Source organism: Actinoplanes sp. NPDC048967 (assembly GCF_040649415.1).
Classification (GTDB): Bacteria; Actinomycetota; Actinomycetes; order Mycobacteriales; family Micromonosporaceae; genus Actinoplanes.
The window spans coordinates 1-40,788 of the sequence record NZ_JBEZFL010000014.1; the positions used below are offsets into that span (position 1 = coordinate 1).

A 40,788-nucleotide genomic window follows, 5' to 3' on the forward strand; every position below is an offset into this window, starting at 1 on the left:
GGGGGGGGGGGGGGTGCTCGCACCCCTCAATCCTCCGCCGTGCGCGGCGCCGGCCCCCCCCCCCCGCCCCCAAGCCCCCCACCGCAAGAAAACCGAAAAGGCGAACCCCCCAAGAAAAAGAGAGGTCCGCCTTCTCAGAAAAAGCCGAAAGATCAGCCCTTGGCCATGGTCAGAGTCTTGATGGTGATCTCCTTCTTGGGATGCCCATCCCCCTGACCATTGGCGTTGTCACTACCAGCCTTGGCAACCGACTCGACGATGTCGAGCCCCTTGGTGATCGTGCCCAGGACCGTGTAGTCCGGCGGCAGGTCGGTGTCCTCGTACACGATGAAGTACTGGCTGCCCGTCGAGCTCGGCGCCGACGTCTTCGCCATCGCGATCGTGCCCTTCGGGTACGCCGGCTTCGCGTTCGTCGGGAGGTTCTCCTCCGCGTAGCGGAAGCTGGGCCCGCCGGAACCGTCGCTCTCGCGCCAGCCCTTGCCGGTCGCCGTCGGGTCGCCGCACTGCAGCACCTTGATGCCCGCGGTCGTGAGCCGGTGGCACTTGGTGTTGTCCCAGAACTTCTTGCCGGCCAGGAACGTGAACGCCTCACCCGTGCAGGGCGCCTTGCTCAGGTCCACCGACGCCGTGATCGCGCCGAGGTTGGTGTCCATGGTCAGGGTGGACTTGCCGACGTTCGGGGCGTTCGACGGCGGGGTGCCGACGTCCTTGACCTTGCTGCCCGTGCTGCCGTCCTCCGGGATCCATGAGCAGGCCACGGTGCCGGGGGGTGGGGCGGCCGCGTCGGTCGACTTCTTGTCGTCGTCGTTGCCGAGCGCGGCGACGATCCACACCGCGGCGCCCGCGATCACGACGACCGCGAGGGCCGATCCGATGATGGCCTGCCGCTGCCGGCGCTTGCGCGCGGCAGTGGCCCGCTCGGCCATCTCCTTCTCCAGCCGGGCCCGCGCCGCCGCGCGCTGCCGGTCCTTGATCGACGACACGGTGTTCCTCCTGTATGCCTCGGTGCGGTGAGGGGATATGTTGCGACGATTCTGGTCCGGAAAGCTCAGGACTGGCTGGACGCCGAGGGGGCGGCCGAGGGGGCGGTGGCGGCGGGCTCTGCGCTGGGCTCGCCGACGGTGATGCTCTGTACGGTGATCTTGTCCTTCGGGGTGACCTTGTCGCCCGCGCTGTTCGCCACGGTGGCGATCTTGCCGATCTTGGCGACCGTGTCCAGCCCGCCGGTGACCTTTCCGACGATCGGATACTGCGGTTCCGTCTTCGGGGTGAAATCCTTGAAGAAGATCAGGAACTGACTGCCGTTGGCGCCCGGCGGGTTGCCGATCATCGCCACGGTGCCCTTGGGATAGAGCGGCTCCTGCGGCGTGGGCGCGGCCGAAGCGCTGGGCGCCGGAGCGGGGGCCGTCGGCGTGTTCTCGTTGTAGACCGTGTACGTCGGACCGCCCTGGCCCGTGCCCTTCGGGTCCCCGCAGTGGATCGCGCCCTCGGCGGTGATCTCGTGGCAGGTGGTGTTGTCGAAGAACTGCTTGCCGGCCAGGTAGCTCAGGCTCGCGCTGGTGCACGGCGCGGCGGCCAGGTCGAGGGTGACGACGATCGGCGCGCCCTGGTCGGTCGTGATCGTCATCGGCCGGGTGCCCGCGGTGGGGATGCCGCTGGTCGGCGGCTCACCGACGTCCTTGAGGTCGGGGTTCGACTCGGCGTTCTGCGGCGTCCACGCGCACACCTCGGAAGCGGTCGGGTCGACCGGGTCGTCGCCGTCGAAGGCGCCGCCGAGCCACGCGACTCCGCCCACGATCAGGACGAGCGCCAGTGCCGCACCGAGCCCGGCCTGGATCTGCCGCCGCCGGCGCTGCCTGCCCGCCCGGCGTGCGAGCTGCCGATCGAGCTTCTCCCGCGCCAGTTTCCGCGCCCGGTCCTTGCTGGAAGCCACCGAGTGCTCCCCTTCCTTAAACTCTTGTCGAGTGCGCCACGCCACACGCCCGCAAGAGTGTACGGGTAACCGCTGGGAATGTGGTGTGCGAGGTTCCGTCACGGTGCGTACGGTGTGTCCCGCTAGGCTTGACCGGCGAATCCGACCGCGAGAGAGGGGTGCCCAGTGCTCGTCACCGGCTTTCCGGCCGACGCCTTCGGCACCAACTGTTACGTCGTGGCCGCCGGCCCCGGCGAGCAGTGCCTGGTGGTCGATCCGGGCATCGGCGTGCTCGACCGTCTCGACGAGGTGCTGGCTCAGCACCGGCTGCACCCGGCCGCGGTGCTGCTGACCCACGGCCACCTGGACCACGCGTTCTCCGTCGCGCCGGTCTGCGGTGCGCGCGGCATCACGGCGTACGTGCATCCCGCCGACCGGGAGATGCTCGCCGACCCGGCCAAGGGCCTGGGCGTGGATCTGACCGCGTTGTTCGGCGGCCGGCTGTCGTACACCGAGCCCGAGGACGTCGCGGAGCTGACCGACGGGGCCACGCTGAGCCTGGCCGGGCTGGAGATCACCGTCGACCACGCGCCCGGCCATACCGGCGGGTCGGTGCTCTTCCGGCTGCCCGGCGCGGGCTCGCAGTGGGAGGCGGACCAGGTCTGCCTCTCCGGTGACGTGCTCTTCGCCGGTTCGATCGGCCGCACCGACCTGCCGGGCGGCAGCACGGAGACGATGCTGGCCAGCCTGCGGGACAAGATCCTGCCGCTGGCCGACGACACCGTCGTCCTGCCCGGCCACGGACCGGAAACCACCATCGGCCGCGAGCGCGTGGCGAACCCGTACCTGCGGGAGCTGACCACCGCGCCCGGCCGGGGCCTCTGAGACTTTCGCTAGGAGAAGCACCATGAGCAAGCCCACGCCCATCTCCGGCTTCCCGGAGTGGCTGCCCGCGCAGCGGATGATCGAGCAGAGTGTCGTCGAGCGGATCCGCGCGACCTTCGAGCTGTACGGGTTCGCGCCGCTGGAGACCCGCGCCGTCGAGCCGCTGGACCAGTTGCTGCGCAAGGGGGAGACCTCCAAGGAGGTGTACGTCCTGCGCCGCCTCCAGGAGGATCCCGGCGCGCCGTCCGACGACTCCCTCGGCCTGCACTTCGACCTGACCGTGCCGTTCGCCCGCTTCGTGCTGGAGAACAGCGGCAAGCTGCAGTTCCCGTTCCGCCGCTATCAGATCCAGAAGGTGTGGCGGGGTGAGCGCCCGCAGGAGGGCCGTTACCGGGAGTTCCTGCAGGCCGACATCGACGTGGTCGACCGCGACAACCTGCCGTTCCACTACGACACCGAGATGCCGCTGGTGATCGGGGACGCGTTCGCGTCGTTGCCGATCCCGCCGGCCACGATCCTGGTCAACAACCGCAAGGTGTGTGAGGGCTTCTACCGGGGTCTGGGTCTCGAGGACCCGGATCAGGTGCTGCGGACCGTCGACAAGCTCGACAAGATCGGCCCGGAGAAAGTGGCGGCCCTGCTGGTCGAGACGGCCGGGGCCACCGACGCCCAGGCCAAGGCCTGCCTGGAGCTGGCGTCGATCTCGACGCCGGACGCCTCCTTCGTGGACGCGGTGCGGGCCCTGGGCGTCGACAACGCGCTGCTGGACGAGGGCCTGGAGGAGCTGGTCCGGGTGGTCGACGCGGGCACCGAGCACGCGCCGGGCCTGATCCGGGCGGAGCTGAAGATCGCCCGCGGGCTCGACTACTACACGGGCACGGTCTACGAGACGCAGCTGCGCGGCTACGAGCGGTTCGGCTCGATCTGCTCCGGCGGCCGTTACGAGAATCTGGCGACCGCGGGCAACGAGCGTTTCCCGGGCGTCGGCATCTCCATCGGCGTCTCCCGGATGCTCGGGCTGCTGTTCGGCCGCGGCGCGCTGGGTGTCTCACGGTCGGTGCCGACCTGCGTCGTGGTCGCGTTGCCGGCCGAGGAGCTGCGCCCGGCCTGCGACCGGATCGCCCGCGCGCTGCGCAGCCGGGGGATCAGCACCGAGGTGGCGCCGTCGGCGGCCAAGTTCGGCAAGCAGATCCGGTTCGCCGAGCGGCGGGGCATCCCGTACGTGTGGTTCCCCGGCACCGACGGCGCGGCCGACACGATCAAGGACATCCGCTCGGGTGACCAGGTCGAGGCCGACGCGTCCACGTGGCAGCCGCCGGCCGAGGACCTGATCCCGGTGGTCTCCGGAGGCTGAGCCCGTCAGCGCGCGTCCAGGAAGTCCTCGATCGCGGTGCCGATGACGCCCAGCGTCTCGGCGAAATCCCGCAGGGTCCCGGGCGCGCGCAGGGAGTGGTTGGCGTCCCGGATGGTCAGCACCTGCTGCCCGGTCGAGCGGGCAGCCTCCGGGACCCACCACGGGTCCGCGGTGCCGCCGATGAGCAGTTGCGGCGCCGGGTTGCGGGTGATCGCGTCCACGAGGGGCGGGACGGTCAGCAGCGGGGTCAACCAGATCGCCGGCAGTTCCAGATCGGCGGCCAGGGTCGCGGCGTGGGTGCCCAGCGACTTCGCGATCAGCACCGGCCGGGCGTCGGGGTCGCGCTGGACCAGCCGGTGCAGTGCCGCCGCGACGCAGGTGCGGACGAACGGCTCCGGCCCCACCTCCATCAGGCCCTCGGGCATCGTCCAGGTGACCTTCTCGATGCGGGCCTGCCGGTCGTTCAGCGCCTCCCAGCCGAGGTCCAGCAGGGTGGTCTGGACGATGCCGATGCCGCCGGGCACCAGGATTCCGCTGCGCACCGCGTCAGCCTAACGCCGAAGATCCTATGTGGCCTGTGAGGTCACGTTAACTTATTCGACATGTGTCAATACGTTGGGTGAAATGAGCTGTTCCTAGTTTTCGGGGCACCACCCCCCGCGGGCGAAGGGACAAGTCCCCATGTCATCTACGAAGTGGACCAAGACTCTCTCCATCCTTTTCCTGTCCACGACTCTGGCGGTGGCCGGCTGCGCCGATGATCCGTCGGCGAGCGGCGGTTCCTCCGGCGACACCATCAAGGTCGGCATCCTGCACTCCCTCAGCGGCACGATGGCCATCAGCGAGGTGACGGTCCGCGACTCCGAGCTGCTGGCCATCGAGGAGGTCAACGCGGCCGGCGGCGTGCTCGGCAAGAAGCTCGAACCGGTCGTCGAGGACGGTGCCTCGGACTGGCCGACGTTCGCCGAGAAGGCCCAGAAGCTGATCAACGAGGACAAGGTCGCCACCACGTTCGGCGGCTGGACCTCGGCCAGCCGCAAGGCGATGCTGCCGGTCTTCGAGCGCAACAAAGCGCTGCTCTGGTATCCGGTGCAGTACGAGGGGCTGGAGAGCTCGCCGTACATCTTCTACACCGGCGCGACCACCAACCAGCAGATCGTGCCCGCCCTGGACTATCTCAAGCAGCAGGGCAAGAAGTCCGTCTTCCTGGTCGGCAGCGACTACGTCTTCCCGCGCACCGCCAACAAGATCATCAAGGCGTACGCGGCCGCGAACGGCATGACCGTGGCCGGCGAGGAGTACACGCCGCTGGGCAACACCGAGTACTCGACCATCGTCAACAAGCTCGGCCAGGCCAAGCCCGACGTCGTCTTCAACACCCTCAACGGCGACAGCAACGTCGCCTTCTTCAAGCAGTTGCGCAGCGCCGGCTTCACCGACAAGACCATGCCGACGGTGAGTGTCAGCGTCGCCGAGGAGGAGGTCGGCGGCATCGGCCCGGCCAACATCGCCGGTCACCTGGTGGCCTGGAACTACTACCAGACCACCGAGGGCGCCACGAACACCGAGTTCGTCAAGAACTACAAAGCCAAGTACGGCGCCACCAAGGTGACCTCCGATCCGATGGAGGCCGGCTACAACGCGGTCAAGCTGTGGGCCGCGGCCGCCGCCAAGGCGGGCAGCACCGACGTCGAGGCGGTCAAGAAGGCGGCCGGTGGGATCTCGCTGGACCTGCCCGAGGGCAAGGTGACCATCGACGGCGAGACCCAGCACGTCTACAAGACCGCCCGGATCGGCCTGATCCAGCCGGACGGCCAGATCAAGGAGGTGTGGAACTCCGGCGAACCGGTGAAGCCGGATCCGTACCTCAAGGGCTATCCGTGGGCCGCCGGCCTGGCGTCCTGAGCCAGCCATGGGGACTCTGAACCAGTTGGTCATCGGGGCGAGCATCGGCGCGGTGCTGCTGCTCGCCTCGCTGGGCCTGACCTTCACGTTCGGCCAGATGGGCGTCATCAACATGGCGCACGGCGAGTTCATCATGGCCGGTGCGTACACCGCGTACGTCCTGCAGCCGCTGGCCGGCGAGCAGGCGGTGCTGGTGGCGCTGCCCGTCGCCTTCGCCGTCGGCGGGGTGCTCGGGCTGATCCTGGAACGGCTGTTCATCCGGCGCTTCTACGGCCGCCCGCTGGACACGCTGCTGCTCACCTGGGGCATCAGCCTGATCCTGCAACAGGTCGCCCGGGACATCTTCGGGGCGCCCAACGTGCAGGTCGCCGCGCCGGGCTGGCTGACCGGCGGGATCGACGCAGGCGTACGGATCCCGTACAACCGGGTGTTCATCCTGGTGTTGGCGATCGGTTGCGTGGTGGCGATCTCGCTGTACCTCAGCAAGCTGCGGCAGGGCCGGCGGATGCGGGCGGTGATGCAGAACAGGCAGCTGGCCGCGGTCAGCGGGGTCGCGACCGGGCGGGTCGACCAGGCCACCTTCTTCATCGGGTCCGGGCTGGCCGGGGTGGCCGGGGTCGCGCTGACCCTGATCGGCCCGGTCGGTCCGACGCTGGGCAGCGGGTACATCGTGGACGCGTTCCTGGTCGTGGTGGCCGGCGGGCTGGGTCAGCTGCGCGGTGCGGTGATCGCCGCGTTCGCGCTGGGCGTCCTCAACAGCTTCGTCGAGTTCTGGACGGCCAACGGGGCCAGCTTCGCCAAGGTGGTGGTGTTCGCCGTGATCATCGCGTTCCTGCAGTTCCGGCCCCAGGGCATGTTCGTGCTGCGATCGAGGGCGCTGACATGAGAAACCGGATCGCCTTCGCCGTCGTCACCGTGCTGCTGTTCGCCGCGCCGCTGGTGTTCAGCCCGTTCCGGCTGGACCTGCTGGCCAAGTACCTCTGCTATGCGGTCGTCGCCCTCGGCATCGCGCTGGCCTGGGGTCGCGGCGGGATGCTGACCCTGGGCCAGGGGGTGTTCTTCGGGCTCGGCGGATATGCGATGGGCATGCACCTCAAGCTCGTCGAGGCCGGGCCGGGGCAGCTGCCCGACTTCATGTCGTGGAGCGGCGTCGAGCAGTTGCCGCTGCTCTGGAAGCCGTTCGCCAACCCGGTCTTCGCGCTCGTGATGGTGGTCGTGCTGCCGGTGACCGTGGCGCTGCTGCTGGGACTGCTGGTCTTCCGGCAACGGGTGCGGGGCGCCTACTTCGCGGTGCTGTCACAGGCGCTGGCGGCGGCGTTCGTCATCCTGCTGGTCGGCCAGCAGGGCCTGACCGGTGGCACCAACGGCCTGACCAACTTCCAGCTCTTCTTCGGCCTGGACCTCTACGACGACGCCGACCGCCGGATCCTCTACTTCACCGTCGTGGTCGTGCTCGGTCTGTCCTTCCTGGTCGTCCGGCAGCTGGCCCGCAGTCGCTACGGGCAGCTGCTGGTGGCGATCCGCGACGGTGAGGACCGGGTGCGCTTCCTCGGCTACGACCCGGCGCTGGTCAAGACCTTCGCCTTCGCGGTCTCGGCCGGGCTGGCCGGCATCGCCGGCGCGCTCTTCGTCCCGGTGGTCGGCCTGCTCACGCCGGCCAACCTGGGCGTGGTCGCGTCGCTGGAGCTGCTCATCGGGGTGGCGATCGGCGGGCGGTACTCGCTCGCCGGCGCGGTCGGCGGCGCGCTGCTGTTCCACTACGGCAAGACGATCTTCAGCGAGCAGTGGCCGGACAGCTGGCTCTACGTGCAGGGCGCGCTGTTCGTGGCGGTCATGCTCTGGGCCCCGCGCGGCCTGGCCGGCCTGGCCGGACAGCTGCGCGACGTGATCGCGGCCCGGCGCCGTCCGGCGGCGCCGGCCCCGCCGGTTCTCGAGGAGGTACGGGCATGAGCAGACTTCTCGAGGTACGCGGCCTGAACGTCGTCTTCTCCGGCTTCCACGCGATCACCGACCTCGACTTCTGCCTCGACGCCGGCGAGCTGCGGTTCCTCATCGGGCCCAACGGCGCCGGCAAGACCACCCTGATCGACGTCATCACCGGGCTGACCAGACCGGCGACCGGCTCGGTCAGCTTCGCGGGTCAGGAGCTCGTGGGCCGCCGGGAACATCAGGTCGTGCGCGCGGGCGTCGGCCGTACCTTTCAGACGTCCGTGGTGTTCGAGGAGCTCAGCGTCGTCGACAACCTGGACCTGGCGGCGGGTTTCCGGCGCCGGCTGCCGACTCTGCTGCGCCGGCGGCACGGCGTCTCCGACGACGTCGCCTCGGCGCTGGACACCATCGGGCTGGGCGCGCTGGCGGACCGCCCGGCCGGGGTGCTCTCGCACGGCCAGCGACAGTGGCTCGAGATCGGCATGCTCGTCGTGCAGCGGCCCCGGCTGCTGCTGCTCGACGAGCCGGTCGCGGGCATGAGCCGCACCGAGCGCGAGCGTACGGGCGAGCTGCTGCAGTCGGTGGCCCGCGACCACACGGTCCTGGTGGTCGAGCACGACATGGATTTCCTGCGCCGCTTCGCCAGCACGGTGACGGTGCTGCACGAGGGCCGGCTGCTGTGCGAGGGCACGGTCGCCGAGGTGCAGGCCGATCCGCGGGTGCAGGAGGTCTATCTCGGACGGTCCCGCGACGAGCTCGACAAGGAGGTGGCGTGACGTGCTGGCGGTCGAAAATCTCCAGGTGTCGTACGGCCGGGCGCAGGTGCTCTTCGGGGTCTCGCTGACCGCGCCGGCCGGGTCGCTGGTGTGCCTGATGGGCCGCAACGGTGTCGGCAAGACCACCCTGCTGAAGGCGATCATGGGGGTGCTGCCGGTCCGCTCGGGCGCGGTGCGTCTCGACGGCCGGGAGCTGACCAGGCTCGCGGTGCACGAGCGGGTCCGGCTCGGGCTCGGCTACGTGCCCCAGGGTCACGAGACGTTCCCGCAGCTGACCGTGGCGGAGAACCTCCAGGTGGCGCGGGAGACCGCGGGCAACCGCCGGGCCGGGGTGGTCGACGAGGCGTTCGACCTGTTCCCGGCGCTGCGCGGGCTGCTCAAGCGGCGGGCCGGCTTTCTCTCCGGCGGTCAGCAGCAGCAGCTCGCGATCGCCCGGGCGCTGGTCACCGAGCCGCGGATGCTGCTGCTGGACGAGCCGACCGAGGGCATCCAGCCGTCGATCGTGCGCGAGATCGAGGAGGCGATCCGGCAGCTGCACGCGGCCGGGCTGACCATTCTGCTGGTCGAACAGTATCTGGAGCTGGCCCTGCGGCTGGCCGACCGGTTCGTGATCCTGGACGCGGGCGAGGTGGTGCGGGCGGGCCCGGCCGGTGAGCTCGGCGACGAGTCGGTGCGCCGGCTGCTGGCGGTCTGATCAGGAGCGGGGCGCCTCGAAGATCATGCAGCTGGAGGTGGCGTGGGCGACGAGGCGTCCCGCGGTGTCGGTCAGCCGGGCCTCGGTGAGCGCGGTCCGGCGCCCCCTCTGCAGCACACTGCCCTTGCAGGCGAGCCGTCCCGAGTCCACGGTCACCGTCCGCAGGAACTTCACGGTGAGGTCCAGCGAGGTGTAGCCGACCCCGGCCGGCAGCGTCGAGTGCAGTGAGCAGGCGGCCGCGCTGTCCAGCAGCGTGGAGATCACACCGCCGTGCACCGAGCCCAGCGGGTTGTAGTGGAACTCCCGCGGGTCGATGAAAAAGGTGACGCTGCCTTCCTCGACCTGCATCCCGGCGATGTCGATCAAGTTCATGATCGGCGGGGGAGGGAGCTCGCCCGCCTCCATCCGGCGCAGCAGGGTCAGACCGTCGGTGGTGGCCAGCAGCGAGGCGTGCGCCGCCGGATCGGTCCAGGCGTACGTACGCGTGCGGGTGTGATCCTGGGTCTGCGTCATGGACGCAGATTGGCACCCCTTGCTGTGTCTGTCAAACAGACCTAGCCTCGGTGTCATGAATCCCACCCTGGCCGGCCCGTCCGCCCTCGACTGGTCCGTCGACGCCTGCACGATCGGCCGCGCGATGGGCGTCCTCGGGGAGAAGTGGACCGTGGTGGTGCTGCGGGAGGTCTTCACCGGCGTCCGCCGCTTCGCCGACATGCGCGAGCGCACCGGCATCCCGCGTCAGGTCCTCACCAACCGGCTCGCCTCGCTGGTGGAGCACGGCCTGCTGCGCCGCGAGCCGTACCAGGAGCCCGGCGCGCGGATCCGCCACGAGTACCGACTCACCGCCAAGGGCCTCGACCTCTACCCGGTGCTCACCGCGGTGATGGAGTGGGGCGACCGCTACCTCGCCGATCCGCAGGGCCCGCCGCTGGAGATGGCCCACCGCGACTGCGGTGCGCGGGTCCACACCGAGCTGCACTGCGATCACGGTCACCGGATCGCCGACCCCCGCGAGGTCGCGCCCCGCCCCGGACCGGGGGCCAGGCGCCGCCGCTAAGCTCCCTGGCCGTGGCGCCGGCGCAGACATCAGCATCAGCAGGGGAAACGTCCGCGTGGGCCCCGTTGCGGGACAAGATCTTCCGCGGGTTGTGGATCGGGGTGCTGGCGAGCAACGTCGGCACCTGGATGCAGACCGTCGGGGCGCAGTGGCACCTGGTGCACGAGCCGGACGCGGCCACCTACGTCAGCCTGGTGCAGACCGCGACGATGCTGCCGGTCCTGCTGCTCGCGTTGCCGTCGGGCACGCTGGCCGACACCTTCGATCGCCGGCGGTTGCTGCTCGCCGTACAGGTGGGGTTGTTCGTCGTGGCCGGGACGCTGACCGCCCTGACCGTGCTCGACCGGATGCCGCCGCCGCTGCTGTTGGTCTTCACTTTCCTGCTCGGCGCCGGCCAGGCGCTGACCCTGCCGACCTGGCAGGCGATCATCCCCGAGGTGGTCCCGCGCGACGAGCTCGCCTCGGCGTCCGCGCTCGGTGCGGTCAACACCAACCTGGCCCGCTCGGCCGGTCCGGCGGTGGCCGGCCTGCTGGTCGCGCACGTGGGCGTGGCCGCCGTCTTCGGCCTCAACGCGCTGTCCTTCGTGATCTTCGCCGTGGCGCTGCTGCGCTGGCGCCGGCCGCCGGAGAGCGGGACCGCGCACGCCGAGCGGTTCGGCCCGGCGCTGCGCGCCGGCGGCCGGTACGTGCGCTATTCGCCGGTGGTCCGCCGGATCCTGCTGCGCGTGGTGCTGTTCGTCCTGCCCGGCAGCATCGTCTGGGGCCTGCTGCCGCTGGTCGCCGAGCGACAGCTGGCCATGGGCCCCAGCGGGTACGGCATCCTGCTCGCCGCCCTGGGCGTCGGCGCGGTGCTGGGCGCCTTGCTGATGCCCCGGGTCCGCGAGCACGTACCGGCCAACCGGCTGCTCGTGCTCTCCGGCACGGTCTACGGCCTCGCCCTGCTGGTAGTCGCCACGGTGGCCGAGGTCGTGGTCGTGGTGCCGGTCCTGCTCGCCGCCGGACTGGCCTGGATGATCCAGGTGTCCCGGATGAACGCGAGCCTGCAGCTGTTCCTGCCGAACTGGGTGCGGGCCCGCGGCTTCGCCGTCTACCAGGTGGTCTTCGCCGGCGGCCAGGCGCTCGGCGCGCTGCTGTGGGGCCAGGTCACCGAGGCGTTCGGCCTGCGCGCCGCCTTCCTCGCCGCGGCCGCGCTGATGCTGCTGGGCACCGTGACCGTGCGCTGGCTGCCGCTGCACCACCAGGAGGGCGACCGCAGCCCGGCGGTCTACTGGGCCGAGCCGCACCTGATGCTGGAGCCGCACCTGGACGAGGGGCCGGTGCTGGTCACCTCGACGTTCCGGGTCCGGCCGGCGAACCGGGCCGCCTTCGTCGCCGCGATGCAGGCCGTACGACGCTCCCGGCAGCGGACCGGGGCCACCCGGTGGGGACTGTTCCGCCCGGGCGAGGCGACGGACGAGTTCGTCGAGGTCTACCTGGTGCCCACGTGGGACGAACATCTGCGCCAGCACGAGGGCCGGCTCACCGGCAGCGACGAGCAGGAGGAGCAGCAGGCGTGGGCGCTGGCCGAGGGGCCGCCGGTCGTCTCCCATCTGCTGCCGGCCGACTCAGCGGATTAGCCCGATGTTTCGGTATTGTTCCGATTAGCCTCAGGGCAGGCCGCCGGTTCGAGGGGTGCGGCCCTTCAGGAGGCACGGCGTGGCACTCGTCGATCGTTCCGGTCACTCCCGGCTGCTCGTCATCGGTGGCGCGGAACGCTACGGTCCGGGTGGCACCGAGATCCTGCGCCGCTTCGTCGGCCTGGCCGGTGGTCCCGCCGCCGAGCTGATCGTCATCGCCACCGCCAGCGCGGAGCCCGCCGTCCTGGAGGCCGAGTACGCCGCGCTGTTCACCCGTCTCGGCGCGGGCCGGGTCCGGGCGCTGCGCCTGGACAACCGGGCCCAGGCCAACGAGCCCGCCGTGGTCAAGGCGCTGGCCACCGCCACCGGTGTCTTCTTCACCGGCGGCGATCAGTTGCGGATCACCACCGTCCTCGGCGGCACGCTGGCCGACTCGGCGCTGCAGCGGCTGGTGCAGACCGGCACGATCGTGCTCGGCGGCACCAGCGCCGGCGCCGCGATGATGTCCGGCACCATGATCCTCGGTGGCGACAGCCCGGGGGTCACCCGGGCCAGCGTGCGCACCGGACCCGGGCTGGAGTTCCTGCCCGGCGTGCTGATCGACATGCACTTCGCCGAGCGGGGCCGGCTCAACCGGCTGCTCAGCGCCGTCGCCCTCTACCCGCACGAGCTCGGCCTCGGCATCGACGAGGACACCGCGATCCTCGCCGAGGGTGACAGCTTCGAGGTGCTGGGCACCGGCGCGGTCACGATCGTCGACGCGGGCGCCGCCGCCGACATCCGGGTACCGGCCGACGGACCGATCGCGCTCACCGGGGCGCGGGTGCACGTGCTGCCTGCCGGGTGCAGGTTCGAACTGTCCGGCCGCCGCCCCTCGATCGTCGACGGGCCCGCCGGGGAACGGGAACTGGCCGCATGAAGATCCTCAGCATCCGCCGGCTGCGCGGACCGAACGTCCACCTGTCCCGGCCCGCGATCGTGGCCCGGCTGCGCCTCGACGAGCTCACCGGCCGCGAGACCAGCGACGTCGCCGGGTTCACCGAACGGATCCTGCGCGCCCTGCCGGGCCTGGCCGAGCACCACTGCGCGGCCGGCTCGCCCGGCGGGTTCGTCAGCCGGATGCGCGGTGGCACCTACTTCGGCCACGTCACCGAGCACGTCAGCATCGAGCTGTCCCAGCGGATCGGGCGCGACGTCAGCTTCGGCCGGACCGTCTCGGCCGGCGAGCCGGGACTCTACGACCTGATCATCGAGTGCCCGGTGGACGAGTCGCCGGACTCCACCCTGCCGGGCGAGCTGCTGGAGACCGCCGCGGAGCTGGTCGCCTCGGTCGCGGGCGGCGAGTCCGTGCCCGCCGCCGACCTCACCGAGCGGCTCACCGCCCTGACCGCGCTGGCCGAGCAGGAGGCCACCGGCCCGAGCACCACGTCGATCATCGCCGCGGCCCGGCGCCGGGGCATCCCGGTCGAGCGGTACGCCGACCTCAGCCTGCTGCGCCTGGGCTGGGGCACCCGCCGGCGGCTCGCCTGGGCCGCGATGACCGACCGGACCAGCGGGGTCGGCGTCGACATCGCGGCGGACAAGCAGGTCACCCGGCGGTTGCTCGAGGACGCCGGGGTGCCGGTCGCGCCCGGCGGGGCCGCCCGTACGGTCGCCGAGGCGGTGCGCCTGCTGGGTGTGCTGGGGGCGCCGGTCGTGGTCAAGCCGCGGCGGGGCCGCCAGGGCCAGCACGTGGTGCTCAACCTGCGTACGCCCGAGGAGGTCGAACGGGCGTACACGGCCGCGGGCGGCGACGTGGTGGTCGAACGGCAGTTCGCCGGCCGGGACTACCGCGTGCTGGTCGTCGCGGGTGAGGTGGTGGCCGCGGCCGAGCGGGTCGCGGCTCACGTGGTCGGCGACGGCGAGAGCACGGTGGCCGACCTGGTGGCGCTGACCAACGCGGACCCGCGGCGCGGGGTGGGGCACGCCCGGGTGCTGACCCGCATCGAGCTGGACGCCAACGCGCTGATTGCGCTGAACCGGCAGGGCTGCACGCCCGGGACCGTGCCCGCGGCCGGGCGCCAGGTGTGGCTGCGCGACAACGCCAACCTGTCCACCGGCGGCACCGGCAGCGACGTCACCGACCGGGTGCACCCCGACGTGGCCCGGCTCTGCCTGCGCGTCGCCGCCCTGGTCGGGCTGGACATCGCCGGCATCGACCTGCGGCTGGCCGACATCGCCGCGCCGCTGCCGCCGACCGGGGACCCCGACGAGCTGGGCGCCGGGGTGATCGAGGTCAACGCCGTACCCGGGCTGCGCATGCATCTCGCGCCCGTGCGCGGGCGCTCCCGCGACGTCGGGGACGCGATCGTGCGGGCGATGTTCCCCGGCGGTTCCGACGGACGGATCCCGACCGTGGCCGTGACCGGCACCAACGGCAAGACCACCGTGACCCGGCTGGTCGCGCACCTGCTGGCCGGCACCGGTCTGCGGGTGGGCGTGGCCAGCAGCGACGGGGTCGCGATCGACGGCCGGGTGGTGCACGTCGGCGACGCCACCGGGCCGCGCTCGGCGCAGATGGTGCTGGGCGACCCGGGGGTCCAGGCGGCGGTCCTGGAGACCGCCCGGGGTGGCACGCTGCGCCGGGGCCTGGGGTACGACCGGACCGACGTCGGCGTGCTCACCAACATCACCGCCGACCACCTGGGCCAGGACGGGCTCGAGTCGATCGAGGACCTGGCCCACGTCAAGGCGCTGATCGCCGAGCGGGTTCGCGACGGCGGCACCCTGGTGCTCAACGCCGACGATCCGTGGGTCCGCAGCATCGCCGAGCGGCCCCGGGTCCGCGCCGACCGCAAGCGCGTCGTCTGGTTCGGCACCGACAGCCGGCAGCCGGTGCTGGCCGAGCACCTGGGCCGCGGCGGGACGGCGTACCTGCTCCAGGACGGCTGGCTGGTGCAGGCCACCGGCGGCCGGCGCACCCCGTTGCTGCGCGTCGCGGACGTGCCCGGCTCGTTCGGCGGAGCCGCCTCGTACGCGGCCGTCAACGCCCTCGCCGCGGCGGCTGCCGCCCGGGCTCTCGGCACTCCGCCGGACGTGGTGGCCGAGCGGCTGGCCGCCTTCGAGCCGCGGGTGGACAACCCGGGCCGGGCCACGCTGCTGCGCCTCGACGACGTGACCCTGTTCGTGGACTACGCGCACAACCCGGCGGCGATCGCGACCGTCCTGCGGACGCTGCACCGGCTCTGGGGCCCGCAGCGGTGCCTGGCCGCAGTCACGTTGCCCGGCGACCGCCGCGACGACCTGCTGGCCGCCTCGGCCCAGGTGCTCGCGGACGGCGTCACCCGGGCCGTGCTCTACGACGACGAGGACCCGCGCGGCCGGGCGCCGGGGGAGGTGTCGGCGCTGGTGGAACGGGAGATGCGCGGGCGCCGGCCGCTCATCCGGGTGGTCCGTACCCCGGGCTACCGGGCGGCGGTCGACGCGGCGTTGCGGCTGGCCGTCCCGGGCGACGTGATCCTCGTGCTCTACGAGAAGCTCGCGCCGATGCTGAACCACCTCGAGAGCCTGGGCGCGGTGCCCGCCGAATCCGCTGTAGTGCACGCCGAACGGCTCTCCGCGCATCCGGGCCGCGCGGTCACGCGGACGCCCCGGGCAGCCGTTTCCCCGTAGTGGTTCCCTGGATCGGGTGATTTGTCAGCAACGCTGGGGGCTTGCGGCAACAAAGAATGATCGGCGCCGGGAAATCACCCGATCGGGCGGGGTTGCCCAGGTCATTGCCCTGTGGCAATCATCACGCTGGGTATAGATGAGCGCCACTCATGATCTCGCCATTATCTCTTTGCGTGATGCAATCGCGACTGCACGTGCAGAATTCGTCGGGCAATCGCGAGATTCGTTATCCAGCCGCAAGTTCCGACGAAGCGGGCATACGACCCAGCACTATTTAGTACGACCATCTATACAGCTCTGACCAGGCATTCTGTCGTCGGCGTCGGCCGCCCACCGCAGGCGCACAGGGCGGAACACAGCGTGACGACGCCCAGCTCATCCGGGTTGTCGAGGAGTCGAGACCTGGCCGATCGTCCGCTAACATCCTCGCCGTCGATGGGGAATGCTCGGTCCAACGGCGGGCCGACAACCGCCCCGGCATCAGCACGCATGGCGGTGCAGTGCTGATGTTTCTTCCGATCGCGCATGTGGGGGCACATGAGCACGACGGACCTGCCCGGTTCGAGTCTGCTGGCCGGTCGCTACCGACTGGTCGAGCGGCTCGGCGCCGGCGGGATGTCAGTGGTCTGGCGAGGGTTTGACGAAGTGCTCGGCCGGCAGGTCGCGGTGAAGGTCCTGCCGCCCTCGACGAGCACCGACCCCTCGTTCCGACGCCGACTCCGCGCGGAGGCCCAGGCCGCCGCACGACTGAGCCACCCGCACATCACCAACGTCTACGACTACGGCGAGGCGACCACCGTCGACGGTGAGCCGGTCCCGTACGTCGTCATGGAGCTCGTCGACGGCGAGTCGCTGGCGGCCGTCCTGGCCCGCTCGCGCCGGCTCCCGTGGCCGGCCGCCGTGCGCATCTCCTCCGAGGTCGCGGCGGCGCTGGCGGCCGCGCACGCCCGGGGCATCGTGCACCGCGACGTGACCCCGGCCAACGTCATGCTCACCTCCGGCGGCGCCAAGGTCGTCGACTTCGGCATCTCGGCCCTGATCGGCGAGAACGACATCGACCCGGACGGCAGCCTGCTCGGCACGCCGGCCTACCTGGCGCCCGAGCGGCTCGAGGGCGGCCAGGTCAGCCCGGCCACCGACGTGTACGCGGTCGGCCTGCTGATCTACCGCACCCTGATCGGGCAGCTCCCGTGGGACGTCGGCACGACGACGGCCCTGCTGCGCGCCCACCAGTACACGGAGCCCGAGCCGCTGCCGCCGGTCGAGGGCCTGCCCAGCGCGGTCTCCGCGCTGATCGCCCGCTGCCTGGAGAAGCGGCCCGCGGACCGCCCGTCCAGTGCCGAGCTGGCGCACGTGCTCGGCACGGTGTCGGCCGGCGTGCCGGCCAGCCGGGCCTACGTGCCGGACTGGGCCGAGAACGGCGAGGACACCACGATCCTGCCGTCGGCCCGGCGGGACACCGACGCCTTCGGGCGGGTCCGGCCGGGCCTCGCCCAGGTGCACTCCACTGCTCCCGGCCGCGGTGTCGCCGCTGTTCCCGCGGCCGAGGCGCCGGTCTCGCCGGCCCCGGCCGGAGCGCCGGTGCCCCCGGCGGTCTCGGTCGCCGAGGTCGAGGCGGCCGTCGGCCCGGTGTCGTCCCCGCCTCAGCGCGGTGCCCGCAACAGCCGGTTCGGTCCGGTGCCACCGGCTCCCGCGGTCGCCTCGGCGGCGGGCGCCACGGCGCCGCCGATCGAGGAGGCCGCCCCGGCCGGCCCGGCTCTGCGTCCCGCCTTCGGTGGCGACGACGCGTTCCGGCCGCCGCCCCGCGAGGGTGGCTCGCCCGCGTCGCCGGTCCGCCCGGCCGGTGCCGGAGGCCACGGTGGCCGGGGCAACACGCCGCCTGCCCGTCCCGGTGGCGGCAGCCCGCCCAACCAGAACAGGCCCGGCTCGGCGGCCACCGGCCCCTCGGGCCCCGGCGGCAACGGCGGCATGACCCAGCGGCGCCGGGTGCTCATCATCTCCGGCTCCATCATCGGGGCGGTCCTGGTCGCCTCGGCCGGGGTGGCCGCGCTTTCCCAGGACGGCACGCCGAAGACCCCGAACGCGGGCTCGACCACGCTGACCGGCTCGAACAAGTGCGTGGTCAGCTATGCGGTCTGGGAGGACAAGGACAAGAAGTTCAAGGCCGCGATCACGCTGGCCAACCGGGAGAACGCGGCGATCAAGGACTGGAAGCTCTGGTTCCTCATGCCGGGCGACCAGGTCGTCTCGGGCAACGGCCGGCTCAAGCTGGACCAGCAGGGCCAGGGTGTCACCGTGCTGGGCCGCACGCCGCTGAGCCCGCAGCAGACCAAGACGCTCGAGTTCACCGGCCGCTACCAGGCCAGCAACGCCGCCCCGATGGTGTTCGAGCTCGGCGGGGAGACCTGCCAGACGTTCGTCTCGCCGGCCCCCGGTGCACCGTCGCGGCCGGTCGAGCACCTCACGAACGGCACGGTCCGGCTGGGCCCGGTGCCGACCAAGGACACGCCGATCCCGGGTATCTCGATCAACCCGGGCGGGGTCGCGGTCCCGGTCCCGGTCAACACGACGGCGCCGGCCGGAGTCACCCCGACGACCACGACACCGGGGGTAGTGGTGGACCCCGGTGGCAACGGCAACGGTGACGGCGGCGACGACGGGGACGACGACGAGACCCCGGTGGAGCCGTCCGCGCCGGCCACGACGCCGGCTGTCACGCCGACGACCACGGAGCCGGTCGTGACGGAGACGACGCCGGCGGTGACCGACACGTTCACCGATCCGGGCGACACTTCCGGCAACGAGCCCGTGCCGGGGGCCGTGGGCTGAAATCCGACAAGCGCGTCCTCGGGCGGTCGACCGGAGTTCCGGTTCGGCCGCCCGAGCTGCGCGTAAGGTCGAATTGAGCCCGACAGGAACCGGCGCTGCCCGTGACGACCCGCGACGGCCGTGACGAGAGCCTTCCCGCCGAAATCGGTATGAACCGTATCGGCGTGCCTGCGGGCCGGGTTGACGCCCACGGGGAAGATGACTGATACCGGTCTGCAACCTGAGCGGTTCCGGTCGGCACCGGCGCGAGCGTTAGCTGGAACCAGGCAAGTCGTCGCACATCGGGGAGTTCCACATGATCAGCACCGTCCAGGACCTGGCCGCGGAGGCTCTGTTCGTCTCCTACCTGCAGCCGTCCGAGTGCCCGAGCCGCCAGACCGTCGAAGAGACCGTCACCGCCATGCTGCTGCGCCACGGCAGCGACGGCTGTGCGGCCGGGGTCGCCGAGGAGTTCGGCGATCACCCGGAGGCCGCCGTGCGCCGGATGAACTGGGTGCGCCGCGAGCTGGGCGCCATGCTGGCCGCGCCGCGCCACCCGCATTTCGCCAGCTGAGGAAGGCCCGGGGGAGCCCGCCCGATAGCTGAGCCTTTTTCGCAAAAAACACCTCAAAAGCAACCGAGTTCGGCCGCCACTGCACCCTTCGGCCATAAGTGTTCTCCTCATCAGCCGGTTCACCTGCCGGCTTGTACGAGCGAGGAGGAACACGTGACCGTGACGACCGAACTCCCCGCCACCGTCGGCATCGTCCACGACGCGCCGTCCGCGCGCGACCTCGAGGACCTGGTCCGCGAACACATGCCGATGGTGGGACACCTGGTTCGGGAACTGCTCAACCGCGTACCCGGCCACGTTCACGCCGACGACTTGTCGTCCGCCGGATTCGCCGCACTGCTGGGCGCCGCGCGCTCCTTCGACGTGAGCCGGGGCATCCCGTTCCACCGCTTCGCCGCTGTCCGGATCCGCGGCGCGCTGCTGGACGAGCTGCGCGGGCAGGACTGGGCCAGCCGATCGGTCCGGGCCCGGGCCCGCCGTACGGCGACAGCCCGCCAGGAACTCACCGCGGCCCTGGGCCGGACCCCGTCGGAGGCCGAGGTGGCCGAGATGCTCGGCATCGGCGTCGCCGAACTGGCCAGCGTCGAGGACGACGTGCAGAAGGCAGCCCTGCTCAGCCTGCAGGGCTTCCCCACCGGCGCCGCCGAGGAGATGGTCCCGGAACTGTCCGAGGGGCCCGAGGACCTGCTGCTCAAGCGGGAACGGCTGGGCTATCTGCACCAGGCCATCCAGGCCCTGCCCGAGCGGCTACGCCTGGTGGTCACCCAGTCCTTCCTGCAGGAACAGCCGCTCAGCGACGTGGCCGCCGAACTCGGGGTCACCGAGTCGCGGATCTCGCAGCTGCGCACCGAGGCGTTGCGCCTGCTCCGGGAGGGCCTGAACAGCTCGCTGGCCCCGGAGCTGCTCACCGTCGCGGCCGGCGGACCGCGGACCCGCAAGGGCTGCCTGCAGCGGCGGCGGACCGAGTACTTCGCCCGGGTCGCGGAGCAGGGCAACCTGCGGACCCGGCTGGCACTGACCGACAGTCACGGCGTACCCATCGCGGTCGCCGCCTGATCGGCGGGGCGGCTCGGCGACCGGTTCTCCGGCCGCGGGGTCGCCCCGGCTCTGTCACCGGCGGCGGCGGTCGGCGACGGTTCCGGAGATCGCGCCGGCCAGCGCACCCGTGACGGCCCCCAGCAGCCCGGTGCCGATGGCGGCGTCGCCCGCCTCGTATCCGCCGCTGCCGAACCAGCCCCAGAGTGCTCCCGCCGCCGCGCCGAGCAGCAGCCCGGTCAGCGCCCAGCGGCCCCGTCGCATAGGCGTGCCTCCTCCGGCGTATTGCGGCCGGAAACTGACCGCAACGGCTCCTATGGTCGGGATTATGAGACCTTTCCGGATCGCCGTCGACCCGTACGACCTCACCGACCTGCACGAGCGGCTGGCCCGGACCCGCTGGCCGGCGCAGTTGCCCGGCTCGCACTGGGACCGCGGTGTGCCGGTGGAGTGGCTGCGCGAGCTGGCCGAGCACTGGCGTACCGGCTACGACTGGCGGGCCTACGAGGCGCGGCTCAACGCCTTCCCGCAGTGGATCACCGAGATCGACGGCCTGGAGATCCACTTCCTGCACGTCCGGTCCCCGCGGCCGGACGCGCTGCCGTTGATCCTGAGCCACGGCTGGCCGAACTCGGTCGTCGAGTTCATCAACCTGATCGAGGTGCTCAGCGCGGACTTCCACGTGGTGGTGCCGTCGGTGCCGGGCTTCGGCTTCTCGGCGGCCCCGCGTACGCCGGGATTCGGGGTCGAGCAGGTGGGCCGGATCTGGGCGCAGCTGATGAGCCGGCTGGGGTACGAGCGCTACGGCTCGCACGGGGGTGACCTGGGCGCGTACCTCGCACCGGCGGTCGCGGTGGCAGCGCCGGACCGGGTGGTGGGCGTGCACGTCAACGCCGGCCTGGGCATGCCCACCGAGGCGGACGTGCCGGGCATGAGCGAGGCCGAACGCGCCGACTACGCGGCCATGCGGGAGTGGACCGGGTCGGGCGTGGACCACCACTCCCTGCTGCGGGCGGCACCGCAGACCTTCGCGTACGGGTGGCAGGACTCGCCGGTGGCGCTGCTGGCCTGGCACATGCAGAAGATGAAGGAGTTCGGCGACCTGGTGATCGACCGGGATCTGCTGCTGACCAACACGAGCATCTACTGGTTCACCGGGACGGCGGCCTCGTCCTCGTGGTTCATGTACGACACACCGGCGTTCGCCTGGCCGAAGGGTCAGAAGGCGGTGCCGACGGGTGTCTACGCCGGGGGACTGCCGCTGTTCCGGCGGCTGGCCGAGGAGCAGAACACGATCACGCACTGGCCGGCCGGCAACCCCGGTGGTCATTTCGTGGCCCTGCACGAACCGGCTGCTCTCGCCGCCGACCTGCGGACCTTCTTCGCGCCGCTGCGCTGAGCCGGGGTTTTGCAAGCCGCCCCGAGTAGTCGCCCCGCGCAGCCGCCGCGGCGGTCGGCCGCTGCGCTCGGCCGAGCCGCTCTACACCGCCCCGAGCAGCCGACCCGAGCAGCCGGCCGCCGCGCTCGGCCGATCCGCTCTATACCGCGACGGGCAGCCGCTGCGGCTCGACGCAGAGCGGGTCCAGGGCCGCCCGGACCTGCCGGATGTCCGGCCCGACGGCGGAGGCCAGCATCCCCGGCCCGGCCAGCGGCATCAGGGCCGCGTCCCCGCCGAGCAGCGCCGCGTCCGGCAGCTCAGGACCGGCGAGGACGAGCGAACCCACCGCCCGGCCGCCACCGAGCACCGCCGCCCCCGACCAGCCCGGTGCCCGGGGACCGACCGTCAGCTCGTGGCGGTACAGGGTGCTGCCGGCGTACCGGATGGTCAGGTCGGTGTGCACGTCACCGGACGGCTCGTCGTGCCGCCCGCAGACCAGGTCGTCGCGCCAGAGCAGGGCGCCGCCCGTCTCGACCTCGACCCGCGTGACCGCGCGGTGGTCGCAGCCGGCCGCCGCGATCAGCGGCTCCGGCAGCCACCGCAACGTCGCTCCGGCCGCCACGGCCGCCGCGATCTCCAGCCGCGACGCCGGGGCATCCGGCCGCCCGGGCAGCGCGAGCTGCGCGGCCACACTGCGCACCTCCAGCCGTGCCCCCGGCCCGACCTCGAGGTCGAGCCGCAGGTCGTCGCCCCGCAGCGGACCGGCGGCCCCGCCGACGAGGTGCACGGTGACCGCGCCGCCGGTCCGCGGCCCGGTGCGGCGCAGCAGCAGCGGCGATTCGCCGCGCAGCACCGCGAGCCGGGTGCCGCCCCGCCCGTCGGCCTCGGCGACGATCCGCGCCCCGGCCCGCATCAGCCCGCCACCCGGCAGCCCATCAGGCCGTGGGCACCCGGGCCGCGACCAGCGCGCGGATCCAGTCGGCGACCGGGGTGGCCGCCTTGTCGCCGACCAGCGACAGGAACACCGTCGGCAGCTCACCGCGCCGGGCCCGGGCATCCCGGTCCATCACCGACAGATCAGCCCCGACCAGCGGCGCGAGATCCGTCTTGTTGATCACCAACAGGTCGGCGGTCGTGACCCCCGGCCCGCCCTTGCGCGGCACCTTGTCGCCGCCGGCCACGTCGACCACGAAGATCTGCTGGTCGATCAGTCCCTTGCTGAACGTCGCGGTCAGGTTGTCCCCGCCGCTCTCCACCAGCACCAGGTCCAGCGGCCCGAGCGTCGCCTCCAGATCCTCGACCGCGTCCAGGTTGGCGGAGATGTCGTCCCGGATCGCGGTGTGCGGGCAGCAGCCGGTCTCCACCGCCCGGATCCGGTCCGCCGGCAGCACCCCGTTGCGCAGCAGGAAGTCGGCGTCCTCGGTGGTGTAGATGTCGTTGGTCACCACCGCGAGCCGCAGCTCGGGCCCCAGCGCCCGGCACAGCGCCGCGACCAGCGCGGTCTTGCCGGAACCGACCGGCCCGCCGATGCCGATCCGCAGGGCCCGGGGGCCGGGGTGCAGCGGCGCGTGCGGATCGACGCCGGGTTCGGGATGCGTATGCCCAACCTCGTCGGGGCCGTGTTCGTGCGGTTCAGGATGCAAAGAGACGCACCTCCCAGGTGGCGTGGAGCTCGGCGCCGATGTCGAGCAACGGGGCGCCCGCGGCCGGCAGGTCGTCAACCGGGTCGTGGGCCCGGGCCGCGGCGTCCGCCGCGATCCGGTCGATCTCGGGTGCCAGCCCGGCGAGCAGGGCGTGCACCGCGTAGGGGTCCAGGCCGAGCAGCCGCACGGCCGCGCTGGCCGGCCCGCTCACGGCCCCGTGCGCCGCGGCGACCGCGGCCGCCAACGGCCCGAGCCCGGCGGCGGCGGCCACGGCCCCGAGCGCGACGGGATGATGGGGCTCGCGGCCGACGGCCGGCACCGGCCACATGGCCCGCCCGGCCCGCAACAACGCCCGGCCCTGCGCCCGCGAAGCCCGCCGCAGAGCCGGCGACGGCGTCCGGGCATCCAACCCACGATCAAGATCCACAAACTCTCCGGTACGGGCACACGCGCTCGCAGCGAAAGCAGCGGAAACGAGGCCCGTGGTCCGCAACCGGCCGCCCAGGAACCCGCCGACGTCCCGGACCGACCGCACTCGTCCGGCCGCGACCGCGGTCTCCAACCCGCCGGAATGCGCGTGCCCGCCGGACGGCAACCGCCCGTCGGCCAGCACCAGCAACGTCGCGAGACTCATGCCGATCAGAACAGGAAGTAGCGCTGGGCCATCGGGAGCTCGGTCACCGGATCCGGCTCGATGACCTCGCCGTCGATGCGGACCGTGAAGGTGTCCGGCTCGACCTCGATGCGGGGCAGGGCGTCGTTGTGGGGCAGGTCCGCCTTGCCCACCGAGCGGGTGTCCGTCACCGGCACCAGCGCCCGCTTGACGCCGATGCGGTCGCCCAGCAGGGCGTCCAGGGCGGCCGGCGCCACGAAGGCCACCGAGGTCACCGACGGGACCACGCCGTAGGCGCCGAACATCGGGCGGGGGAGCATCGGCTGGGGCGTCGGGATCGAGGCGTTCGCGTCGCCCATCTGGGCCGAGGCGATCATGCCGCCCTTGAGCACCAGGGCCGGGCGGACGCCGAAGAACGCCGGGTCCCACAGGACCAGGTCGGCCAGTTTGCCCGGTTCGACCGAGCCGACCTGCTCGGCCATGCCGTGGGCCAGCGCGGGGCAGATCGTGTACTTGGCCACGTACCGTTTCGCCCTGAGGTTGTCCGCCGGGCCGTCGCCCGGCAGAGCGCCGCGGCGCGCCTTCATCACGTGGGCGGTCTGCCACGTGCGCATGATGACCTCGCCGACGCGGCCCATCGCCTGGGAGTCGGAGCCGATCATCGAGATCGCGCCCAGGTCGTGCAGGAAGTCCTCGGCGGCCATCGTGGACGGCCGGATCCGGCTCTCCGCGAACGCCAGGTCCTCGGGCACCGAGGAGTTCAGGTGGTGGCAGACCATCAGCATGTCGAGGTGTTCGCTGAGGGTGTTGCGGGTGTACGGCCGCGTCGGGTTGGTCGACGACGGCAGCACATTGGGGTGCGAGGCGACCGTGATGATGTCCGGCGCGTGCCCACCGCCGGCCCCTTCCGTGTGGTACGCGTGGATCGACCGTCCCCCGATCGCCCGCAGCGTCTCCTCGACGAAGCCGGCCTCGTTCAGGGTGTCGGTGTGGATGGCGACCTGCACCCCGGACGCGTCGGCGACCCGCAGCGCGGCGTCGATGACCGCGGGCGTGGTGCCCCAGTCCTCGTGCAGCTTGAAGCCGCCGGCCCCGCCGCGCAGCTGCTCCCACATCGACTCGCTCGACATGGTGTTGCCCTTGCCGAGCAGCAGCACGTTGATCGGCCAGTGGTCCAGGGACTCCAGCATCCGGGCCAGGTGCCAGGCGTTCGGGGTGACCGTGGTGGCCTTGGTGCCCTCGGCCGGGCCGGTGCCGCCGCCGATGATCGTGGTGATGCCGGCGGCCAACGCGGTGTCCAGGATGGTGGGACTGATCAGGTGGACGTGGCTGTCGATGGCGCCGGCGGTGAGGATCTTGCCGTTGCCGGCGATGATCTCGGTGCCGGGGCCGATCACCAGGTCCGGGTGGACGCCGTCCATGGTGTCGGGGTTGCCGGCCTTGCCGAGCGCCACGATCCGGCCGTCGCGGATGCCGATGTCGGCCTTGACGATGCCCCAGTGGTCGAGCACCACCGCGCCGGTGATCACGGTGTCCGGGCTGCCCTCGGCGCGGGTGGCGCGGGACTGGCCCATGGACTCGCGGATCACCTTGCCGCCGCCGAAGACGACCTCGTCGCCCGGCTGCGGTCCGGCGCTGCGGTCCTCCTCGACCTCGATCAGCAGGTTGGTGTCGGCGAGCCGGATGCGGTCGCCGGCGGTGGGTCCGTACAGGGCGGCGTAGCGGCCGCGGTCGAGTGTGGTCACGCCCTGGCCTCGCTGTGCTCCCGGTGGCTGCGCCGTCCTCGACGGCCTGGCTCGGCGGTTGGTCTCACCGGGGGCTCCCGTTCGACGGCTGGTCTTCTCCGGTGTCCTCGTCCAGCGAGCCGGCGGGCTCGATGTCGTCGGGGTCGGCGGGTGGCGGCTCGGGGGCCTGGTCGAGCGGGCCGCCGGCCAGGCCGCGCAGGCCGGGGACGATCCGGTGGCCGGTGAACGGGATCAGCTCGATGTCGCGCGGCATGCCCGGCTCGAAACGGACCGAGGTGCCCGCGGGCACGGCGAGGCGGTGCCCCCAGGCGGCCTCGCGGTCGAAGTCGAGGGCCGTGTTGGACTCGGCGAAGTGGTAGTGCGAGCCCACCTGCACGGGCCGGTCGCCGGTGTTGCGTACGGTCAGCGCGAGCACCGGCCGTCCGGCGTTGATCGTGATGTCACCGTCCCCGGCGATGATCTCACCCGGGATCATGAGATCGGCCCGTGCACGGTGACCAGCTTGGTGCCGTCGGGGAACGTCGCTTCGACCTGCACCTCGGCCAGCATCTCGGGCACGCCGTCCATGACGTCCGCGCGGGTCAGCACCCGCCGGCCGGCGTCCATGAGCTCGGCGACCGTACGCCCGTCCCGCGCGCCCTCCAGCAGGAAGGCCGTGATGATCGCGGTCGCCTCGGGGTGGTTCAGGCGCAGACCGCGCTCCCGCCGGCGCCGGGCGACGTCCGCCGCGACGTGGATGAGCAGGCGTTCCTGCTCGTGCTGGCTGAGGAACAAAAGGAACCTCCCCTGAACGTCCAGCGATGCTCGCAGCTCGACGTTTCCGACGTGTTACCCCGTACCGCAGGCGTGATCATCCTGATGAGACCACGCCCGCGGGGAGAACGCCGGGGGAAACGCCGGTCAGCTGAGGCCGCGGGGGATGCGCCAGAAGGCGTACCCGGCCAGCAGCAGCGCGAGCAGCAGGTAGATCCCGAACTCCAGCCACTGGAAGGTCCAGTACCGGTCGGCCGGCTGGTACGTCAGCACGCTGTGCAGGTTCAGCGCCTCCAGGCAGGCCTTGTCCTTCTCGAAGTCGCCGTTGAAGCAGGCCTCGGTCACCGCTTTGCCGGGCTGCCCGCCGGTGCTGTCGACCAGTATCGCCTCGCTGGTCAGCATCCAGGCGCCCGGCACGTCGTATCCGTCCACCGACACCCGGCCCGTCTGGTCGAGCCACATGCCGTGGGCCCCGCCGGCGGTGAACTGCACGTTCTCCGTGACGGCGCCGGCCAGGTGCGGGCGGATGACGGTGGGCATCAGGATCTGGATCGCCGTGAACACGGCCAGCGTGACAGCCATCGCGATGACGGTCCGCTTGGTGAGCAGCCCGATGGTGATGCCGGCGACGACGGCGAACACGGCGTAGCCCAGGGGGGCCAGGTTGCGGGTGGGGAAGAAGAGCGGGTCGAAGCGGTCGTTGATCGCCCGGTCGTACGGGCTCGCGGCCCAGGTGAAGAGCAGGCTGAGGATGCCGGTGAAGGCCAGCGCGGCCAGCGTGACGAACGACAGCTTGACCGCCAGCCACCGGGTCCGGGTGATGCTCTGGTTCCAGACCAGCCGGTGCGTGCCCGCCTCCAGCTCGCGGGCGATCAGCGGTGCGCCCCAGAAGGCTCCGATGACGGCCGGGATCAGGATGATGAGGAAGCCGGTGAGCAGCAGCGCGGAGAAGTACTTGTCCTTGAGCAGTTGCGCGCCGGTCCCCGCCGAGCAGCCCGTGCAGCCGACGTTGGTGTCGTAGGCGCCGCGCAGCTGCAGGCCGAGGATCACCAGGTAGATCGCGAGAGCGCCGAGCGCGACGAGGGCCACCAGGGCCTGGCCGCGGAACTGTCGCCAGGTCAGCCAGATCATCGGTGCGCCTCCAGGGTCTGCGGGGTGAAACCACCGACGGCACCGAGGGCGGCCCGGGTGAGATAGGCGAGGACCATGTCCTCCAGGCCGATGCGCTCGGCCTCGACGGAGATCCCGGGCAGCGCGCCGAGCGTGTCGTGCACGATCAGCGTGCTCTGCCGGTCGGTGTGCTCCGCCTGGATCACCTCGACGCCCGGTGGCAGCAGGTCGAGGTCGCCGCGGGCCGCGACCAGGCGGTAGTGGGCGGCGAGCAGGTCGTCGACGTCGCCGGCCAGTTGCACCCGGGCGGCGGTCAGCACGATCAGGTGGTCGCAGACCCGTTCCAGGTCGCTGAGCAGGTGCGACGACAGGATGACACCGACCTCGAGCTCGGCGACGAACTCCATCAGGCTCTGCAGGAACGCGCGCCGGGCCAGCGGGTCCAGCGACGCCACCGGCTCGTCGAAGATCAGCAGCTCGGGCCGCTTGGCGGCGGCGATGGTCAGGGCCAGCTGGGCCCGCTGGCCGCCGGAGAGGCGGCCGGCCTTCTGGGCCGGATCGAGGCCGACCTGGGCGACGCGTCCCTCCGCCAGCGCGTCGTCCCAGCCGGGGTTCAGCCGCCGGCCCAGCTGCAGGTGGTCGGCGACGGTCAGGCCGGCGTAGACCGGGGTGTCCTGGGCGACGAAGCCGATCCGGGCCAGCTGGGCGGCGTCGGCGGCCGGGCGCGAGCCGAGGACCTCGATGGTGCCGGCCGTCGGCGTGATCATGCCGGCGGCGAGATTGAGCAATGTGGACTTGCCCGCGCCGTTCGGCCCGACCAGCCCGACGACGCGGCCGGCGGGCACGGTCAGCGTGACGTCGGTGAGGGCGGGCCGGCTGCCGTAGCTCTTGCTCAGTCCCTGGGTGCGCAGGACCGGATTCATGGGGTCACCTCGGTTGCCTTTCGGAATGTCGTCATGAACAGGGCCTCGATGCTGTCCGCGTCGAGCCCGGCCCGGTGGGCCTTCTCCAGCCAGGTGAGCAGCTCCCGGCGCAGCGGTTCGTGGGCGGCCAGCGAGTCGTCGGCCAGGCTGTGGGTCACGAAGGTGCCGAGCCCCGGCCGGGGGGTGACCAGGCCGAGATGTTCCAGCTCCCGGTAGGCCTTGAGCACCGTGTTGGGGTTGATCGCCAGCTTGGCCACGACCTCCTTGACCGTGGGGAGCTGGTCCCCGACGGACAGCAGGCCGAGCCGCAGCGCCCGCTGCACCTGCTGCACGAGCTGCAGGTACGGCGAGACGCCGGACCGGACGTCCAGGTGAAAGTCGATCACAGGTTTCTCGCTTTAACTAGGCTACTAGCACTATAGAGAAATCGACTGCCCGGCTGTCAAGGGACACTGCGGTCACCGAGGCTTCGATAGCGTGCTGCGCATGGCTGAGACCCCGGAGTATCTGCGCCCGTTCGTCCTGTCGCCGCCGGCCCGCGAGCCGGAGCGGACGGACACTGTGGACACTTACCGGCCCGACGGGGAGGGGCCGTTCCCGGTCGTCGTGGTGGTGCACGGCACGCCGCTGCCGCCCGGGCTGGAGGCGCAGCCCCGGGACTGGCCGCTGTATCGCGGATACGGCCGGCTGCTGGCCGAGCAGGGGCTGCTCACCGCCGTGGTCGGCTATCAGCTGCCCATCACGCCGGGCCCGGACGGCCTCGTGCTGGACTACGCCACGGCGGCGGATCAGGTCGCCGCCGCCGTGACGGCTGCCCGGGCCGATCCGCGGGCCGACGCGGACCGGGTGGTGCTGTGGTTCTTCTCCGGCGGGGCCATGCTCAGCGCCGGCTGGCTCCGCGACGCGCCCGCCTGGTTGCGCGGCATCGCCCTGACCTATCCGGTGGTGACCCCGCTGCCGGGCATGGTGGCCGCGCCGGGCTTCGCCGCACCGGCCGAGGCGGTCGGGCCGGGTGCCCCGCCGCTGCTGGTGACCCGGGTGGGTCGCGAGCACCCGGGCTTCGCCGCGGGCGTGGAGACGTTCCTGACCCGGGCCGGCGACGTCGAGCTCATCGAGGTGCCGAACGGGCAGCACAGCTTCGACATCGCCGACCACACCGAGGAGTCACGCGCCGCGGTGCGTCGGGCCGTCGAGTGGGTGCGCAGGCGTCAGGCGGTGTAGAGGACGGCGTCGATCTCGATGTCGAAGCCGACCAGCGGGACCGGCAGGGTGGTCCGCACCGGCAGGTGCTCACCCTTGATGTACTGCGGGTAGATCTCGTTGAGCTCGGCGAAGTCGGCGAAGTCGCGCAGGTAGACGCCGACCCGGACGGCCTGGTCGAGGCTGCTGCCGGCCGCCTCGGCCACGGCGGCCAGGTTTTGGAAGGCCGCGTGGGCCTGCTCGGCGAAGCTGCCGGTGACCCGGGTGCCGTCCGGCCGGGCCGGGACCGCGCCGGCCAGGTAGATGGTGTCGCCGGCGACGACGGCGTGCGAGTAGGGGCCGCCGGCGGGTGCGGCCTGGTCGGTGATGATGGCACGCTTCGGCATTACGGACTCCTCGGTGTCGGTCTCGGGAACTGTTCGGCCAGGCCGTCCGCGCCGACCAGCGGCGCGGTGAGCAGGGTGCGCAGGTCGCGCTCGCGGCGGGCGAGGGCGGCGCGCTGGGCGTCGGTCAGCGGGATCCACGGCGGGGTGGGCGGGCTCAGCCGGGGGATCATCCGGCGGCCGGCCACGTACGTCGCCTCGTTGACCAGCCGCAGCGGGGCGTGCCGGACCTGACGGTGAGCGTCCACCACCTCGAAGGCGCCCTCCTCGATCCGGAACACCGCCAGGTCGGCGGGCGCGCCGACGGTCAGCGTGCCGCCGGGGAGACCCAGCGCGCGGGCGGGACGCACGGTGGCGGCGGCGAGCACCTCGGCCAGCGGCAGGCCGGCGGCGAGCAGTTTGGCCATCGTGGTCGGCAGGTCGAAGACCGGGCCGTGCACCGAACGGGCGTGCAGGTCGGTGGAGACCGTGTCCGGGACCAGCCCCTCGGCGAGCTGACGTTCGAGCACGTCGAAGGCGAAACCACCGGAGCCGTGGCCGATGTCGAGCAGCACGCCGCGTTCGCGGGCGGCGCGCACGGCCGGGCCCAGGGGAGCGGCGATGCCACTCGCGCAGTGCGTCACGATGTCGCCCGGGCGCAGCAGGTCGAGGACCTCGCCGAGCGCGGGTGGGGCCGTACCGATGTGGACCATGACCGGGATGCCGCAGGCCTGCGCCGCGGCCAGGCCGCGCCGCAGGGGTTCGACGCCGTTGTCACCGACGGTCTCGCGGTCGATGCGGACCTTGATGCCGCGGATCAGGTCGCGATGCGCCTGCACGGTGTCGATCGCCAATGCGGTGTCGCAGTTGTCCAGGTCACGGCTCTCCCCGGTACGCCCGGCCAGCCCCACCGCGGAGATGTTGAGCAGCGCCGGCACCCGCACGTCGGTGTCCGCCACCACCCGGCGCAGCCCGGCCAGGGTGTACGCCCCGGCCGACCCGGCGTCGACCCAGGTGGTGACGCCGGTGCGCCAGGCGATCGGATCCGGCTCGATGCCCCAGTAACCCGGCCCGACGTGCGTGTGCAGGTCGACGAGTCCCGGGGTGACCAGCAGTCCGGCGACGTCCACCACCGTGCGGGCATCCTCGGTCAGCCCCGGTCCCACAGCCGCGATGAGCCCGTCGCGCACCGCCACGTCGGCCGGTCCCGTCCCGGGCACCTCTCCGCCGGTGAACAGCAGGTCGTAGGTCATGCCGCACCTTCGAGGGCCGCGGTGATGGCCAGCCGGTAGAGCCGGGTCGGGCGGCCCTTGCGGTGCACCTGCGAGCTGCCGTCGTCGACGGCCAGGCCGGCCTCGCTCAGCTTGCGGATGAGCCGCCGCCCGCTCGGGTCGGTGATCCCCAGCGACCGGGCCAGCTCGCTCGGCGAGACCGGCCGGCCGCCCAGGTTGCGTTCGATCGCGGCCAGCCGCGACAGCGTCGCCGGGCTCAGCCCGACCTGTCCGGCCAGCGCCTCGATGCCGCCGTGCTCGCGGTAGGTGTAGGCCAGCGGGGTCCCGCCGGCGCCCATCGGGCCGATCATCATGCCGTTGTCGGAGATCAGGTACGCGCCCGGCTCGGCGTCCTGCTCGGCCCGGGCGGCGGCCCGTTCGGCCAGCGTCACGCACAACCGGGCCGAGTCGCCGAGCCCGAAGCCCGCCACCGCGCGGATGCCCAGGGTGTCCCGGGCCTCGGCGAGCACCGGCAGGCCCACCCACTGGTGGGTGACCGCCTCGAAGAGCGCCGCGTGCGCGAAGACCACGACACCGCGCCGGCCCCGGTTGTCGATCCACGCGTCGGCGAAATCCGGGGTGTTGAGCAGCAGGTGCAGCAGGCCCACCCGGGCCCGGTCCAGGTCGGGGCTCTCCTCGGGCTTGGCGATGAGGAACACCCCGGCGGCGAAGCGCAGGCCGTCGGCCCGCTTGTGCCGGACGCGCAGGGCCAGCTCGTGCAGGTCGGCACGGATCGTGCCGGGCGTGGCCAGGGCGTGCAGGACGGCGACGCTGCCGTCGAGGGCGGCCGCGACACCGGTACGGACGCTGATCACGTACGCGGCGCCGGTGCGGGCCAACTGCTCGCGGTGGAACCCGACGACGTCGGCGATCGGCTGTTCCGGCTCGAACGGCAGGCACGCGATCGCCTGCCGGTCCAGCTCCAGCGCGGTGGCCACCTCGTCGACGGTCTCCTGGGCGAACGTGTCGATGCTGACCGGGGTGGCCGGCCAGCCGTTGCCCCGCGCCCGCGACCAGGCCAGGGCCAGATCCAAGGCAGCCGAGCGGGTCACCGCGACCGGCAGCTCCGGCGGCAGCAGATCCCGGGACCGGGCGTACGGGACCAGCCCCAGCAGCAGCCCGTCCAGCCGTTCGGCCCGCAGCAGCCCGGCGACCCGTTCCCGGATCTGGTCCTCGCGCTCGTAGACCGCCCAGGCGAAGGTCACCCCGGTCAGGGTGCGGGCCGCCTCCTCGAACCGGGGGCGGTGGCTCGCGTGCAGCACCAGGCCGATCACCATCGCCGCCGGCACGCTCGCCCCCCGCCGCACACCTAGTGGTTCGTAATTGGTCCGTAGTAGCGTGCGCGAAAGCGCCCCCCTGGTCAAGCTTGAGGAGACGGACATGACCCTCGACATCCCGGACGAGCTCATCGACTGGCGGGCCAAGGGCTTCTGGCTGCCGGCCGGCGAGGTCACCACCCGCGACTTCGCCGCCGCGCGGCATCACCTGTTCGACGGCTCGTTCACCTGGCCGCTGCTGGTGGTCCGGGACTCGGCGGTACGGGCGAACATCGCGACGATGGCCGCGTACGCCCGGCGGTACGGGTTCTCCTTCGCCCCGCACGCCAAGACGTCGATGGCCCCGACGCTGCTGGACGCCCAGCTGGCGGCGGGCGCGTGGGCGATGACCGTGGCGACGGCGAGCCAGGCTCTGGTGCTGCGCCGGCTCGGGGTGCCCCGGGTGCTGATCGCCAACGAGGTGCTGGACCCGACCGCGCTGGGCTGGCTGGCCGCCGAGTCCGCCGCCGGCTGGGAGGTGTTCCTCCAGGTCGACTCCGTGGCCGGGGTGGCGGCGGTGGCGGCCGCGGGCGGGTTGCCGGTGCTGGTCGAGCTCGGGCATCCGGGTGGGCGGACGGGCTGCCGTACCGTCGAAGAGGTTGTCGCCGTGGCCCGCGCGGCCGCGGATGCGCCGGGGGTCTCGCTGCTCGGGGTGACGGCCTACGAAGGCGCGCTGCCCGATGTCGAGGCGGTGGACGCGTTCCTGGCCACACTGGTCGAGGCGGCCCGGGCGGTCGCCGACCTGGCCGGTCCCGAGGTGCTGGTCTCGGCCGGCGGCAGCGCCTGGTTCGACCGGGTGATCAAGGCGCTCGAGGGGCAGTGGCTGGACGGCCACCGGGTCCGCGCGGTGTTGCGCAGCGGCGCCTCGGTGACCCACGACGACGGCTTCTACCGGGAGCGCACGCCGTTCAACCGCGAGCCGGGCGACGGGTCCCTGGCGGCCGCCCTGGAGATCTGGGCCCAGGTGTTGTCCACTCCGGAGCCCGGGCTGGCCATCGTGGGGATGGGTAAGCGGGACGCACCGTTCGACGAGGGACTGCCGGTCACCGAGGGGCTGACCGTGACGAAGATGAACGACCACCACACGTACGTGACCGGCGGATCGCCCGCCGTCGGTGACCTGCTGCGCTTCGGTCTCTCGCACCCGTGCACCGCCTTCGACAAGTGGCGCTTCATCCCCGTGGTGGACGACGGCAACGTGGTCGTGGACGTGCTGCACACGTACTTCTGAGGGTTGACGGCCGACGCTCCACACTCCACTCTGAGGGCACTTCACCAACGAACTACTTACGAACCTGGTTCCTCAGTGAACGTCAGGAGTGCCCCTATGCGTCTGCGCCTGGCGGTTGCCGCCGCCCTCGCCCTCACCGTGACCGCGTGCGCCCCGTCCACCTCGTCGCCCACCGCCACACCCTCGGACGGCGGCGCGCGGACCGGCACCCTCAAGGTGTGGCTCTTCGACGAGCCCAACCGTGCGCCCAAGGAGGCCGTGGCCAAGGAGGCGGTCGCCGAGTTCACCGCCGCGCACCCCGGCACCGAGGTCGACATCGCGTACCTGGCGGTCGACACCCGCAGCGAGCGCTTCAAGGGCGCCTTCAACGACCCGGCCAGCGCGCCCGACGTCGTCGAGTACGGCAACACCGACCTGCCCGAATACGCGGCCGCCGGCGGGCTGGCCGATCTGGGCCCGGCCGTGACCGCCTGGTCCGAGGGCGCCGACCTGAGCGCCGACGCCAAGGCCAGCGCCACCTTCAAGGGCACGCTGCTCGGCGTCCCCTGGTATCTCGGCGTCCGCGCGCTGTACTACCGCACCGACGTGTTCGCCGAGCTCGGCCTGCGCCCGCCGACCAGCCAGGCGGAGCTCACCGCGGCGGCCCGGACGATTCGCGCGAAGAAGCCGGAGCTGTTCGGCATCGCGGTCGGCGGCAAGTACACGTTCGGCGCGCTGCCGTTCATCTGGGACGCCGGCGGGGACATCACCTCGATCAACTCGGCGCAGTCGCGGGCCGGGCTGAAGGCGTACACGGATCTGCTGAAGCCGGACAACTGCCCGCCGCAGCAGTGCGCCGACCTCACCGGCGGCAAGACCGTCGAGCTGTTCGCCAGTGGCAAGGCCGGGATGGCCATCATCGGCAACTTCAACCGGGCCGCCGTCGAGGCGGGCGCGGCCAAGGGCAGGTACGCCGTGGTGCCGCTGCCCGGCAGCAAGCCCGGCTCGATCGCCCCGGCCTTCGCCGGCGGCAACAACCTCGGCATCATGCGCAACAGCCGGCGGCCGGCCCTGGCGGCCGATTTCCTCACCCTGCTGGCGAGCAGGAAATACCAGACCAAGATGTACGCGGCCATGGGTAACCTGCCCACGTCGCAGGCCGCCCGGACCGAGGTGGCCGGCCAGGAACCCTTCCTCAAGCCGTTCCTGTCCACCATCGACGCCGGGACGAAGTTCGTGCCCCTCGACCCCGGCTGGGGCAAGATCGACGCGCAGGCCGTGCTACCCACCATGATCGAGAAGGTGGTCACCGGCAAGGCCACGATCGAGGCGGCCACCGACGAGGCCGCCACGACGATCAACGCGGCCCTGGGCAAGTGACCACCGCGCTGCCGGCGGTCCGGCCGCGCCCGCGCCGGCGCGGCTGGACGCCGCTGTGGTTGCTGCTGCCGGCGGCGGTGGTCCTGGGCACCCTGTTCGTCTATCCGATGTGGCAGCTCGGCCTGCTGTCCGTCCTGGACTTCCGGCAGGCCCAGGTCAGCGGCGGCCAGCCGACCCGGTTCGTGGGCCTGGCCAACTACACCCAGCTGCTGGGCGACGCCCGGTTCTGGTCGGTGCTGGCCGCGACCGTCCTCTTCGCCGCTGCCTGCGTCGTCGCGACCCTCGCCGTGGGGGCCGCGCTGGCCGTGCTGCTCACCCGGATCAGCAAGGTGCCGCGGCTGCTGCTGTCGCTGGCCGCGATGGCCGCCTGGGCGGTGCCCGCGGTCTCCGGCTCCACCGTGTGGATGTTCCTCTTCGACACCGACCTCGGGCTGGTCAACCAGAGCCTCGGCGTCACCGGCTTCAACTGGATGTACGACCGGTACACCGCTTTCGCCCTGGTCGGCGCGGTGGTGGTGTGGCACTCGTTCCCGTTCGTGATGGTCACCCTGTACGCCGGCATCGAGGCGATCCCGAGATCGGTGCTGGAGGCGGCGGCGATCGACGGCGCGAGCGCGTGGCGCACCTTCTGGCGCATCATGGTGCCGGTCCTGCGGCCGTTGCTGGCCATCGTGGTGATCCAGTCGATCATCTGGGATTTCAAGGTCTTCACCCAGATCTACGTGATGACCCGGGGCGGCGGCATCGCCGGGCAGAACCTGACCCTCAACGTCTGGGCCTACCAGCAGGCATTCGCGGCCGGCGAGTACGGCCTGGGCGCGGCGATCGGCGTGGTCATGATGATCATCCTGCTGGTCGTCACCCTGCTCTACCTGCGGACGCTGCGGCGATCGGGGGAACCGCTGTGAGGACCGGCCGCCGGCTGCTCGACGTCGTGGCGATTGTGCTCGCGGTCGGCACCGTCTTCCCGATCTACTGGATGGTGCTGGCCGCGGTGAAGCCGCCCGGCGAGATCCAGTCGCTGCACCAGCGCCCGTGGACCCTGGCGCCGAGCTGGGACGGCTTCCACCGGGTGCTCGCCGTCGACAGCTTCGGCCGCTACTTCCTCAACAGCCTGCTCGTCGCGCTGGTGGTCGTGGCCGTCTCCGGGCTGTGCGCGTTCCTGGCGGCGGTGGCGCTGACCCGCTTCCGGTTCCGGATGCGCACCACCGTGCTGGTGCTGTTCCTGGTCGCGCAGATGGTGCCGATCGAGGCACTGACCATCCCGCTGTTCTTCCTCGTCCGCGACCTCGGCACCCAGGTACCGGGCGTGGGGCTGAACACGCTGGGCTCACTCATGCTGGTGCACACGGCGTTCACGCTGCCGTTCGCGATCTGGATGCTGCGCGGCTTCGTGGCGGCGATCCCGGAGGAACTGGACGAGGCAGCCCAGCTCGACGGCGCGGGCCGGTGCACCGTACTGTGGCGGATCCTGTTCCCGCTGGTGGCCCCGGGACTGGCCGCGACCAGCGTGTTCTCCTTCATCACGGCCTGGAACGACTTCCTGTTCGCCCGTACCTTCATCATCATCAGCGCGACCGACCGGCAGACCCTGCCGATGGCGCTGCTGGTCTTCTTCAAGCCCGACGAGAACGACTGGGGGGCGATCATGGCGGCGTCGACCCTGATGACCGTGCCGGTCCTGATCTTCTTCCTGCTGGTCCGGCGCCGGCTGGTCGCCGGCCTGGGCGGGGCGGTGAAGGATTGATCCCCCGCCCGGCGGTGCTGGTGCCCGGGGCCGGCGGCTTCACCCTGCGGCCCGGGACGCCGGTGACCGCCGACCCGGGCCTGGAGCACCTGGCCGCTCCGGTCCGGGACCTACTGCGGGCCGGCGCCGGGTCGGGTGGTGCCGGGTCGGGTGGTGGGATCCGGTTGCGGGTCGTGGCCGGGCTGGCGCCGGAGGGGTACGTCCTGGATGTCGGCGCCACGGGGATCGACATCCGGGGCGGCTCCCCGGCCGGCGTCCACCACGGCGTGCAGACACTCCGGCAGCTCCTGCCCGCCGAAACCCTGCGCCGCGCCCCGGCCGGGCCCGGTCCGCTGCCGGTGCCGGCCGTGCACATCGAGGACGCGCCGCGGTTCGGCTGGCGGGGCGTGCTGCTGGACGTGGCGCGCCACTTCATGCCGGTCGCCGATGTGCTGCGCTTCATCGACCTGGCCGCGTTCCACAAGCTCAACGTGCTGCACCTGCACCTGACCGACGACCAGGGCTGGCGGGTGGAGGTCCCGGGCCGGCCCCGGCTGACCACGATCGGCGCCTGGCGGCCCCGGACGATGCTCGGCTCGCGGATCCACGACCGCTACGACGACCGGCCGCACGGCGGGTACTACAGCACCGGTGACCTGCGGGAGATCGTCGCCTACGCGGCCGAACGGCACGTCACTGTGGTGCCCGAGATCGACATGCCGGGGCACATGCAGGCCGCGATCGCCGCGTACCCCGAGTTGGGCAACGGATTCACGGGCGGGGTCCGTACCTCCTGGGGCATCTCCCCGCACGTGCTGAACGTCTCCGACGAGGCCCTGGATTTCTGCCGCGAGGTCCTCGACCACGTCGTCGCGATCTTCCCGGGCGAGCTGATCGGCATCGGCGGCGACGAGTGCCCGTCGGGCGAATGGGACACCCCGGAGGCCCGCGCCCGGATCGCCACGGCCGGCCTGGGCGGCCCGCACGAACTGCAGGCCTGGTTCACCGCCCGGATCGCCGAGCATCTGGCCGGGCACGGCCGCCGCATCTACGGCTGGGACGAGATCCTCGCCGGTGGCGCGCCGGCCGGGGCCACCATCGCCGCGTGGCGCGGTGCCGAACCGGCGATCCTGGCCGCCCGGGCCGGCCACGACGTCGTCGCGTGCCCGGACACCTCGGTCTATCTGGACTACCGCCAGTCCGACGACCCGGGCGAACCGACCCCGGTCGGCACTCTGCTCACCCTGTCCGACGTGTACGCCTTCGAACCGGTCCCGCCCGAACTGAGCGAAGCCGAGGCGGCCCGGATCATCGGGGCGCAGGCCAACGTGTGGACCGAGCACCTGGAGTCGGCCCGCCGGGTGGACTACCAGGCTTTTCCGCGGCTGTGCGCGTTCGCCGAGACGGTGTGGGGGCCGCCGGACCGTGACCACGCCGACTTCGCTGCCCGGCTCGGCCCGCATCTGGCTCGGCTGGACGCGCTGGGTGTGAACTACCGGCCGCTGTCCGGGCCGCGGCCTTGGGACGGCCGGCCTGACGCGCCGGGCCACCCTCGTGATCTGGCGGACCGGCTGGCCGAGGTGTACGAGATGACGGGCGATCTGCGGCGCTGAAGCGTCCGGGATGCGGCGGGAGCCCGCAGCCGCCCAGCTGCCCGCCGGTCGCCCGGTCGCTGGCCGCCCGCCGGTCGCCCGCCGGTCGCCGGTCGCCCGCTTCCGGCCGGCCGCTTGCCTGCCGGTCGCCCGCTTGCCTGCCGGTCGCTTGCCTGCCGGCCGCTTGCCTGCCGGTCGCCCGCTTGCCTGCCGGTCGCCCGCTTGCCTGCCGGTCGCCCGCCCGTCGGTCGCCCGCTTGCCGGTCGCCCGGTCGTTGGCCGCCCGACTGCCGGTCGGCCGGTCGTTGGCCGCCCGCCGCCGTCGCCCGGTCGTTGGCCGGATGGAGGCGGAGGTGAGCCTGAGCTTGAGGAGGCGGAGGTGAGCTTGACGAGGCGGAAGTCGGCCTGACCAAGGTAATGGTCGGCCTGAGGAGGCGGAGGTTGGCCTGAGGTGGCGGAGGTTGGCCTGAGGAGGCGGAGGTCGGCCTGAGGAGGCGGAGGCCGGCCTGAGGTGGCGGAGGTCGGCCTGAGGAAGTGGACGTCGGCTGGTCAGGAGCGGACGTCGGACTCCGGGTCGGCGGTCGGGTCCGGCTCCAGCAACAGCCGGGCGTAGTTCTCCATCGAACGTTGATAGCGCGGCAAGTGCGCCGCCAGAGCGCCCACCGCGATTCCTACCGCCTCCCGTTCACGCCCCGCGTCCGCCAGCGACAACGCCAGCACCGCCTTCACCGCGTCGTCGAGCTCGTCCGAACCGGCGGCCAGCTCCGCGGTCAGCAGCGCGACGCTCTCCGGGGCCTCGCCCAACTCCCGTAGCGAACTCGCCAGTTGGATCACGGCCTGCCGTCGACGGCTGCCGGACAGCCCGCCCGCCAGCGCCTCCCGGTAGAGCGGCACAGCCTGGCCGGTGCGCCCGACGGCGTCCAGCGAGCCGGCCCGTTCGAAGAGGCCGACCGGGTCGTCCGGGGCGAGCTCGCCGGTGAGCTGCTCGACCAGCTGCAGGAAGCGCGCCTCGTCGAGTGAGTCGAACGCCGCCCACGCGCCGTCCATCCGGCGTTCCCAATCCGGTGTGATCATGGATTCAGCCTCGCACGGCGGGTGGCTTGACGCGGCCCGGCGCCGGCTGATCGGATGGTCACAGCGTCGCAGTGCACCCGGCCAGGAGACCGCCGCGGGCATGGAGGCGCCGGACCATGGGACATCTCCGTGGACAGTGAATACTCCCGGTTCCGGGCGTACGGACAGCAGTTGATCGAGATCCACATCGGCCTGCGCGACATGCTCGCCGATCTGCGGGAGGGCTATGTCCCCGACGCCGAGCTGGGCGTTCACTGCCTCGCGTTCTGCGCCGCGGTCACCCGGCACCACACCGGTGAGGACACCGGCGTGTTCCCCCTGCTGGCCGAGCGCCATCCCGGCCTGCGCGCGTTCCTGGCCGAGCTGGAACGCGACCATCAGGTGATCGCCGGCCTGCTGACCAGGGTGAGCACGCTGAGCGGGCAGCTGCGCGACGGGCACACCGCGGCCCGGGCCGCGGCGATCCAGAGTGAGCTGGACGGGCTCGCCGCCGTGCTCGAGACGCACTTCATCGGTGAGGAGAAGCGGCTGGTCGCCGTCCTCGACACCCTCGACCCTTCCGAGGGATTGACCGGTCTCACCGCCTAGGCCCAGCATTGCCTCAGGGTGCGACCCCAGGGAGTGCGTGTGGGTGCTTCGTCACGGCGGGCCGAGCTGCTCGAACGTCAGCGGGAGCTGCGCGCCCGGCACGACGCGCTGGGCGGGCTGGGCGCGGAGCCGCCGTACGACGCCGGGCAGCTCGATCGGGTCTTCGCCGGCACCGACGAGCTGATGACGGTGGTCGACGAGCTCGCGGCCGACGCCGCCCGGCGCCGGCTGATGCTGACGTTCGTGCTGCTCGGCGTGGCCGCCCTGGCTGCCGTGCTCGTCGCGGCCGGGGTGCTGCCCGCCTGGGCGCTGCTCGGCGTCGTGGTCGTGCTCGCCGCGGCGATCGCTCTGTGGCTCCCCACCCGGGCCGCGCCTGGGACCGGCCCATGAGCGCCGACGCTCTCACCGCCCGGTGCCGCGCCGGGGACGGGCCCGTGAGCACTGCCCGGGCCGAGCCCGTGAGCACCGCCAGGCCCGGGCCCGTGGGCACTGCCGGGACTGAGCCTGTGAGCACCGCCCGGCCTGGGCTCGTGAGCACCGCCCGGCCCGGGCCCGTGGGCACTGCCCGGGCCGAGCCTGTGAGCACCGCCCGGACCGGGCTCGAAAACACCGCTCGGCCCGGGCCCGTGGGCACTGCCCGGGCCGAGCCTGTGAGCACCGCCCGGACCGGGCTCGAAAACACCGCTCGGCCCGGGCCCGTGGGCACTGC

At 72.3% G+C, this 40,788-nt stretch carries 41 protein-coding genes and 1 pseudogene; 24 read left to right on the forward strand and 18 right to left on the reverse strand.

Annotated features, from left to right (window positions below):
* Nucleotides 1–152: 152 nt before the first annotated feature.
* Together AB0C12_RS40260 and AB0C12_RS40265 are read right to left on the reverse strand one after the other, a co-directional pair.
* On the reverse strand, nt 153–983 hold the full coding sequence (locus tag AB0C12_RS40260; RefSeq protein ID WP_360556071.1) for a peptidylprolyl isomerase: 831 nt from the start codon (nt 981–983) through the stop codon (nt 153–155).
* 65 nt (nt 984–1,048) lie between these two features.
* Nucleotides 1,049–1,933 (reverse strand): peptidylprolyl isomerase, encoded by an 885-nt coding sequence (locus AB0C12_RS40265; protein WP_360556073.1) that lies wholly within the window; start codon nt 1,931–1,933, stop codon nt 1,049–1,051.
* Between the two features lie 165 nt (nt 1,934–2,098).
* Here AB0C12_RS40265 and AB0C12_RS40270 point away from each other — a divergent pair, with 165 nt between their 5' ends.
* Complete coding sequence (locus AB0C12_RS40270) at nt 2,099–2,797, forward strand: MBL fold metallo-hydrolase (protein WP_360556075.1); 699 nt, start codon at nt 2,099–2,101, stop codon at nt 2,795–2,797.
* A gap of 22 nt (nt 2,798–2,819) precedes the next feature.
* Entirely contained in the window at nt 2,820–4,151 is a 1,332-nt protein-coding gene (hisS, locus tag AB0C12_RS40275) for a histidine--tRNA ligase (protein WP_360556077.1), read from the forward strand.
* Nucleotides 4,152–4,156: 5 nt separating this feature from the next.
* On the opposite strand, the gene AB0C12_RS40280 is transcribed toward hisS, so the two are convergent.
* Nucleotides 4,157–4,693 carry an alpha/beta hydrolase gene (locus AB0C12_RS40280; RefSeq protein WP_360556078.1) on the reverse strand — a complete coding sequence of 179 codons (537 nt, stop codon included), beginning with the start codon at nt 4,691–4,693 and terminating at the stop codon, nt 4,157–4,159.
* Nucleotides 4,694–4,832: 139 nt separating this feature from the next.
* On the opposite strand from AB0C12_RS40280, the gene urtA reads away from it, so the two are divergent.
* From urtA to urtE, 5 genes are read left to right on the forward strand one after another with little or no spacing between them, the layout of a single operon-like run.
* Nucleotides 4,833–6,056, forward strand: a complete 1,224-nt coding sequence (gene urtA, locus AB0C12_RS40285; protein WP_360556080.1) for an urea ABC transporter substrate-binding protein — start codon at nt 4,833–4,835, stop codon at nt 6,054–6,056.
* A gap of 7 nt (nt 6,057–6,063) precedes the next feature.
* Complete coding sequence (urtB, locus tag AB0C12_RS40290; protein WP_360556082.1) at nt 6,064–6,942, forward strand: urea ABC transporter permease subunit UrtB; 879 nt, start codon at nt 6,064–6,066, stop codon at nt 6,940–6,942.
* Complete coding sequence (urtC, locus tag AB0C12_RS40295; protein ID WP_360556084.1) at nt 6,939–8,006, forward strand: urea ABC transporter permease subunit UrtC; 1,068 nt, start codon at nt 6,939–6,941, stop codon at nt 8,004–8,006. Before urtB ends, urtC begins: the two co-directional genes overlap by 4 nt.
* Complete coding sequence (urtD, locus tag AB0C12_RS40300) at nt 8,003–8,761, forward strand: urea ABC transporter ATP-binding protein UrtD (protein WP_360556085.1); 759 nt, start codon at nt 8,003–8,005, stop codon at nt 8,759–8,761. The genes urtC and urtD overlap by 4 nt, the downstream gene beginning before the upstream one ends.
* 1 nt (nt 8,762) lies before the next feature.
* Nucleotides 8,763–9,455 carry an urea ABC transporter ATP-binding subunit UrtE gene (urtE, locus tag AB0C12_RS40305; protein WP_360556087.1) on the forward strand — a complete coding sequence of 231 codons (693 nt, stop codon included), beginning with the start codon at nt 8,763–8,765 and terminating at the stop codon, nt 9,453–9,455.
* On the opposite strand, the gene AB0C12_RS40310 is transcribed toward urtE, so the two are convergent.
* Nucleotides 9,456–9,968, reverse strand: coding sequence for a PaaI family thioesterase (locus AB0C12_RS40310; protein WP_360556088.1), 513 nt, complete (start codon nt 9,966–9,968; stop codon nt 9,456–9,458).
* 55 nt (nt 9,969–10,023) lie between these two features.
* Here AB0C12_RS40310 and AB0C12_RS40315 point away from each other — a divergent pair, with 55 nt between their 5' ends.
* The 8 genes and pseudogenes from AB0C12_RS40315 to AB0C12_RS40350 all read left to right on the forward strand — a co-directional run bounded on the left by AB0C12_RS40315 (nt 10,024) and on the right by AB0C12_RS40350 (nt 20,217).
* Nucleotides 10,024–10,512 carry a helix-turn-helix domain-containing protein gene (locus tag AB0C12_RS40315; protein ID WP_360556090.1) on the forward strand — a complete coding sequence of 163 codons (489 nt, stop codon included), beginning with the start codon at nt 10,024–10,026 and terminating at the stop codon, nt 10,510–10,512.
* 11 nt (nt 10,513–10,523) lie between these two features.
* Nucleotides 10,524–12,128 (forward strand): MFS transporter, encoded by a 1,605-nt coding sequence (locus tag AB0C12_RS40320; protein WP_360556091.1) that lies wholly within the window; start codon nt 10,524–10,526, stop codon nt 12,126–12,128.
* A gap of 79 nt (nt 12,129–12,207) precedes the next feature.
* On the forward strand, nt 12,208–13,047 hold the full coding sequence (locus AB0C12_RS40325) for a cyanophycinase (protein ID WP_360556092.1): 840 nt from the start codon (nt 12,208–12,210) through the stop codon (nt 13,045–13,047).
* Entirely contained in the window at nt 13,044–15,779 is a 2,736-nt protein-coding gene (cphA, locus tag AB0C12_RS40330; protein ID WP_360556094.1) for a cyanophycin synthetase, read from the forward strand. The genes AB0C12_RS40325 and cphA overlap by 4 nt, the downstream gene beginning before the upstream one ends.
* 537 nt (nt 15,780–16,316) lie before the next feature.
* Nucleotides 16,317–17,225: pseudogene (locus AB0C12_RS40335) on the forward strand (serine/threonine-protein kinase); the annotation flags it as partial.
* Nucleotides 17,226–17,747: 522 nt separating this feature from the next.
* Nucleotides 17,748–18,608 carry a cellulose binding domain-containing protein gene (locus AB0C12_RS40340; protein WP_360556353.1) on the forward strand — a complete coding sequence of 287 codons (861 nt, stop codon included), beginning with the start codon at nt 17,748–17,750 and terminating at the stop codon, nt 18,606–18,608.
* A gap of 295 nt (nt 18,609–18,903) precedes the next feature.
* Nucleotides 18,904–19,161, forward strand: a complete 258-nt coding sequence (locus tag AB0C12_RS40345) for a hypothetical protein (protein WP_360556096.1) — start codon at nt 18,904–18,906, stop codon at nt 19,159–19,161.
* A gap of 153 nt (nt 19,162–19,314) precedes the next feature.
* Nucleotides 19,315–20,217, forward strand: coding sequence for a sigma-70 family RNA polymerase sigma factor (locus AB0C12_RS40350; RefSeq protein ID WP_360556097.1), 903 nt, complete (start codon nt 19,315–19,317; stop codon nt 20,215–20,217).
* Nucleotides 20,218–20,271: 54 nt separating this feature from the next.
* On the opposite strand, the gene AB0C12_RS40355 is transcribed toward AB0C12_RS40350, so the two are convergent.
* Nucleotides 20,272–20,460 carry a hypothetical protein gene (locus AB0C12_RS40355; RefSeq protein WP_360556098.1) on the reverse strand — a complete coding sequence of 63 codons (189 nt, stop codon included), beginning with the start codon at nt 20,458–20,460 and terminating at the stop codon, nt 20,272–20,274.
* A 64-nt stretch (nt 20,461–20,524) separates the two neighbouring features.
* On the opposite strand from AB0C12_RS40355, the gene AB0C12_RS40360 reads away from it, so the two are divergent.
* On the forward strand, nt 20,525–21,595 hold the full coding sequence (locus tag AB0C12_RS40360) for an epoxide hydrolase family protein (protein WP_360556099.1): 1,071 nt from the start codon (nt 20,525–20,527) through the stop codon (nt 21,593–21,595).
* Nucleotides 21,596–21,734: 139 nt separating this feature from the next.
* Here the strand turns inward: AB0C12_RS40360 and AB0C12_RS40365 are convergent, their stop codons facing one another.
* The 9 genes from AB0C12_RS40365 to AB0C12_RS40405 form a co-directional block, all read right to left on the reverse strand.
* The gene (locus AB0C12_RS40365; protein ID WP_360556101.1) at nt 21,735–22,487 is read right to left on the reverse strand and encodes an urease accessory protein UreD; all 753 of its coding nucleotides are present in this window, start codon (nt 22,485–22,487) and stop codon (nt 21,735–21,737) included.
* A gap of 22 nt (nt 22,488–22,509) precedes the next feature.
* Nucleotides 22,510–23,217 (reverse strand): urease accessory protein UreG, encoded by a 708-nt coding sequence (gene ureG / locus AB0C12_RS40370; RefSeq protein WP_360556102.1) that lies wholly within the window; start codon nt 23,215–23,217, stop codon nt 22,510–22,512.
* Nucleotides 23,207–23,851 (reverse strand): urease accessory UreF family protein, encoded by a 645-nt coding sequence (locus tag AB0C12_RS40375; RefSeq protein WP_360556103.1) that lies wholly within the window; start codon nt 23,849–23,851, stop codon nt 23,207–23,209. Before AB0C12_RS40375 ends, ureG begins: the two co-directional genes overlap by 11 nt.
* Nucleotides 23,852–23,856: 5 nt before the next feature.
* A complete protein-coding gene (locus AB0C12_RS40380) occupies nt 23,857–25,575 on the reverse strand; it encodes an urease subunit alpha (RefSeq protein WP_360556105.1) in 1,719 nt (572 codons plus the stop codon).
* A 64-nt stretch (nt 25,576–25,639) separates the two neighbouring features.
* Nucleotides 25,640–26,050, reverse strand: coding sequence for an urease subunit beta (locus AB0C12_RS40385; protein WP_360556106.1), 411 nt, complete (start codon nt 26,048–26,050; stop codon nt 25,640–25,642).
* A complete protein-coding gene (locus AB0C12_RS40390) occupies nt 26,047–26,349 on the reverse strand; it encodes an urease subunit gamma (protein WP_125806689.1) in 303 nt (100 codons plus the stop codon). The genes AB0C12_RS40385 and AB0C12_RS40390 overlap by 4 nt, the downstream gene beginning before the upstream one ends.
* A gap of 126 nt (nt 26,350–26,475) precedes the next feature.
* Complete coding sequence (locus AB0C12_RS40395) at nt 26,476–27,459, reverse strand: ABC transporter permease subunit (protein WP_360556108.1); 984 nt, start codon at nt 27,457–27,459, stop codon at nt 26,476–26,478.
* Nucleotides 27,456–28,361: an ABC transporter ATP-binding protein gene (locus tag AB0C12_RS40400; protein WP_360556110.1), complete on the reverse strand. Its 906-nt coding sequence runs from the start codon at nt 28,359–28,361 to the stop codon at nt 27,456–27,458. Before AB0C12_RS40400 ends, AB0C12_RS40395 begins: the two co-directional genes overlap by 4 nt.
* Nucleotides 28,358–28,747: a GntR family transcriptional regulator gene (locus AB0C12_RS40405; RefSeq protein ID WP_360556112.1), complete on the reverse strand. Its 390-nt coding sequence runs from the start codon at nt 28,745–28,747 to the stop codon at nt 28,358–28,360. Before AB0C12_RS40405 ends, AB0C12_RS40400 begins: the two co-directional genes overlap by 4 nt.
* 100 nt (nt 28,748–28,847) lie before the next feature.
* On the opposite strand from AB0C12_RS40405, the gene AB0C12_RS40410 reads away from it, so the two are divergent.
* A complete protein-coding gene (locus AB0C12_RS40410) occupies nt 28,848–29,582 on the forward strand; it encodes an alpha/beta hydrolase (protein ID WP_360556113.1) in 735 nt (244 codons plus the stop codon).
* On the opposite strand, the gene AB0C12_RS40415 is transcribed toward AB0C12_RS40410, so the two are convergent.
* The 3 genes from AB0C12_RS40415 to AB0C12_RS40425 are packed head-to-tail and all read right to left on the reverse strand — an operon-like array spanning nt 29,570 to nt 32,483.
* Nucleotides 29,570–29,947, reverse strand: coding sequence for a RidA family protein (locus AB0C12_RS40415; protein WP_360556114.1), 378 nt, complete (start codon nt 29,945–29,947; stop codon nt 29,570–29,572). The two genes, AB0C12_RS40410 and AB0C12_RS40415, sit on opposite strands and share 13 nt — an antisense overlap.
* A complete protein-coding gene (locus tag AB0C12_RS40420) occupies nt 29,947–31,176 on the reverse strand; it encodes an amidohydrolase/deacetylase family metallohydrolase (RefSeq protein ID WP_360556115.1) in 1,230 nt (409 codons plus the stop codon). Before AB0C12_RS40420 ends, AB0C12_RS40415 begins: the two co-directional genes overlap by 1 nt.
* Nucleotides 31,173–32,483 (reverse strand): helix-turn-helix domain-containing protein, encoded by a 1,311-nt coding sequence (locus AB0C12_RS40425; protein WP_360556117.1) that lies wholly within the window; start codon nt 32,481–32,483, stop codon nt 31,173–31,175. Before AB0C12_RS40425 ends, AB0C12_RS40420 begins: the two co-directional genes overlap by 4 nt.
* 91 nt (nt 32,484–32,574) lie before the next feature.
* Here AB0C12_RS40425 and AB0C12_RS40430 point away from each other — a divergent pair, with 91 nt between their 5' ends.
* From AB0C12_RS40430 to AB0C12_RS40450, 5 genes are all read left to right on the forward strand, one after another.
* A complete protein-coding gene (locus AB0C12_RS40430; RefSeq protein WP_360556118.1) occupies nt 32,575–33,741 on the forward strand; it encodes an alanine racemase in 1,167 nt (388 codons plus the stop codon).
* Between the two features lie 96 nt (nt 33,742–33,837).
* Complete coding sequence (locus AB0C12_RS40435) at nt 33,838–35,100, forward strand: extracellular solute-binding protein (protein ID WP_360556119.1); 1,263 nt, start codon at nt 33,838–33,840, stop codon at nt 35,098–35,100.
* Nucleotides 35,097–36,008, forward strand: coding sequence for a sugar ABC transporter permease (locus AB0C12_RS40440; RefSeq protein WP_360556120.1), 912 nt, complete (start codon nt 35,097–35,099; stop codon nt 36,006–36,008). Before AB0C12_RS40435 ends, AB0C12_RS40440 begins: the two co-directional genes overlap by 4 nt.
* Nucleotides 36,005–36,847: a carbohydrate ABC transporter permease gene (locus tag AB0C12_RS40445; RefSeq protein ID WP_360556121.1), complete on the forward strand. Its 843-nt coding sequence runs from the start codon at nt 36,005–36,007 to the stop codon at nt 36,845–36,847. Before AB0C12_RS40440 ends, AB0C12_RS40445 begins: the two co-directional genes overlap by 4 nt.
* Complete coding sequence (locus tag AB0C12_RS40450; protein WP_360556123.1) at nt 36,844–38,439, forward strand: beta-N-acetylhexosaminidase; 1,596 nt, start codon at nt 36,844–36,846, stop codon at nt 38,437–38,439. The genes AB0C12_RS40445 and AB0C12_RS40450 overlap by 4 nt, the downstream gene beginning before the upstream one ends.
* A 527-nt stretch (nt 38,440–38,966) precedes the next feature.
* Here AB0C12_RS40450 and AB0C12_RS40455 read toward each other — a convergent pair.
* Entirely contained in the window at nt 38,967–39,491 is a 525-nt protein-coding gene (locus AB0C12_RS40455; RefSeq protein WP_360556124.1) for a tetratricopeptide repeat protein, read from the reverse strand.
* Nucleotides 39,492–39,620: 129 nt separating this feature from the next.
* Here AB0C12_RS40455 and AB0C12_RS40460 point away from each other — a divergent pair, with 129 nt between their 5' ends.
* Both AB0C12_RS40460 and AB0C12_RS40465 read left to right on the forward strand, forming a co-directional pair.
* Nucleotides 39,621–40,079 (forward strand): hemerythrin domain-containing protein, encoded by a 459-nt coding sequence (locus AB0C12_RS40460; RefSeq protein ID WP_360556125.1) that lies wholly within the window; start codon nt 39,621–39,623, stop codon nt 40,077–40,079.
* Between the two features lie 39 nt (nt 40,080–40,118).
* Complete coding sequence (locus tag AB0C12_RS40465) at nt 40,119–40,469, forward strand: hypothetical protein (protein WP_360556127.1); 351 nt, start codon at nt 40,119–40,121, stop codon at nt 40,467–40,469.
* Nucleotides 40,470–40,788 lie beyond the last annotated feature (319 nt).

Coding starts and splice junctions, on each gene's coding strand:
- hisS (WP_360556077.1), top strand. CDS start 2,820: ATGAGCAAGCCCACGCCCATCTCCGGCTTCCCGGAGTGGCTGCCCGCG.
- AB0C12_RS40415 (WP_360556114.1), bottom strand. CDS start 29,947: ATGCCGAAGCGTGCCATCATCACCGACCAGGCCGCACCCGCCGGCGGC.
- AB0C12_RS40395 (WP_360556108.1), bottom strand. CDS start 27,459: ATGATCTGGCTGACCTGGCGACAGTTCCGCGGCCAGGCCCTGGTGGCC.
- AB0C12_RS40355 (WP_360556098.1), bottom strand. CDS start 20,460: ATGCGACGGGGCCGCTGGGCGCTGACCGGGCTGCTGCTCGGCGCGGCG.
- AB0C12_RS40430 (WP_360556118.1), top strand. CDS start 32,575: ATGACCCTCGACATCCCGGACGAGCTCATCGACTGGCGGGCCAAGGGC.
- AB0C12_RS40365 (WP_360556101.1), bottom strand. CDS start 22,487: ATGCGGGCCGGGGCGCGGATCGTCGCCGAGGCCGACGGGCGGGGCGGC.
- AB0C12_RS40385 (WP_360556106.1), bottom strand. CDS start 26,050: ATGATCCCGGGTGAGATCATCGCCGGGGACGGTGACATCACGATCAAC.
- AB0C12_RS40310 (WP_360556088.1), bottom strand. CDS start 9,968: ATGACGCAGACCCAGGATCACACCCGCACGCGTACGTACGCCTGGACC.
- cphA (WP_360556094.1), top strand. CDS start 13,044: ATGAAGATCCTCAGCATCCGCCGGCTGCGCGGACCGAACGTCCACCTG.
- AB0C12_RS40410 (WP_360556113.1), top strand. CDS start 28,848: ATGGCTGAGACCCCGGAGTATCTGCGCCCGTTCGTCCTGTCGCCGCCG.
- urtC (WP_360556084.1), top strand. CDS start 6,939: ATGAGAAACCGGATCGCCTTCGCCGTCGTCACCGTGCTGCTGTTCGCC.
- AB0C12_RS40375 (WP_360556103.1), bottom strand. CDS start 23,851: ATGAGTCTCGCGACGTTGCTGGTGCTGGCCGACGGGCGGTTGCCGTCC.
- AB0C12_RS40340 (WP_360556353.1), top strand. CDS start 17,748: ATGACCCAGCGGCGCCGGGTGCTCATCATCTCCGGCTCCATCATCGGG.
- AB0C12_RS40455 (WP_360556124.1), bottom strand. CDS start 39,491: ATGATCACACCGGATTGGGAACGCCGGATGGACGGCGCGTGGGCGGCG.
- AB0C12_RS40400 (WP_360556110.1), bottom strand. CDS start 28,361: ATGAATCCGGTCCTGCGCACCCAGGGACTGAGCAAGAGCTACGGCAGC.
- AB0C12_RS40345 (WP_360556096.1), top strand. CDS start 18,904: ATGATCAGCACCGTCCAGGACCTGGCCGCGGAGGCTCTGTTCGTCTCC.
- urtD (WP_360556085.1), top strand. CDS start 8,003: ATGAGCAGACTTCTCGAGGTACGCGGCCTGAACGTCGTCTTCTCCGGC.
- urtA (WP_360556080.1), top strand. CDS start 4,833: ATGTCATCTACGAAGTGGACCAAGACTCTCTCCATCCTTTTCCTGTCC.
- AB0C12_RS40420 (WP_360556115.1), bottom strand. CDS start 31,176: ATGACCTACGACCTGCTGTTCACCGGCGGAGAGGTGCCCGGGACGGGA.
- AB0C12_RS40360 (WP_360556099.1), top strand. CDS start 20,525: ATGAGACCTTTCCGGATCGCCGTCGACCCGTACGACCTCACCGACCTG.
- AB0C12_RS40315 (WP_360556090.1), top strand. CDS start 10,024: ATGAATCCCACCCTGGCCGGCCCGTCCGCCCTCGACTGGTCCGTCGAC.
- urtB (WP_360556082.1), top strand. CDS start 6,064: ATGGGGACTCTGAACCAGTTGGTCATCGGGGCGAGCATCGGCGCGGTG.
- AB0C12_RS40435 (WP_360556119.1), top strand. CDS start 33,838: ATGCGTCTGCGCCTGGCGGTTGCCGCCGCCCTCGCCCTCACCGTGACC.